Raw genomic sequence first — 57,671 nt, 5'->3', positions numbered from 1 at the left:
AATGACTGCGCGTTCTACGAAAAATATTACGGTTTCACCCATCAACACCCTGAACTGCTGGAAAAAGCGGTTTACGGCCTGGCGGAGTGGAGCACAGATAAACTGAAAGAAGCGGATCTGGTTGCCGTGCCGGGCTGTTATCCGACGGCGGCACAGCTTTCTCTGAAGCCGCTGATCGACGCAGACCTGCTGGATCTGAACCAGTGGCCGGTGATCAACGCCACCAGTGGTGTCAGCGGCGCGGGGCGTAAAGCCGCTATTGCCAACAGCTTCTGCGAAGTGAGCCTTCAGCCGTATGGCGTGTTCAATCACCGCCATCACCCTGAAATCACGACGCATCTGGGTGCGGATGTCATCTTCACGCCGCATCTGGGCAGCTTCCCGCGTGGGATCCTCGAAACCATCACCTGCCGCCTGAAACCCGGAGTGACCCACGAACAGGTGAGCGAAGCCTTTACGCAGGCCTATGCGGACAAACCGCTGGTGCGTCTGTACGACAAAGGCGTGCCGGCGCTGAAAAACGTGGTTGGCCTGCCATTCTGCGACATCGGTTTTGCCGTGCAGGGTGAGCACCTGATTGTGGTGGCTGCGGAAGATAACTTACTCAAAGGCGCTGCCGCACAGGCAATGCAGTGTGCAAATATTCGTTTCGGTTTCCCGGAAACCCAGGCTCTTATTTAAGGTGTGATGATGAACCCATTAATTATCAAACTCGGTGGTGTACTGCTGGACAGCGAAGAAGCGCTGGAGCGTCTTTTTACCGCGCTGGTGAACTATCGCGAATCACACCAACGTCCGCTGGTGATTGTGCACGGTGGCGGCTGCGTGGTTGATGAGCTGATGAAAGGGCTCAACCTGCCGGTGAAAAAGAAAAATGGCCTGCGCGTCACGCCTGCTGACCAGATTGACATTATAACCGGTGCCCTGGCGGGGACGGCGAACAAAACGCTGCTGGCGTGGGCGAAGAAACACCATATCGCCTCTGTCGGCCTGTGCCTGGGCGATGGTGACAGCGTAAAAGTGACCCAGCTCGACGAAGAGCTCGGACACGTTGGACTGGCACAGCCTGGTTCGCCTAAGCTGATTAACATGCTGCTGGAAGGAGGATTCCTGCCGGTGGTGAGCTCTATCGGGGTGACCGAAGAGGGCGAGCTGATGAACGTCAATGCAGACCAGGCGGCAACGGCTCTGGCGGCTACGCTGGGCGCGGACCTGATTCTGCTCTCTGACGTAAGCGGTATTCTCGACGGCAAAGGCCAGCGTATTGCGGAAATGACCGCAGCGAAAGCCGAACAGCTTATCGAGCAGGGCATTATTACCGACGGCATGATCGTCAAAGTCAATGCGGCGCTGGATGCCGCGCGTACGCTCGGACGTCCGGTGGACATCGCCTCCTGGCGCCACGCGGAGCAACTCCCGGCGTTGTTTAACGGCACGCCGATTGGCACGCGTATTCTGGCGTAAGCAATTTACCGATTCTGCAGGCCCGGTCAGCGCAGCGCAGCCGGGCAATGAAATTCAAAGATATTAAGGAAGCATGTTATGGCACTTTGGGGTGGGCGTTTTACACAGGCAGCGGATCAACGGTTCAAACAGTTCAACGACTCTTTGCGCTTCGACTACCGCCTGGCCGAGCAGGATATCGTCGGCTCTGTGGCCTGGTCCAAAGCGCTGGTCACCGTGGGCGTTCTGACCGCAGACGAACAGCTGCAGCTGGAAGAGGCGCTGAATAACCTGCTGGAAGAGGTGCGTCTGGACCCGCAGCAGATCCTCGCCAGCGATGCGGAAGATATTCACAGCTGGGTGGAAGGGAAACTCATCGATAAAGTCGGCCAGCTGGGTAAAAAACTGCATACCGGGCGTAGCCGTAACGACCAGGTCGCGACTGATCTGAAATTGTGGTGTAAAGATACCGTTGGTGAACTGCTGGCAGCCAACCGTCAGCTGCAGGGCGCGCTGGTGGAAACCGCGCAGAACAACCAGGACGCGGTGATGCCGGGTTATACCCACCTGCAGCGCGCGCAGCCGGTAACCTTTGCGCACTGGTGTCTGGCCTACGTTGAGATGCTGGCGCGTGATGAAAGCCGTCTGCAGGATACCCTGAAGCGTCTGGACGTGAGCCCGCTGGGCAGCGGTGCGCTGGCAGGGACGGCCTATGAAATCGACCGTGACCAGCTGGCAGGCTGGCTGGGCTTTGCTTCAGCCACCCGTAACAGCCTGGACAGCGTCTCTGACCGTGATCACGTGCTGGAGCTGCTTTCCAATGCGTCTATCGGCATGGTGCATCTGTCGCGCTTTGCTGAAGACCTGATTTTCTTCAACTCCGGTGAAGCCGGGTTTGTTGAGCTGTCTGACCGCGTGACGTCAGGCTCCTCCCTGATGCCACAGAAGAAAAACCCGGATGCGCTGGAGCTTATCCGCGGTAAGTGTGGCCGTGTGCAGGGCGCGCTGACCGGCATGATGATGACCCTGAAAGGGCTGCCGCTGGCGTATAACAAAGATATGCAGGAAGACAAAGAAGGGCTGTTCGACGCGCTCGATACCTGGCTGGACTGCCTGCATATGGGCGCGCTGGTGCTGGATGGCATTCAGGTGAAACGCCCGCGTTGTCAGGAAGCGGCGCAGCAGGGCTATGCAAACTCGACCGAGCTTGCCGATTACCTGGTGGCGAAAGGCGTACCGTTCCGTGAAGCGCACCACATTGTCGGTGAAGCGGTGGTTGAAGCCATTCGTCAGGGTAAGGCGCTGGAAGCGTTGCCGCTGACCGACCTGCAGAAATTCAGTGCTGTTATCGGTGATGATGTGTATCCGATTCTGGCGTTGCAGTCTTGTCTGGATAAGCGTGCAGCGAAAGGCGGCGTGTCACCGAAGCAGGTCGCGCAGGCGATTGCGGATGCGAAAAACCGGCTGGTTTGATGAGTGCGGGCTGGTGCCCTTACCCCGCCCTCTCCCACGGGGAGAGGGAGTAAACACTAAAAATGGCAACTTCGGTTGCCATTTTGCTTTTATCCCCGGCCTTTTTTACGCAAAAAAAAGCGGACCACGGGGTCCGCAAAAGTTCACGTTGGCTTTAGTTGTTCGAGTTTTGAGAGAAACTCGCTGACGGTGCGGGGACGTCAAGGGTCAAACACGTGCCGCCTCGTCTATGTGGTGTATTATTCAACAGAATGCTTGATAGGGATAATCGTTCGTTGCTATGCTATCTATCGCCATGAACTATCGTGGCGACGGAGGATGAATAATGAATATTCGTGATCTTGAATACCTGGTAGCGCTAGCCGAGCACCGCCATTTTCGCCGCGCGGCAGATTCCTGCCACGTCAGCCAGCCTACCCTGAGCGGCCAGATCCGCAAGCTGGAAGACGAGCTGGGCGTGATGCTGCTGGAGCGCACCAGTCGTAAGGTACTGTTCACCCAGGCAGGTCTGCTGCTGGTGGATCAGGCGCGCACCGTGCTGCGCGAGGTCAAAGTGCTCAAGGAAATGGCAAGCCAGCAGGGGGAGGCGATGTCCGGCCCGTTGCATATTGGCCTGATCCCAACCGTTGGCCCGTACCTGTTGCCGCACATCATTCCAATGCTGCATCAGACGTTCCCGAAACTCGAAATGTATCTGCATGAAGCGCAAACCCATCAGCTGCTGGCGCAGTTAGACAGCGGCAAGCTCGACTGTGCCATTCTGGCGCTGGTCAAAGAGAGCGAAGCTTTTATCGAAGTGCCGCTGTTTGATGAGCCCATGATGCTGGCGATCTATGAAGATCACCCGTGGGCGAACCGCGATCGCGTGCCGATGGCCGATCTGGCCGGTGAAAAGCTGCTGATGCTGGAAGATGGTCACTGCCTGCGCGATCAGGCGATGGGCTTCTGCTTCGAAGCGGGTGCTGACGAGGATACCCATTTCCGCGCAACCAGCCTTGAAACGCTGCGTAATATGGTGGCGGCGGGCAGTGGGATCACATTGCTGCCGGCACTGGCCGTGCCGCACGAACGTAAACGTGACGGCGTGGTTTATCTGCCATGCATTAAACCAGAGCCACGTCGTACCATTGGTCTGGTTTATCGTCCGGGTTCACCGCTGCGCAGCCGCTATGAGCAGCTGGCAGAGGCCATCCGTAGTTCGATGGATGGCCATTTTGACAATGCGTTAAAACAGGCGGTTTAAACCGTTCAGTGCCGCGACCCGATAGGCTTCCGCCATGGTCGGGTAGTTGAAGGTGGTGTTAACGAAGTACTCGATGGTGTTACCACCACCTTTTTGCTCCATTATCGCCTGGCCGATATGAATAATCTCCGCCGCGCGTTCACCGAAGCAGTGAATACCGAGGATCTCTTTCGTCTCGCGATGGAACAGGATCTTCAGCGTACCCACGCTCATTCCCACGATTTGCGCCCTCGCCAGATGTTTAAACTGTGCGCGACCCACCTCGTAAGGCACCTTCATTGACGTCAGCTGCTGCTCGGTTTTCCCGACGGAGCTGATTTCCGGGATGGTATAAATACCTGTCGGAATATCTTCGATCAGATGTGCCGTCGCTTCGCCTTTCACCAGCGCCTGCGCCGCGATGCGTCCCTGATCGTATGCTGCAGAAGCCAGGCTTGGATAACCGATAACATCACCGACGGCATACACATGCGGCAGGGCTGTCTGGTACATGCTGTTCACCTTCAGCTGACCGCGGCTGTCGGTTTCGAGCCCGATATTTTCCAGAGCCAGAGAATCGGTGTTACCGGTACGGCCGTTGGCGTACAGCAGGCAGTCTGCTTTCAGCTTCTTACCCGATTTCAGATGCATGATCACACCGTCGTCGCAGCCTTCAATTTTCTCGTACTCTTCGTTGTGGCGAATCACCACGCCGCTGTTCCAGAAGTGGTAAGAGAGCGAGTCTGACATTTCCTGATCGAGGAAGGCCAGCAGGCGGTCGCGGGTGTTGATCAGGTCAACTTTCACGTCCATGCCCCGGAAGATCGACGCATATTCGCAGCCAATCACCCCTGCGCCATAGATAATCACATGACGGGGTTCGTGGTGCAGGCTCAGGATGGAATCGCTGTCGTAAATGCGCGGGTGGGAGAAGTCCACGTCTGCCGGATGGTACGGGCGTGAACCACAGGCGATGACAAATTTTTCCGCCGTGATGGTTTCGACCGATCCGTCGTGGCATTCGAGTGCCAGGGTGTGTTCATCAACAAAGTGCGCATTGCCCTGCAAAATTTCACAGTGGTTACGCTCATAAAACCCCTGGCGCATCCGCGTCTGCTGGTTAATAACGGTATCCGCATGATTCAGGATGTCAGCAAAGGAGGAACGAAGAAGTCGGGAGTGGTCGCTGTAAAGAGGGTTCTGGTTAAATTCAATAATGCGGCTAACGGCATGGCGGAGGGCTTTGGAAGGGATGGTGCCCCAATGGGTGCAACCGCCGCCAACGTTATGGTAGCGCTCTATCACCGCTACTCTGGCTCCCTGTTTCACCAGTCCCATAGCAGCGCCTTCGCCGCCGGGGCCGGAACCTATCACAATTGCGTCGTAATCGTAGGAATGTGGCATGGTAAGGCTTACCTGTTCTTATACATAAAAGCAACAGAATCATAACATCATTGCCCGAGTAACCCAATTATCGTTGTGCTTTTTTCCGGCAGTGGAGCACAAACCGTACGTAAACAATCATTCACAAAGCCAGGCAAACAGATTAATTTTATTCTCTGGTATAGTGCCATCAGGCCTTTGGAAGGATTCAACTATCGTGATGGGCGTAAGAGCACAACAAAAAGAGAAAACCCGGCGTTCGCTGGTGGAAGCCGCATTCAGTCAACTGAGTGCCGAGCGTAGTTTTGCCAGTTTAAGCCTGCGTGAAGTTGCGCGCGAGGCCGGGATTGCGCCAACGTCCTTCTATCGTCATTTCCGTGATGTGGATGAACTGGGTCTGACCATGGTCGACGAGAGCGGGCTGATGCTGCGTCAGCTTATGCGCCAGGCGCGGCAGCGTATCGCTAAAGGGGGGAGCGTGATCCGCACCTCTGTGTCGACCTTTATGGAATTTATTGGCAATAACCCCAACGCGTTTCGCCTGCTGTTGCGGGAACGTTCCGGAACATCAGCCGCGTTCCGTGCCGCTGTGGCGCGTGAAATTCAGCATTTTATCGCGGAACTTGCCGACTATCTTGAACTCGAAAACCATATGCCGCGTGCGTTCACTGAAGCACAGGCTGAGGCGATGGTGACGATTGTTTTCAGCGCGGGTGCCGAAGCGCTGGATGTCAGCATCGAACAACGCAAGCAGCTCGAAGAGCGACTGGTATTACAGCTCAGGATGATCTCCAAAGGCGCGTACTACTGGTATCGCCGTGAACAAGAGAAACTGGCACATCAAACCGAAGAGTGAAGGTGAGTAATGAAACAGTCAGGTCAGGATAAGGGTACGCTGTTGCTGGCATTGATCGCTGGCTTATCAATTAATGGCACGTTTGCGGCTGTGTTCAGCTCGATCGTTCCATTTTCTATTTTCCCGCTCATTGCGCTGGTGCTGACGGTGTATTGTCTGCATCAGCGTTACCTGAACCGCACCATGCCGGTCGGGTTGCCTGGGCTGGCCGCGGCCTGCTTTATTCTTGGCGTGTTGCTGTATAGCACCGTGGTGCGTGCAGAGTATCCGGATATCGGTTCTAACTTCCTGCCGGCGGTACTTTCCGTGGTACTGGTGTTCTGGATTGGCTCGCGCATGCGTAGCCGCAAGCACGAGCTGCCGGAGTAAGAGAGTGGGGTTGCAGGCAGGTTGACCTGCCTGCCATCACGTTACTTCGCGGTAAGAAGTACGCCGCACTCCATATGGTGCGTATACGGGAACTGATCGAAGAGAGCCAGACGTTCAACATTGTGCGTCTGGCTTAATGTTTCGAGATTCTTGCACAGCGTTTCCGGGTTACAGGAAATGTACAAAATACGCGGGTACGCCTGCACCATCTTCTCGGTTTCGCTGTCCAGGCCACTGCGCGGCGGATCGACAAAAATCGTCTCACACTGGTAGCTCTTTAGATCGATCCCCTCCAGGCGATTAAACTGGCGTACGCCATTCATGGCCTGCGTGAACTCTTCTGCAGACATACGGATGATCTGCACATTGTCGATGTGATTGGCGGCAATGTTGTACTGTGCAGCGGCAACGGACGGCTTGGCAATCTCCGTCGCCAGGACGCGCTCAAAGTTACGCGCCAGCGCCAGGGAGAAGTTGCCGTTCCCGCAGTACAGCTCTAGCAGATCGCCCTTTGACCCTTCGGTCGCCTTCAGCGCCCAGTCCAGCATCTGTACGTTCATTGCCGCGTTTGGCTGGGTAAAGCTGTTCTCAACCTGGCGGTACACCATCTCTTTTCCCGCCACCGACAGACGTTCGTCGATGAAATCCTGATCCAGCATGATTTTGGTTTTTGTTGCACGACCAATCAGGTGAACGTTGATGTTCTGCGCGCGCAGGGCATCGCGCAGCGCTTCTGCCTGCTCGCGCCATTCGTCATTCAGCGCTTTGTGATACAGCAGAGAGACAATCGCCTGGTTGCTTTGTGTGGTCAGATAATCAATCTGGAACAGCTTGTGGCGCAGCACAGGGTTGTTGCGTACGCCGTCGATCATCAGCGTCATGAGCTGGTTGATGAGTTCACTCGCCGCCGGGAAGCTGTCGACCCGAATGCGGGACTTTGTCTGCTGATCAAAAATGATGTGGTACAGGTCGTCACCGTCGTGCCAGATGCGGAACTCCGCACGCATGCGGTAGTGGCTAACGGGCGAGCGGAACACCTCAGGAACGGGCGCGTTGAAAGGCGTCATCATACTTTGCAGGCGGACAACTTTCTCTGCCAGCTGTGCGTCGTACTGTTCTGTTGGGAGGTGTTCGGGGGTCATGATGCGTCCTGAGTGATAAAGAATTACGCGGGGATTGTAGGGATTGTGCAGTGGATGTCCAGATTTAATGGCCAATAGCTATCTGGACATCTATACGTGTCTAATTGTAGCATTCTGTTTCCGGTCTCCTGAGAGTGAAAAGGGAATCCAGTGAAAATCTGGAGCTGACGCGCAGCGGTAAAGACTGGCGGGATGAGAATTGTAGACACTGTGAAAATGGGAAGTCTTCATCCGCAAAACGCCACCTAGCCCGAAGACCTGCCGGGATCACGTCGCATTTGGTTTCGTCATCGCGTGCTATAGATGAAGCCTGCGGCATCCTTCTTATATTGTGGATGCTTTAACAATGATTAAAAAAGTATCGCTGTTGACGGCGTTGTCCGTCACGGCATTTTCGGGCTGGGCGCAGGATAGCGCCGACTCGTTGGTGGTGACAGCAAACCGTTTTGAGCAACCTGTTAATACCGTTCTTGCACCAACGTCTGTGGTGACGCGCGAGGATATTGATCGCTGGCAGGCAAACACCGTCATTGACGTTATGCGTCGCTTGCCTGGCGTGGATACCGCCCAAAACGGCGGAATGGGGCAACTTTCCTCTCTTTTTATTCGGGGAACTAATTCCAGTCATGTTCTTATTCTTGTCGACGGGATCCGTCTTAACCAGGCTGGGGTAACGGGGTCGTCCGATCTCAGTCAGTTCCCGATCGCCCTGGTGCAGCGCATTGAATATATTCGCGGGCCACGCTCTGCAGTCTATGGTTCTGATGCGATTGGTGGCGTAGTGAACATTATTACTACCCGCGCGAAGGACGGCACGACGTTGAATGCGGGCGTAGGCTCGCATGGCTACCAAAATTACGGCGGCAGCACTCAGCAAACCCTGGGTGACAGCACGCGCGTGACGCTGGCGGGTGATTATACCTATACCAAAGGCTTTGACGTGGTCGCGGATGGCAACAACGGTGGTCTGGCCCAGACCGATCGTGACGGCTTTATGAATAAAACCCTCTACGGTGCGCTGGAGCATGCTTTCTCTGATCAGTGGAGCGGGTTCGTTCGCGGCTATGGCTACAGCAACCGTACCGCCTATGACGGCTATTACAGTTCATTTACGCCTGATGTTTTGGTTGATACTCGCCAGCTCTATAGCCAGACCTGGGACGCTGGACTGCGCTTTAATAATGACATCGTCCATTCACAACTTCTCACCAGCTACAGCCACAGCAAAGATTATAACTACGACCCGCATCTGGGACGTTATGATTCCAATGCCACGCTGGATGAGATCAAACAGTACAACGTGCAGTGGACTAACTCCGTTGAGGTGGGCCATGGCAATATTGGCGCAGGTGTCGACTGGCAGAAGCAGAGCACCGAACCAGGAACAAGCTATGTCACAAACGGCTATGACCTGCGTAACACCGGCGTCTACCTGACTGCGCTGCAGCAGTTTGGCGACTTTACCCTGGAAGGGGCAGCGCGTAGCGACGATAACTCTCAGTTTGGTCGCCATGGCACCTGGCAGAGCAGTGCGGGCTGGGAGTTCATTGAAGGTTATCGATTCATTGCCTCGTATGGCACTGCCTATAAAGCACCCAACCTCGGGCAGCTGTATGGTTTCTATGGCAACGACCATCTTGATCCTGAGGAGAGTAAACAGTGGGAAGGCGCGTTCGAAGGCCTGACGGCTGGCGTAAACTGGCGCGTATCGGCCTATCGCAATGACGTTGATAACCTGATCGACTTTAATAACAACCTTCAGGAATACTACAACGTAGGCAAGGCGCGTATTAAAGGGGTTGAAGCCACAGCGTCCTTTGATACAGGTCCACTGACTCATACGGTCGGTTACGATTACGTGGATGCACGCAATGCGGCAACAAACCAGCTATTGGATCGCCGGGCTAAGCAGCAGGTGAAGTATCAGCTTGATACGCAGGTCTATGAATTCGACTGGAGCCTGACTTATCACTACCTGGGAACACGTTACGACACTGACTTTGGTACCTACCCGTCTGAAAAGGTGAAAATGGGCGGCGTAAGCCTGTGGGATGTCGCAGTTTCATATCCTGTCACCTCTCACCTTACAGTTCGTGGTAAAATAGCCAACCTGTTCGATAAAGATTACGAGACAGTTTATGGCTACCAAACTGCAGGACGGGAATACACCTTGTCTGGCAGCTACACCTTCTAATCCGCGTCCCACCGTGCTGGTATTTGATTCCGGCGTCGGTGGGCTTTCGGTCTATGATGAGATCCGACATCTCCTGCCGGATCTCCATTACATTTACGCCTTTGATAACGTCGCGTTCCCGTATGGGGAAAAGAGTGAAGACTTTATTGTTGAGCGTGTGGTTGAAATCGTCACCGCGGTACAAAAGCGTTATCCCCTCTCGCTGGCGGTCATCGCCTGTAACACGGCCAGTACAGTATCGCTTCCTGCATTGCGCGAAAAATTCCAGTTCCCGGTTGTGGGCGTTGTTCCTGCAATAAAGCCTGCCGCACGTCTGACGGCAAATGGCATTGTTGGTTTACTGGCAACGCGAGGCACGGTGAAGCGACCTTATACGCGCGAGTTAATCGACCGCTTTGCCAACGAATGCCAGATTGCGATGCTCGGTTCGGCGGAACTGGTCGAGATCGCCGAAGCGAAGCTGCACGGAAAGGCAGTGCCGCTCGAAGAGTTGCGCCGTATTCTCCGCCCGTGGCTGCGGATGCCGGAGCCACCGGACACCGTTGTGCTGGGGTGTACCCATTTCCCTCTATTACAGGAAGAGTTATTAGAAGTTCTGCCTGAGGGCACGCGGCTGGTGGATTCGGGGGCGGCTATAGCCCGACGTACGGCCTGGTTGCTGGAACATGAAGCCCCGGATGCAAAATCTGCCGATGCAAACATCGCTTTTTGTATGGCCATCACCAACGAGACCGAGCAACTTTTGCCCGTTTTACGCCGTTATGGCTTTGAAACGCTCGAAAAACTGGCGCTGTAGCACGATTTTGAGCAAAAAAGAGACGGTTGAACGTTTTTTTTAAAAGAGGGGTTGTCAACGTCTGAGAACTCCCTATAATGCGCCTCCACTGACACGGAACAACGGCACACACGCCGCCGGGTTGGCGGGTTCAGAGATGAACACCAACAGAGAAAAGCAAAAATAAATGCTTGACTCTGAATGAGGAAAACGTAATATACGTGACCTCGCGACGGTGAGCTGTAAGCCGCGTCGCAACTGCTCTTTAACAATTTATCAGACAATCTGTGTGGGCACTCAAAGTGACATGGATTCTTAATGTCTTCGGACACTAAATGAATACCAAGTCTCTGAGTGAACATACGTAATTCATTACGAAGTTTAATTCACGAGCATCAAACTTAAATTGAAGAGTTTGATCATGGCTCAGATTGAACGCTGGCGGCAGGCCTAACACATGCAAGTCGAACGGTAGCACAGAGAGCTTGCTCTCGGGTGACGAGTGGCGGACGGGTGAGTAATGTCTGGGAAACTGCCTGATGGAGGGGGATAACTACTGGAAACGGTAGCTAATACCGCATAACGTCGCAAGACCAAAGAGGGGGACCTTCGGGCCTCTTGCCATCAGATGTGCCCAGATGGGATTAGCTAGTAGGTGGGGTAACGGCTCACCTAGGCGACGATCCCTAGCTGGTCTGAGAGGATGACCAGCCACACTGGAACTGAGACACGGTCCAGACTCCTACGGGAGGCAGCAGTGGGGAATATTGCACAATGGGCGCAAGCCTGATGCAGCCATGCCGCGTGTATGAAGAAGGCCTTCGGGTTGTAAAGTACTTTCAGCGGGGAGGAAGGTGTTGTGGTTAATAACCACAGCAATTGACGTTACCCGCAGAAGAAGCACCGGCTAACTCCGTGCCAGCAGCCGCGGTAATACGGAGGGTGCAAGCGTTAATCGGAATTACTGGGCGTAAAGCGCACGCAGGCGGTCTGTCAAGTCGGATGTGAAATCCCCGGGCTCAACCTGGGAACTGCATTCGAAACTGGCAGGCTAGAGTCTTGTAGAGGGGGGTAGAATTCCAGGTGTAGCGGTGAAATGCGTAGAGATCTGGAGGAATACCGGTGGCGAAGGCGGCCCCCTGGACAAAGACTGACGCTCAGGTGCGAAAGCGTGGGGAGCAAACAGGATTAGATACCCTGGTAGTCCACGCCGTAAACGATGTCGACTTGGAGGTTGTGCCCTTGAGGCGTGGCTTCCGGAGCTAACGCGTTAAGTCGACCGCCTGGGGAGTACGGCCGCAAGGTTAAAACTCAAATGAATTGACGGGGGCCCGCACAAGCGGTGGAGCATGTGGTTTAATTCGATGCAACGCGAAGAACCTTACCTACTCTTGACATCCAGAGAACTTTCCAGAGATGGATTGGTGCCTTCGGGAACTCTGAGACAGGTGCTGCATGGCTGTCGTCAGCTCGTGTTGTGAAATGTTGGGTTAAGTCCCGCAACGAGCGCAACCCTTATCCTTTGTTGCCAGCGGTCCGGCCGGGAACTCAAAGGAGACTGCCAGTGATAAACTGGAGGAAGGTGGGGATGACGTCAAGTCATCATGGCCCTTACGAGTAGGGCTACACACGTGCTACAATGGCGCATACAAAGAGAAGCGAACTCGCGAGAGCAAGCGGACCTCATAAAGTGCGTCGTAGTCCGGATTGGAGTCTGCAACTCGACTCCATGAAGTCGGAATCGCTAGTAATCGTAGATCAGAATGCTACGGTGAATACGTTCCCGGGCCTTGTACACACCGCCCGTCACACCATGGGAGTGGGTTGCAAAAGAAGTAGGTAGCTTAACCTTCGGGAGGGCGCTTACCACTTTGTGATTCATGACTGGGGTGAAGTCGTAACAAGGTAACCGTAGGGGAACCTGCGGTTGGATCACCTCCTTACCTTAAAGAACCTGCCTTTGTAGTGCTCACACAGATTGTCTGATGAAAAACAGCAGTAAAAAACCTCTACAGGCTTGTAGCTCAGGTGGTTAGAGCGCACCCCTGATAAGGGTGAGGTCGGTGGTTCAAGTCCACTCAGGCCTACCAAATCTGTCATGCAGATTTGAAGAGGTTGGTCATACGATGGGGCTATAGCTCAGCTGGGAGAGCGCCTGCTTTGCACGCAGGAGGTCTGCGGTTCGATCCCGCATAGCTCCACCATCTTTTACTGCGAAAACAAGAAAACTTCAGAGTGAACCTGAAAAGGTGCACTGCGAAGTTTTGCTCTTTAAAAATCTGGATCAAGCTGAAAATTGAAACGACACACATGTTATGTGTGTTCGAGTCTCTCAAATTTTCGCAAACCGGTGATGAATCGAAAGAAACATCTTCGGGTTGTGAGGTTAAGCGACTAAGCGTACACGGTGGATGCCCTGGCAGTCAGAGGCGATGAAGGACGTGCTAATCTGCGAAAAGCGCCGGCGAGGTGATATGAACCTTTGACCCGGCGATGTCCGAATGGGGAAACCCAGTGTGTTCCGACACACTATCGTTAACTGAATACATAGGTTAACGAGGCGAACCGGGGGAACTGAAACATCTAAGTACCCCGAGGAAAAGAAATCAACCGAGATTCCCCCAGTAGCGGCGAGCGAACGGGGAGCAGCCCAGAGTCTGAATCAGCTTGTGTGTTAGTGGAAGCGTCTGGAAAGTCGCACGGTACAGGGTGAAAGTCCCGTACACGAAAGCACACAGGCTGTGAACTCGAAGAGTAGGGCGGGACACGTGGTATCCTGTCTGAATATGGGGGGACCATCCTCCAAGGCTAAATACTCCTGACTGACCGATAGTGAACCAGTACCGTGAGGGAAAGGCGAAAAGAACCCCGGCGAGGGGAGTGAAAAAGAACCTGAAACCGTGTACGTACAAGCAGTGGGAGCCTCTTTATGGGGTGACTGCGTACCTTTTGTATAATGGGTCAGCGACTTATATTCTGTAGCAAGGTTAACCGTATAGGGGAGCCGAAGGGAAACCGAGTCTTAACTGGGCGTTAAGTTGCAGGGTATAGACCCGAAACCCGGTGATCTAGCCATGGGCAGGTTGAAGGTTGGGTAACACTAACTGGAGGACCGAACCGACTAATGTTGAAAAATTAGCGGATGACTTGTGGCTGGGGTGAAAGGCCAATCAAACCGGGAGATAGCTGGTTCTCCCCGAAAGCTATTTAGGTAGCGCCTCGTGAATTCATCTTCGGGGGTAGAGCACTGTTTCGGCTAGGGGGCCATCCCGGCTTACCAACCCGATGCAAACTACGAATACCGAAGAATGTTATCACGGGAGACACACGGCGGGTGCTAACGTCCGTCGTGAAGAGGGAAACAACCCAGACCGCCAGCTAAGGTCCCAAAGTCATGGTTAAGTGGGAAACGATGTGGGAAGGCACAGACAGCCAGGATGTTGGCTTAGAAGCAGCCATCATTTAAAGAAAGCGTAATAGCTCACTGGTCGAGTCGGCCTGCGCGGAAGATGTAACGGGGCTAAACCATGCACCGAAGCTGCGGCAGCGACGCTTATGCGTTGTTGGGTAGGGGAGCGTTCTGTAAGCCGTTGAAGGTGTCCTGTGAGGGGTGCTGGAGGTATCAGAAGTGCGAATGCTGACATAAGTAACGATAAAGCGGGTGAAAGCCCGCTCGCCGGAAGACCAAGGGTTCCTGTCCAACGTTAATCGGGGCAGGGTGAGTCGACCCCTAAGGCGAGGCCGAAAGGCGTAGTCGATGGGAAACAGGTTAATATTCCTGTACTTGGTGTTACTGCGAAGGGGGGACGGAGAAGGCTATGTTAGCCGGGCGACGGTTGTCCCGGTTTAAGCATGTAGGCGGAGGTTCCAGGTAAATCCGGTTCCTTGTTAACGCTGAGGTGTGATGACGAGGCACTACGGTGCTGAAGTAACAAATGCCCTGCTTCCAGGAAAAGCCTCTAAGCATCAGGTAACATCAAATCGTACCCCAAACCGACACAGGTGGTCAGGTAGAGAATACCAAGGCGCTTGAGAGAACTCGGGTGAAGGAACTAGGCAAAATGGTGCCGTAACTTCGGGAGAAGGCACGCTGATATGTAGGTGAAGCCCCTGCGGGTGGAGCTGAAATCAGTCGAAGATACCAGCTGGCTGCAACTGTTTATTAAAAACACAGCACTGTGCAAACACGAAAGTGGACGTATACGGTGTGACGCCTGCCCGGTGCCGGAAGGTTAATTGATGGGGTTAGCGGTAACGCGAAGCTCTTGATCGAAGCCCCGGTAAACGGCGGCCGTAACTATAACGGTCCTAAGGTAGCGAAATTCCTTGTCGGGTAAGTTCCGACCTGCACGAATGGCGTAATGATGGCCAGGCTGTCTCCACCCGAGACTCAGTGAAATTGAACTCGCTGTGAAGATGCAGTGTACCCGCGGCAAGACGGAAAGACCCCGTGAACCTTTACTATAGCTTGACACTGAACACTGGTCCTTGATGTGTAGGATAGGTGGGAGGCTTTGAAGCGTGGACGCCAGTCTGCGTGGAGCCAACCTTGAAATACCACCCTTTAATGGCTGGTGTTCTAACGTAGACCCGTAATCCGGGTTGCGGACAGTGTCTGGTGGGTAGTTTGACTGGGGCGGTCTCCTCCCAAAGAGTAACGGAGGAGCACGAAGGTTAGCTAATCCTGGTCGGACATCAGGAGGTTAGTGCAATGGCATAAGCTAGCTTGACTGCGAGAGTGACGGCTCGAGCAGGTGCGAAAGCAGGTCATAGTGATCCGGTGGTTCTGAATGGAAGGGCCATCGCTCAACGGATAAAAGGTACTCCGGGGATAACAGGCTGATACCGCCCAAGAGTTCATATCGACGGCGGTGTTTGGCACCTCGATGTCGGCTCATCACATCCTGGGGCTGAAGTAGGTCCCAAGGGTATGGCTGTTCGCCATTTAAAGTGGTACGCGAGCTGGGTTTAGAACGTCGTGAGACAGTTCGGTCCCTATCTGCCGTGGGCGCTGGAGAATTGAGGGGGGCTGCTCCTAGTACGAGAGGACCGGAGTGGACGCATCACTGGTGTTCGGGTTGTCATGCCAATGGCACTGCCCGGTAGCTAAATGCGGAAGAGATAAGTGCTGAAAGCATCTAAGCACGAAACTTGCCCCGAGATGAGTTCTCCCTGAGACTTTAAGTCTCCTGAAGGAACGTTGAAGACTACGACGTTGATAGGTCGGGTGTGTAAGCGCAGCGATGCGTTGAGCTAACCGATACTAATGAACCGTGAGGCTTAACCTTACAACGCCGAAGATGTTTTGGCGATGAGAGACGATTTTCAGCTGATACAGATTAACAGAATTTGCCTGGCGGCTTTAGCGCGGTGGTCCCACCTGACCCCATGCCGAACTCAGAAGTGAAACGCCGTAGCGCCGATGGTAGTGTGGGGTCTCCCCATGTGAGAGTAGGGAACTGCCAGGCATCAAATAAGTGAAGAGGCCATCCGAAAGGATGGCCTTTTTGCGTTTTTATCCCTTCCTCGTTGCTCTAAACTAATCACCTATCCCCCCGTATATACGGTAAACTATCCCGGTTTTTGTCTCAGGATAGCGTCTATGAATCACTCCCTTAAGCCCTGGAATACCTTTGGCATTCAACGTAATGCTAATAAAATTGTACGTGCCGATACTGCACAGCAGCTGCTGGATGCCTGGCAAAGCGCAACAGAACAAGACGAACCTGTACTGATTCTGGGCGAAGGAAGTAATGTCCTGTTTCTCGATGATTTTGCGGGAACGGTGATCGTTAACCGCATCATGGGAATTGATGTGGAAGAGCGCGCCGATAGTTGGCATCTGCACGTTGGCGCCGGTGAAAACTGGCATCATCTGGTGCAATACACCCTGGACAAAGGGATGCCAGGACTGGAAAACCTTGCCCTTATCCCTGGCTGCGCCGGATCATCCCCCATTCAAAATATCGGTGCCTATGGCATCGAACTGAAACACGTTTGTGAATACGTCGATTGTATTGAGCTGGCGACCGGCGCGGCTCAGCGTTTAACCGCTGAACAGTGCCGTTTTGGCTACCGTGACAGTATTTTCAAGCATGAATATCAGGATCGCTACGTGATTGTCGCCGTAGGCCTGCGTCTGTCAAAAAACTGGCAGCCGGTGCTGACCTACGGTGATTTAACGCGTCTCGATCCCGAAACGGCGACTGCCCGTGACGTTTTTGACTCGGTGTGCCATATGCGCACGACCAAACTTCCTGATCCTAAAGTGAATGGAAATGCGGGAAGCTTCTTCAAAAACCCGGTTATCAGCAGCGAAAACGCCCAAGCGTTTCTTGCAGGTTGGCCTGCCGCACCCCATTACCCACAGGCGGATGGTAGCGTGAAGCTGGCCGCGGGCTGGCTTATCGATCAATGCCAGTTAAAAGGCGCCTCCGTGGGCGGTGCGGCCGTTCATCGTCAGCAGGCTCTGGTGCTGATTAATCAAAACGATGCGACCAGCGAGGATGTTGTCCGGTTGGCCCATCACGTCCGTCAGCAAGTGGGCGAAAAATTTAACGTCTGGCTGGAGCCAGAGGTCCGCTTCATTGGCCGTACGGGTGAAGTGAATGCCGTGGAGGTTATCGCGTGAAGGACAATACTATCCCTTTAACCCTGATAAGCATTCTTGCCGACGGTGAATTCCATTCCGGCGAGCAGCTGGGTGAACACCTGGGCATGAGCCGTGCCGCCATTAATAAGCATATCCAGACCCTCCGCGACTGGGGTGTCGATGTCTTTACGGTACCCGGAAAAGGCTACAGCCTGCCGGAGCCGATTCAGCTGCTGAATGAAGAGCTGATCCGCAGCCAGGTAGAGCATGGCAATGTTGCGGTCTTGCCGGTGATCGATTCGACCAACCAGTACCTTATGGATCGACTCAGCGAATTATCCTCCGGGGATGCCTGTGTAGCCGAGTACCAGCAGGCCGGGCGTGGCCGTCGAGGCCGCAAGTGGTTTTCGCCATTTGGTGCCAACCTCTATCTCTCCATGTACTGGCGTCTGGAGCAGGGGCCCGCTGCTGCTGTTGGCCTGAGTCTGGTCATCGGGATTGTGATGGCAGAAGTGCTGCACGATCTGGGCGCTGATAAGGTGCGGGTGAAATGGCCAAACGATCTTTATCTGAACGATCGTAAACTTGCCGGTATTCTCGTTGAATTAACGGGTAAAACAGGCGACGCGGCGCAAATTGTCATTGGTGCCGGCCTCAATATGGTGATGCGCAATGTACAAAATGACGTGGTGAATCAGGCGTGGACCAACCTGCAGGAAGCGGGGATCACCATCGATCGCAACACCCTTGCCGTGCGTATGATTAAAGAATTACGCAGTTCGCTTTCGCTCTTTGAACAAGAGGGGCTGGCATCCTTCCTGTCCCGTTGGGAAAAGCTGGATAACTTTATTAACCGTCCGGTGAAATTGCTGATTGGTGATAAAGAGATCTACGGTATTTCCCGCGGCATCGACGCACAGGGCGCGTTGCTCCTGGAACAGGATGGCGTGATTAAACCCTGGGTGGGCGGTGAGATTTCACTGCGCAGCGCGGAATAACCCATTATGCGAAAACCCGCATGCGCCGCTCTGGCCGTCATGATGAGTTTACTGTTCTCCCCTCTCTCTCAGGCGGGCCAGGCCTGGGAGAGTTACAAAGCACGCTTCTTTACGCCGGAAGGGCGGATTGTCGATACCGGCAACGGCAATGTTTCGCATACTGAAGGCCAGGGCTTCGCTATGCTGATGGCGGTGGCTAACGACGATAAAACCACGTTTGATAAGCTCTGGAAATGGACTGACAGTACGCTGAAGAACAAAGAAAATGGTCTGTTTTACTGGCGTTATAACCCTGCCGAGTCCAACCCGATTGCTGACAAAAATAACGCCGCCGATGGCGATGTCCTGATTGCCTGGGCGCTGTTGAAAGCGGATACGCGCTGGCATGACAAACAGTACAGCGCCGCATCGGATGCGATAACGAAAGCACTCATTAGCCACACCGTGACCCGTTATGCGGGTTACCGCGTGATGCTGCCCGGCGTTCAGGGGTTTACCCTCGACGGTGAGATCGTGCTAAACCCCTCTTATTTCGTCTTCCCGGCCTGGCAGGCCTTTGCCAGCCGCAGCCATTCGCCGGTCTGGGGCAAGTTGATTCAGGATGGCCATCGCTTGCTGGCAAAAATGGGATCGGGTAAAGCCAGACTTCCCACGGACTGGGTCTCACTGGGCTCTACGGGCACGCTGTCCCCGGCCAAAGCCTGGCCGCCACGGATGAGCTACGACGCGATCCGCATTCCACTTTACCTGGCCTGGTCTGATAAGAAGAGCCCGCTGTTAACGCCGTGGCGAGCCTGGTTCGGTCAGTTCCCCCGCGAACAAACTCCCGCATGGGTAAACGTGACGACCAATGAATATGCGCCTTACATGATGGAAGGGGGGCTGCTGGCGGTACGTGATTTAACGATGGGACAGCCATCCGGAGAACCCGAGATCACTGCAAAGGATGATTACTACTCCGCAAGCCTGAAAATGCTTGTATGGCTTGCTGAGCAGCCATAACGGAACGGGTGAGCCCTCTCCCCTGGGGGGAGAGGGAAATGCGGTTTACTGCGGATAAGGTACCCAGTCTCCACCGTTCAGGCGAACGTACGGTTTATTCTGATACTGAATCACAACCGCGTTCGCGTTCTCAGAGACTTCGGCAGTTTGCGGCAGGTTACTGGTGAGCTGATCCCAGTTCACGCTGTCTTCCACAAACAGTTTGCCGTCAACCGCGCGGGCAACCAGTTCTGAAATGGCCAGATAGCTGGTTGGCTGAGCGATCTCAATCGGTGCGCCCTGATGAGGTGCCTTCATACCAAAGAATTTAATGCCTGCCGGTACGTTGGTAATAGACGGGCTAGGGATATCACGCAGACCTGACACCTGCATTCTGTCGCCTTTCAGCGCGGCGCCGTGTTCAGGTACCACAACCACCATCACTTTACGGCCCGATTTATCCAGCTCCGTAAAGAATGCGTCCAGTTCATCAAAGAATTTCTGCGCACGAACTTTATAATCGGCCGTTTTGCTCACGCCAGGGAAGTGGTTACCATCGTGAAGCGGCAGCGTATTGTAGAACGTTGCACTGCGCGGATTACTGTCTTTTTCGATGGTCTTCAGCCAGCGTTGCAGCACGGCGGTATCGTCATAAACAGGTGAACCGTCAAAGCCCAGCAGAGTGACCGGCAGTCCGGTTTGATCCATCAGCTGTGCCTGCATACCACCCTGTTCGCGCACCTCTTTCAGGAAGTTACCGAACTGGCCGTTATGTCCCAGCATCAGATGCTGCGTGAAGCCCAGTTTTGAGAGGTTATCGAACAGATAACACTGGTTGCCGGCGGGTTGATACAGGTTCTTATGCGATGTCTGACCGCAGCTTGCACGAAGCAGGCGAATTGCCGCCGGGCCGCTGTACGAGGTGGCAGAGTTAAAGTCTTTAAACTGGATATCGAAATGGGACCACAGCGGGTGAGACATCAAACCCGCGGCATCGACGTCAGCCCAGGAGAGTGAACAGATGTTGATCACCAGCAGCTCAAACGGCTGAGCATCCGCCGGCAGGGCTTCCGGGAATTTGGTCTGACGTTTATCTTCCGCGGTATAGAAGCTGGAGAGCCAGGCGTTCAGGTTAGTGGACGTCGGCGGTGCGGTCTGCGTCGGGATATCGCCGACCACAGGCGTATCACCTGCCGTCGTGACGGTTGCCGCTGCACTTCCCCCGGTAGTGGTCACCGTGGTCGTGGGTTGACCCGCGGGCCACAGGGAGAAGTCTGGACCCGCAAGCGTCAGCACGTTCAGCCAGATCATAATGGCGACGACAAATACCGTGACGCGGATCCATTGTGACAGGAACAGCCAGGCCACCAGCAGCACAAAGACGGCACCTATCATTTGCCAGTTAATAAAGCGCTCGGTCAGGTCAAGGACATAGCTGGCGCTAAACCCTGCCACCTGCGAACCCTGACTCATAATGCTGTCCGGTCCCGGCAGCCAGGTGTCATGCCAGAACAGAGCAAAGCCGACAGGGATAGCAATCCAGTGACGCAAGCGATGCAGCCTGATATTGGGCAAAGGCATCAGCAGGAAAGCCATAAACACCAGGTTGAGCAGGGGATGGAAATTCAGATAGCCTGCCCACAGCAGACCAAACTTCACCAGAAAGTAGAAGTTCCAGCCGGAAAGGCCGCGCCAGTATTGCCAGAGCGGCGATGGTGACGAAGCGGTATAGGTAGAATTAGTCATGTTTTCGGTCTGCCTTGACGTGTGATGCCCGTGTCAGTGTTCCGGCTGGTTTTACATAGCGAGGTTTTACAAACAGCACTCTGGCCGTATCGCGGATACGGCGTATGGAATGGCGTGCATAGTAGCCAAGCGGGAAAAAGATCAGCGCACAGAATACGACCAGTTGAATGATATCGCTGATATTCATGATGGTGCGTTCTCCCCATTCTCAGTTAACAGGCGAAGGGGTTCCGGTATTCGCCGCCAGACGTGTCCGTCATGTCGGGCGTTGAGAATCGGTTTGGCATCGCTCTTCACGGTGAGCGGTTTCGCCCATTGTTCAGGCTCGAGGGCGCGCATCTGCACCAGCTCTGCACTGATAGAATTATCTTCGAACCAGATCATACGGTTCGAGAAAATATCCCCGGTTGGCAGGGGGAAGATATGGTTAAGGGCGGTATCAAGATCGTTTATCCGGCAGAAGGACAAGAACAGCACCAGGCGGTTGTCGCCGATGGTCATGATATCTCCTGTGCGGTTCGGGCGGCACAACGTGAGCGCCTGTTCAACGCGGATACCCGGTACCGGGCGCAGGGCAACCATCACCCCTTTCCCGTCTGCAGGAAGCAGCGTGTTGCTCATCATGTTGCCGACGGCGTCGCAGAAGGTATCCCATTTCTGGTATCCGCGCAGCTTCATCGGCTGCGTCATGGAGAGCAGGGTGGAGATATCTTCCGGTACGTGACGGTTGAACTGCTGGCCCTGAACGCTTTCGAGAAGCGTCAGGCAGCGTGATAACGGCGCATTCCACGGAATCACCATATTGGCACCGCAGCCCAGAAGCAGGCGCTCATCCGTGGCGCGAAGGCTGGTGTTATTTTCGCGCACCACTATTTTTAAGGCGCTTCCGCGCTGGCGACGTAAGGTGTGGATCTGTCGCGCCAGCGTTTCAATCTGGTTATTTTGCATGAGCGAAAAAACAATGGTTGCTGCCTGGGTTGTGCGAGCTTCATTAAAAAGCGCTTCGTTAGAATCAAACAACGACCAATTTTCCGAGAGCGCAGGCGCCCCCTCTAAAACGGCAATATGGCTCAGGATTCGTTTTTCATCGCTGCGCGGTTGCACCACGGTTTCTTCCTGCTGCGCCAGGTGCCATTCGCCCTCAATATGTTTAAGGGTGAGCTGTTGTCTGGCGCTTACGCCTTTTTCATTACACCAGAACGCAATATCGTAGAGATAGCTGTCTGCCTGGTTCCGAAGACTCGCCAGACCAAACAGGGAGCGATATTCGCCCATTAAAAGGGAAAACAGTTTGTCGTTATTACTGCCAGGATTGACTATCAATAGCGTGCAATTTTGAAATTTTGCCCATTTATTGATTTTTTCCAGCCAGGGCAGTAGTTTTTCAGCAGGGATATTTTGCAGGGCGTTATTTGAGCATTTCAGAATCACCAGATAGTGATCCGGATCAATAGAGCACTGAATGTCGCGGGACAAAAAGTATAGACTATCGGCCTCCGCAGGCATGGAAAATAATCGCACCGTCTGCGGACCGCGATCGTTTTCAAGGGTGATAATTTTCTTTGGCTCTTCGCCCATGCTCACGACGGCCACGCGGGAATCCTTGCCCTGAGCGGCAATTGTCTTGTTTACCAGACTGATAGCATCTTCATTACGATCCGTATTAATCCACCAGACTCCTCCGACTGGCATGTGGCTCAATTCGTCCCATAATGACTGGATGCCAATAGAAAATATGGAGTCCACGGTGTCCCTCTTTTCGTTTAATTTCTCTGTATCTCAGTTTACTAGCGAAAGCGTAGAAATAAACCTAACATTGAAATTAAAGAACATCAGATTTAGCATGTAAATGAAATTTGATAGGGCAGGAAGCCTCGCTACTTCTGATTGTGCGATTTTACTCAAAGGGATGGAATAGAATGGATAATAACGAACCCGGCACCCCAGTCGACTCAACCCTGGGTTACACATTCCAGAACGACTTTCTGGCGCTGACGCAGGCGTTTTCATTACCTGAAATAGATTACACCGACATTTCCCAGCGGGAACAGTTGGCCGCGGCTATTAAACGTTGGCCGCTATTAGCTGAATTTGCCCAACAACAATAAGGGAGCCATTGATGGCCATACTAGGATTACAGGGCGTCCGTGGTGGAGTAGGTACAACATCCGTTACCGCGGCGCTGGCGTGGTCATTACAGCTTTTAGGTGAATCGGTATTGGTGATTGACGCCTGTGCCGATAATTTGCTGCGCATGTCGTTTAATGTCGACTTTACGCGTACAGAGGGTTGGGCTCGCGCGCTGCTTGATGATAAAGACTGGCGCGATGCGGGTATGCGTTATACCTCGCAGCTTGATTTACTGCCCTTTGGCCAATTGACCACTACCGAGCGTGAAAATGAAGCTGCCTATCAGCGTCTGTTTTCCCAGTTCACCGTCGCGCTGCAGGAGCTGAAAGAAAAAGGCCATTATAAGTGGATCCTTCTGGATCTGCCGCACGGCGCCGGCACGCTGACCCGACAGCTTATGGCGCAGTGCGATCGCGTGCTGTCGATTGTGAACGTCGACGCGAATTGCCATATCCGTCTGCATCAGCAAGGGTTGCCTGAAAATGGTCATATCCTGATTAACGATTTACGCATTGGCAGCCAGATCCAGGACGATCTGTATCAGGTTTGGCTGCAAAGCCAGCGCCGTCTGCTGCCGATTGTTATCCATCGTGACGAGGGCATGGCGGAATGCCTTGCCTCCAAACAGCCACTCGGTGAATACCGCAGCGATTCCCTGGCGGCAGAAGAGATCCTGACGCTGGCGAACTGGTGTCTGCTGCACTTTGCCAAAGGGGCAGAGCCTGCAGGGAGTTCTGTATGAGCCGTCTCGCCAGCTGGTTACTCATCCCGCCGGTCAGTTCGCGTCTGAGCGAACATTACCGGCATTTTCGCCGGCACGGAGCTTCGGCATTCAGCGCCGCGCTCGGCTGCTTCTGGATGATTCTGGCCTGGACGTTCATTCCCCTCGAACACCCGCGCTGGCAGCGCATTCGTGCGCAGCACAGTGAGTTATATCCGCATATTCATCCCGACCGCCCGCGACCGTTGGATCCGGCGCGTTATATCATTCAGGCTGTCTGGCTGGTGGCCACGTCGTCCCGCTCAGAAAACAAAGCACCGCGCTGGCGCAGCTTCTCCCGCGTGCAACATTTACGTGAGCGCTATCACCAGTGGCTGGACAGTTTGCCTGACCGCGTGGGTGACAAGACCAGCCATCTGGATAACCATAAAGAGCTCGGGCATCTGCACCCGGGCTTGCGGCGTTTTATACTCGGCGTAATCGTCGTTTTCTCGCTCATTCTGGCCCTGGTTTGTATTACGCAGCCCTTTAACCCTCTGGCGCAGTTCACCTTCCTGATCCTGCTGTGGGGCGTGGCATTGCTGGTGCGCCGTATTCCGGGACGCTTCTCCGCCCTGATGCTGATAGTGCTGTCGCTGACCGTCTCCTGTCGCTACATCTGGTGGCGTTACACCTCAACGCTTAACTGGGATGACCCGGTCAGCCTGGTGTGCGGTCTGGTTCTGCTGTTTGCGGAAACGTACGCCTGGGTTGTACTGGTGCTGGGGTATTTCCAGGTCATTTGGCCGCTCAACCGTCAGCCGGTTCCGCTGCCAAAAGACACGTCACAATGGCCGTCTGTCGATCTCTTCGTGCCGACCTACAACGAAGACCTGAGCGTGGTAAAAAACACGATTTACGCCGCGCTGGGTATCGACTGGCCGAAAGATAAACTCAAAATCTGGGTCCTGGATGACGGCGGCCGTCCGGCGTTCCGCCAGTTCGCGGAAGAGGTGGGTGTCGAGTACATCGCCCGTACCACGCATGAACACGCCAAGGCCGGGAACATCAACAACGCCCTCAAATATGCCAAAGGTGAGTTTGTCTCAATCTTTGACTGCGACCATGTGCCGACGCGCTCGTTCCTGCAGATGACGATGGGATGGTTCCTGAAGGAGAAAGAGCTGGCGATGATGCAGACGCCGCACCACTTCTTCTCGCCGGATCCGTTTGAACGTAACCTTGGCCGTTTCCGTAAAACCCCTAACGAAGGCACGCTGTTCTATGGCCTGGTGCAGGACGGGAACGACATGTGGGATGCGACCTTCTTCTGCGGTTCCTGTGCGGTTATTCGCCGTAAACCGCTGGATGAGATCGGTGGCATTGCCGTCGAAACGGTCACCGAAGATGCGCATACCTCGCTGCGCCTGCACCGTCGGGGCTACACCTCCGCGTATATGCGTATTCCGCAGGCCGCCGGTCTGGCAACGGAATCTCTCTCGGCGCACATCGGCCAGCGTATTCGCTGGGCGCGCGGCATGGTGCAGATTTTCCGTCTCGATAACCCCCTGATTGGGAAAGGGCTGAAACTCGCGCAGCGTCTGTGCTACGTCAACGCCATGTTCCACTTCCTGTCCGGTATCCCGCGCCTCATCTTCCTGACCGCGCCGCTGGCGTTCCTGCTTCTTCACGCCTATATCATCTACGCGCCTGCGCTGATGATTGCGCTGTTCGTTCTGCCGCACATGATCCACGCGAGCCTGACGAACTCGAAGATTCAGGGTAAATACCGCCATTCGTTCTGGAGTGAAATCTACGAAACGGTGCTGGCCTGGTACATCGCGCCGCCGACGATGGTGGCGCTGATCAACCCGCACAAAGGTAAATTCAACGTCACCGCGAAAGGCGGTCTGGTGGAAGAGGAGTATGTCGACTGGGTCATCTCCCGGCCGTACATCTTCCTGGTGTTGCTGAATATCGTGGGCGTGATTGCCGGTATCTGGCGCTACTTCTACGGCCCGGAAAACGAGATCCTGACCGTGTTCGTGAGTATGGCATGGGTGTTCTACAACCTGATTATCCTCGGCGGCGCGGTTGCGGTGTCGGTGGAGAGCAAACAGGTCCGCCGTGCGCATCGCGTGGAAATCTGCATGCCTGCGGCAATCGCCCGTGAAGATGGTCACCTCTTCTCCTGTACCGTGCACGACTTCTCAGACGGTGGTCTGGGGATAAAAATCAACGGTCAGGCTAAGGTGCTGGAAGGGCAGAAGGTTAACCTGCTGCTGAAGCGCGGCCAGCAGGAGTACGTCTTCCCGACGCAGGTGGTGCGTGTAGCCGGTAATGAAGTCGGTCTGCAGCTGATGCCGCTGACGAAAAAGCAACATATTGATTTTGTGCAGTGTACGTTTGCCCGCGCGGACACGTGGGCTCTCTGGCAGGACAGCTTCCCGGAAGATAAACCTCTGGAAAGCCTGCTGGATATTCTGAAGCTGGGGTTCCGTGGCTATCGTCACCTTGCAGAATTTGCCCCGTCGTCGGTGAAATTAATTTTCCGGTCCCTTACTTCGCTGGTTTCCTGGATCGTATCGTTCGTTCCTCGTCGTCCCGAGCGGGATGAGGCGAAGCAGGCGGACCCGGTTATGGCTCAACAATGATGATAACGCGATGAAAACTAAACTTTCCTGGTTATGTGCAGTGGCAATGGGGGTAAGTGCGCTCCCCACAACGATGGCTAACGCAGCACCCGATAACGCAGCGGCAACGCCTGCTCCGACGGTACCTGTGGTCGCCCAGGCGACCGATCCGGTTATCACCGCGGCACCCGGTCAAACGGAAAACGTCATTCCGAACCAGCCTACGGACGGCAACACCCTGCCGGCAGACAGCAATGTCGTCGGTCAGGTGATGCCGGGCGTACAGGGAGCAAACGCGCCTATTGTCGCGGAAGATGCCCCGTCACGGGACGTGAAGCTGAGCTTTGCGCAGATTGCGCCGCCGCCGGGCAGCATGGTGCTGCGCGGTATTAACCCTAACGGCGGCATTGAGTTCGGTATGCGCAGCGATGAGGTGGTCTCTCACGCCATGCTGAACCTTGAATACACGCCATCACCGTCGCTGTTGCCGGTACAGTCTCAGCTGAAGGTTTACCTGAATGATGAGCTGATGGACGTCCTGCCCGTCACGAAAGAGCAACTGGGTAAGAAAACACAGGCCCAGGTGCCAATTAACCCCCTTTTCATCACCGACTTTAACCGCATACGTCTGGAGTTTGTCGGTCACTACCGTGACGTCTGTGAGAACCCTGCCAGCAATACCCTGTGGGTAGACGTAGGACGCAACTCTTCGCTGCAGATGACCTACCAGTCGCTGGCGCTGAAAAACGACCTCTCGTCGTTCCCGGTTCCGTTCTTTGATCCGCGTGATAATCGTCAGTTAGTGCTGCCAATGGTGTTTGCGGCGTCTCCGGACGTCACCGAGCAACTGGCGGCCACCATTGTGGCATCGTGGTTTGGTTCACGTTCCGGCTGGCGCGGGCAGAACTTCCCGGTGATGTACGACAAAATGCCGGACAGAAACGCGATCGTGTTTGCGACCAACGCGAAACGTCCTGCCTTCCTGCGCGATCACCCGGACGTAAAAGCGCCGACCATTGAGATGATGAGCCACCCGGATAACCCGTACGTGAAGCTGCTGGTGGTCTTCGGGCGTGATGATAAAGACCTGGTGCAGGCGGCCAAGGGCATTGCCCAGGGTAACGTTCTGTTCCGTGGAAACAGCGTGGTGGTGGATGAGGTTAAACCGCTGCTGCCGCGTAAACCTTATGACGCACCAAACTGGGTGCGCACTGACCGTGCCGTCACGTTTGGCGAACTGAAAACGTATGAAGAACAGCTGCAGGCGACGGGGCTTGAGCCAGCCCCGATTAGTCTGTCACTGAATCTGCCGCCAGACCTGTACCTGCTGCGCACCAACGGTATTGATATCAATCTGAGCTACCGTTACACCGCGCCGGCAACCAAAGACAGTTCACGCATGGATATCAGCCTGAACAACCAGTTCCTGCAATCTTTCAGTCTGACAAGCACGCAGGATACTAACCGACTGATGCTCCGTCTGCCGGTGTTGCAGGGGCTGCTGGACGGGAAAACGGACGTCTCTATTCCGGCGCTGAAGCTTGGGGCGATCAACCAGCTGCGCTTTGATTTCCAGTACATGAACCCGATGCCCGGCGGCTCGGTGGATAACTGCATCACCTTCCAGCAAGTACAGAACCACGTTGTGATTGGTGATGAGTCAACCATCGACTTCTCGAAGTATTATCACTTCCTTGCCATGCCGGACCTGCGTGCATTTGCCAATGCCAGCTTCCCGTTCAGCCGTATGGCCGATCTCTCTGAATCCATTGTCGTCATGCCAAAAGCGCCAAATGAGGGCCAGGTGACGACCCTGCTGGACACCATGGCGTCCGTGGGTGCGCAGACCGGATTACCGGCAATTAACGTCACGTTGACTGACGATGGTAGCCAGATCCAGAACAAAGACGCGGACATCATGGTGATCGGTAACATCCCGGATAAGCTGAAGGATGACAAGCGTATCGATCTGCTGGTCAAAGCAGCCCAGTCCTGGGTTAACACGCCACTGCGTCAGACCGAGTTCCCGAGCATTATGCCGGATATCAACGATCGTCAGGCCAGCGTGCAAACAACCGTTACGTCTCAGGGACCAATGGCCGCGGTGGTTGGCTTCCAGTCACCTTACAACGAGCAGCGTAGCGTAGTGGCGCTCCTGGCGGACAGCCCGCGTGGGTATGCGTTACTCAACAGCGCGATGAACGACAGCGGCAAACGTGCCGCGATGTATGGTTCGGTGGCGGTGATCCGCGAGTCTGGGGTCAATAGCCTGCGCGTGGGCGATGTGTACTATGTGGGCCATCTGCCGTGGTTCGAGCGTCTGTGGTATGCGCTGGCTAACCATCCGGTTCTGCTGGCTATCCTGGCCGCCGTCAGCGTGGTGTTGCTGGCGTGGGTGCTGTGGCGTCTGCTGCGTATCATCAGCCGTCGTCGCCTTAACCCGGATGAGTAACAGGCGATGAAAGCGTTTCGCTGGTGTGTGTTAGCAGCGTTGATGCTGGCGGCGATCCCTCTTCGCGCCGCCTGCACCTGGCCTGCCTGGGAGCAGTTTAAAAAGGATTACATCAGTGAGAGCGGGCGTGTCATTGATCCCAGCGACACGCGCAAAATCACCACGTCGGAAGGGCAAAGCTATGCGTTGTTCTTTGCCCTGGCCGCGAACGATCGCAAAGCCTTTGATCAATTGCTGACGTGGACGCGCGACAACCTGGCCGGGGGCAATCTGAACGATAATTTGCCCGCCTGGCTATGGGGTCAGAAAGACCATGACAACTGGGCGATAATCGATACCAACTCCGCCTCGGATGCCGATGTCTGGATTGCCTGGTCACTGCTTGAGGCGGGCCGGCTGTGGAAACATCCGGACTATACCCGCACGGGTAAGGCGCTCCTTAAACGCATTGCCCATGAGGAAGTGGTGAAAGTACCGGGACTCGGCTCCATGCTGCTGCCCGGGAAGGTCGGTTTTGCCGAGGAGAAAGCCTGGCGCTTTAACCCCAGCTATCTTCCTCCGCAGATAGCGAGCTATTTCACGCGCTTTGGTGCCCCGTGGACGACCCTTCGTGAAACCAATCTGCGCTTGTTACTGGAAACGGCGCCAAAGGGGTTTTCGCCGGACTGGGTGCAGTATCAGAAAAACAGAGGCTGGCATTTGCAGCAGGATAAATCGCTGGTGGGCGGCTACGACGCCATCCGCGTCTACCTCTGGGTCGGAATGATGAGTGACAAAGACGCCCAGAAAGCCCGGTTGCTTACGCGCTTCCGGCCGATGGCGACAATGACAACGAAACACGGTATACCGCCGGAAAAAGTGGATGTGGCGAGCGGGAAGCCTGCGGGCAGGGGGCCGGTCGGCTTTTCCGCTGCGATGCTGCCTTTTTTACAGCAGCGTGATGCGCAGGCGGTACAGCGCCAGCGCGTTGCAGATAATTTTCCCGATAATAATGCCTATTACAGCTACGTACTGACTCTCTTCGGGCAAGGATGGGATCAGCATCGTTTTCGCTTCACCGCTCAAGGTGAATTAATACCGGACTGGGGCCAGGAATGCGCAACTTCACAGTAAATCTTCTCAGTTTATCGCTTAGCCTGGCACTGATGCCGCTGGCTCAGGCCGCTAACTCCCCGCAGCAGCAACAGCTGCTGCAACAGGTGCGGCTGGGTGAATCGACGCAGCGTGAGGATTTGGTTCGTCAGTCGCTCTACCGCCTTGAGCTGATTGACCCGAACAACCCTGACGTCATTGCGGCGCGCTTTCGTTACCTGCTTCGTCAGGGTGATAACGCCGGTGCGCAAAAAGAGCTGGATCGTCTGAAAGGGATCGCGCCGGGCTCCAGTGCGTATCAGTCCTCGCGCAATACGATGCTGCTTTCTACGCCTGAAGGCCGTCAGCAGTTACAGCAGGCCCGGTTACTGGCTACAACGGGGCATACTCAGGAGGCCATCGCGGCCTATGACAAGCTTTTTGACGGTAATCCGCCGGGCGGTGACGTGGCGACGGAATACTGGAATGTTGTGGCGAAAGATCCTGCCCGCCGTAGCGTCGCCATTAACCAGTTGAAGAAAATTAACGCCAGCAGCCCGGGCAATACGCAGCTGCAGGGCACGCTGGCACAGCTGCTGTTCCAGACCGGACGCCGCGATGAAGGCTTTGCGGTGTTGCAGGAGATGGCCAAATCCAGCAATGGCCGCAGCCAGGCATCTGATATGTGGTATGAGCAGATCAAAGATCAGCCTGTCAGCAACGCCAGCGTCAGCGCGCTGCAAAAATACCTGAGCGTCTTCAGCGACGGCGACAGCGTAGCGGCGGCACGTACTCAACTTGATACGCAGCAAAAACAGCTCGCCGATCCAACCTTCCGTGCGAAAGCACAAGGGCTGGCGGCGGTGGATGCCGGGCAGGGCGATAAGGCGGTGGCGGATCTGCAAAAAGCGGTCAGCGCAAATCATGCCGACAGCGAAGCCGTGGGCGCGCTTGGACAGGCGTACTCTCAGAAAGGCGATCGCGTCCGTGCGGTGGCGCAGTTTGAAAAGGCGATCGCCCTCGATCCGCAGAGCGATAACCGCGGTAAATGGGACAGTTTGCTGAAAGTTAACCGCTACTGGCTGCTGATCCAGCAGGGTGATACCGCCCTGAAAGCGAACAATACGGCGCAGGCGGAACGTTATTACCAGCAGGCGCGTACCCTCGACAATACCGACAGTTATGCGGTGCTGGGGCTGGGAGATGCCGCGGCGGCGCGTAAAGACACGGCTGCGGCGGAACGTTATTACCGTCAGGCGCTGCGTATGGACAGCGGTAACAGCAATGCCGTTCGTGGCCTTGCCAATGTTTATCGTGCGCAGTCCCCGGAAAAGGCCTCGCAGTTTATCCAGTCTCTCTCTGCCAGCCAGCGCCGAAGCATTGATGACATTGAACGTAGCCTGACCAACGAGCAGCTGTCAGCCCAGGCGGAACAGCTGGAAAACCAGGGCCAATACGCTCAGGCGGCGGAAATTCAGCGTCGTCGTCTGGCACTCTCTCCGGGCGACGTCTGGATAACCTACCGTCTGTCGCGCGATCTCTATAGCGCGGGCCAGCGCAGCCAGGCGGATAACCTGATGCGCCAGCTTGCCAGCCAGAAACCGTCCGATCCGGAACAGGTGTATGCCAGTGGGCTGTATCTCTCCGGAAACGATCAGGACCGGGCCGCGCTCACGCATCTGGAGACGCTTCCGCGCAGCCAGTGGAACGCCAATATTAAGGAGCTTGCCGACCGCCTGCAGAGTAACCAGACGCTGGAAACGGCAAACCGACTGCGCGACAGCGGCAAAGAGCAGGAGGCGGAAAACCTCCTTCGCCAGCAGCCGTCCTCTACCCGTATCGACTTAACCCTTGCGGACTGGGCGCAGCAGCGTGGCGATCTGGAGGCCGCGAAAACGGCTTACAACACCGTGCTGGAGCGTGAACCGCAGAACGAAGATGCGATCCTCGGTCTGACCGAAGTGTATAGCGCCCAGGGCAACAAAGAGGCAGCCCGTGCCGCGCTGGCAAAACTGCCTGCCGCGCAAAACGGAGAGCCGCTGTCGCTCAATATGCAGCGCCGGATCGCGATGGCGCAGGCAGGCCTTGGGGATTCCGCCGCCGCAGAGCAGACGTTCAGCAAGATTATTCCTCAGGCGAAATCACAGCCTGCATCTATGGAAAACGCGCTGGTATTACGTGATGCCGCCCGTTTCCAGACGCAAAATGGTCAGCCTCAGCAGGCACTGGAAACGTATAAAGATGCGATGGTGTCGTCAGGCGTTACGACGACACGTCCGGCTGACAATGACAGCTTTACCCGCCTGACGCGTAACGACGAAAAAGACGACTGGCTGAAACGCGGCGTGCGTAGCGACGCCGGTGATTTGTACCGTCAGCAGGATGTTAACGTCACGCTGCAGCATGATTACTGGGGCTCCAGCGGCACCGGTGGCTATTCCGATCTTAAAGCGCATACCACCATGTTACAGGCGGATGCGCCACTGGCGGATGGCCGTATGTTCCTGCGTAGCGATGTGGTCAATATGGATGCCGGGTCCTTTTCCACCGATAACGGTACCTACGATCCGAAATGGGGCACCTGTTACGAAACGCCGTGTAGCGGCAACACGCATCAGTCAGCAAATGGCGCGAGTATTGCCGTGGGCTGGCAGAATAAAACCTGGGCGTGGGATATTGGTACCACGCCGATGGGCTTTGACGTTGTCGACGTGGTCGGTGGTGTAAGCTACAGCAGCGACCTGGGGCCAATCGGTTACACCGTTAACGCCCATCGTCGCCCGATCTCCAGCTCTCTGCTCGCCTTTGCCGGGCAAAAAGATACCAACACCGGCACCACCTGGGGCGGCGTGCGCGCAACCGGCGGTGGCGCGAGCATCAGTTATGACAAAGGTGAGGCGCACGGCGTCTGGTCGAGCCTGAATGCGGAAACGCTGACGGGTAAAAATGTGGAAGATAACTGGCGCGTCCGCTGGATGACCGGTTACTACTACAAGCTCATCAATAAAAACAATGAGCGTCTGACCGTTGGCGTGAGCAACATGCTCTGGCACTACGATAAAGATCTGAGCGGTTATACCCTGGGTCAGGGCGGTTATTACAGCCCGCAGGAGTATGTCTCCTTCGCGTTGCCTGTCACCTGGCGTAAACGTACCGAGAACTGGTCCTGGGAGCTGGGCGGATCGGTGTCATGGTCTCATTCTAAAACTAACGACGTGATGCGCTATCCCATTCAGGGACTGATTCCGACCGATGAGCCCGGTCGCTACACCGACAGAGGCGAAATGGAAACCGGCAGCAGCTCCTCAGGCACGGGTTATACCGCACGGGCCATTATCGAGCGCCGGGTGACGTCCAACTGGTTTGTGGGCCTCGGTGTGGATATTCAGGAAGCAAAAGATTATACCCCAAGCCACGCACTGCTTTATGTACGCTACTCTGCTGCAGGCTGGCAGGGCGATATGGACTTACCGCCGCAGCCGCTGATCCCTTACGCGGACTGGTAATCGGATTTAACTTAATCCATTTGTAAGTCTCTCTTAAAAGTACAGCAATCGGGTATACTCAGGCGCACCAGGTTTACACCCTGGTGCGCCCTGCGCTTCGAGTTTTGTGGAGAGTCATTTTGCGTGTCAGCCGTTCCTTAACTATCAAACAGATGGCGATGGTTTCTGCCGTCACAATGCTGTTTGTACTCCTTTTTTGCGTAATTTTGCTGTTTCATTCCGTACAGCAGAATCGCTATAACACGGCTTCGCAATTAGAAAGTATTGCCCGCTCGGTGCGTGGCCCGCTCTCTGCCTCTATTTTGAAAGGGGATATTCCCGAAGCGGAAACCATTTTAAAACGCATTCAGCCTGCCGGTGTCGTGAGCCGCGCAGACGTGGTGTTACCCAATCAGTTTCAGGCGCTGCGGATGAGTTTTATCCCCGAGCGCCCGGTCCCCATGATGGTGATGCGGCTGTTTGAACTGCCGGTGCAGATTTCGCTGCCGGTCTATTCGCTTGAGCGTCCCGCGAATCCACAGCCGTTGGCCTACCTTGTTCTGCAGGCAGACTCGTACCGCATGTACAAGTTCGTCATGAGCTGGGTTGTCACGTTAGTGACCACTTGCTTACTTATGACGCTTATTCTGAGCGTGGCGCTGACCTGGTGTATTAACCGTCTGATTGTGCATCCGCTACGCCGGATTGCCCGGGAGTTGAACACGCTTTCACCGCAAGACCAGGTGGGGCATCAGCTTCCGCTGCCACGTCTTCATCATGACGACGAGATTGGCATGCTGGTACGTAGCTATAACCTCAACCAGCAGCGGATGCAGCGCCAGCAGGATGAGCTGAACAGCAGCGCCACGCGCTTCCCGGTCTCGGAGCTGCCCAATAAAGCCTTCCTGATGGCGATGCTGGAACAGACTGTTGCCCGCCAGCAAACCACCGCGCTGATGGTGATCGCCTGTGAAACCCTGCAGGACACTGCCGGCGTGCTCAAAGAGAACCAGCGTGAAATGCTGCTCTTGACCCTGGTGGAGAAAGTGAAGTCCGTGCTGGCCCCGCGCATGGTGCTGACCCAGGTCAGCGGGTATGACCTGGTGGTGATTGCCAACGGCGTGAAAGAGCCGTGGCATGCGATCACGTTAGGTCAGCAAGTACTCACTGTCATTAATGAGCGGCTGCCCATTCAGGGCATCCAGCTTCGTCCAAGCGCCAGTATCGGTATTGCGATGTACTACGGTGACTTAACGGCGGAACAGCTTTACCGTCGTGCTTTCTCGGCGGCGTTTACCGCCCGGCGCAAAGGGAAAAATCAGATCCAGTTCTTCGACCCGGAACAGATGGAAAGGGCGCAGCAGCGCCTGACGGAAGAGAGCGACATTTTGACCGCGCTGGATAACCGTCAGTTTGCCCTCTGGCTCCAGCCGCAGGTGAATTTGCTGACGGGCGAGGTGATCAGCGCGGAAGCGCTGCTGCGCGTGCAGCAGCCGGATGGTTCATGGGAATTGCCGGAAGGGCTCATTGAGCGCATCGAATCCTGTGGCCTGATGGTCACCGTCGGTTACTGGGTGCTGGAGGAGTCGTGCCGACAGCTTGCTGCCTGGCAGGAACGAGGCGTGACGCTCCCGCTGTCGGTCAACTTGTCCGCCCTGCAGCTGATGCATCCGACCATGGTGTCTGAGATGCTGGAGCTGATCCATCGTTACCGGATCAAGCCTGATACGCTGACGCTGGAAGTCACGGAAAGCCGGCGTATTGACGATCCTAATGAGGCGGTCGCGATTCTGAAACCGCTGCGTAATGCCGGTATACGCATCGCGCTGGACGATTTCGGTATGGGTTATGCCGGGCTGCGTCAGCTCCAGCATATGAAAACCCTGCCGGTGGATGTGCTGAAAATCGACAAAGCCTTTGTTGAAGGGTTGCCGGAAGACAGCAGCATGGTCCAGGCCATTATCCAGCTGGCCCGCAGCCTGAAACTGCAGCTGATTGCCGAAGGGATTGAGACAGACGCGCAGCGCACCTGGCTGGCTGAAGCGGGCGTGGAGGGTGGACAGGGCTTCCTGTTTGCACCGGCTGTTCCGTCGGATGTCTTTGAACAACGCTACCTTTCCGGTGGGGACAATAGCGCAAACGTGTAATTTTGTTGCTGGCTTGTGCGAGCCAGCTCAAAGTTCTTAACATTTGTGTTTCAAATTTGAACTGGGTTTATTTCTGTCCTGTTATACGGGTGTTATTTTAAAGCCGCAGGTTAACCATAACCTTACAAAGCCTGTGGTTTTTCTTCCCAAGGACACCCTATGAAAACCTCACTCTTCAAAAGTCTCTATTTTCAGGTCCTGACAGCCATCGCAATCGGTATTTTGCTTGGTCACTATTACCCTGAACTTGGCGCACAAATGAAACCGCTTGGCGACGCATTCGTTAAGCTCATCAAAATGGTCATCGCCCCGGTGATCTTCTGTACCGTCGTGACGGGCATCGCTGGCATGGAAAGCATGAAGGCGGTAGGCCGTACCGGTGCAGTGGCGCTTCTCTATTTCGAAGTGGTCAGTACCCTTGCGCTGATTATTGGTCTTATCATCGTGAACGTGGTGCAGCCCGGCGCGGGGATGAACGTTGACCCGTCGACGCTGGATGCTAAAGCGGTCGCGGTGTATGCCGATCAGGCGAAAGACCAGGGGGTAGTGGCCTTCCTGCTGGACGTTATCCCAGGCAGCGTCATTGGTGCATTTGCCAGCGGCAACATTCTGCAGGTGCTGCTGTTTGCCGTCATGTTTGGCTTTGCCCTGCACCGTCTGGGCAACAAAGGCCAGCTGATCTTTAACGTCATCGAAAGCTTCTCGCAGGTCATCTTCGGCATCATCAATATGATCATGCGCCTGGCGCCCATTGGGGCCTTCGGTGCGATGGCATTCACCATCGGTAAGTACGGTGTGGGTACCCTGGTGCAGCTGGGTCAGCTCATCATCTGCTTCTATATCACCTGTATTCTGTTCGTGGTGGTGGTGCTGGGCTCAATCGCCCGCGCGGCAGGGTTCAGCATTTTCAAATTTATCCGTTATATCCGCGAAGAGCTGCTGATTGTTCTGGGGACCTCTTCATCAGAATCGGCCCTGCCGCGCATGCTCGATAAGATGGAAAAGCTGGGCTGCCGTAAATCGGTGGTGGGGCTGGTCATCCCGACGGGCTACTCCTTCAACCTTGATGGCACCTCGATATACCTGACAATGGCGGCCGTGTTTATCGCTCAGGCGACCAACAGCCATATGGACATTTTCCATCAGGTTACCCTGCTGGTGGTGCTCCTGCTCTCGTCTAAAGGGGCCGCAGGTGTTACTGGCAGTGGCTTTATCGTGCTGGCGGCCACCATTTCCGCGGTCGGACACCTGCCGGTGGCGGGTCTGGCGCTGATTCTCGGTATTGACCGCTTTATGTCTGAAGCCCGTGCCTTAACCAACCTCGTGGGTAACGGTGTGGCAACGGTAGTCGTGGCAAAATGGGTGAAAGAGCTGGATCACAAAAAGCTCGACGATACGTTAAATAATCGCCAGTCAGACAGCAAAACTCCTGGTTTATCCTCTTAATATTGTCACAAATGCCCGCATTCCCTTGTCGGGATGCGGGCTCCTGCGCATAATAACTGTTCGTACCTGTCATAATTCGACAAGATTTTTTTTGGGTATATTTCACTTCTGACCGTGACGTTTTGTAGAACACGCGGTCTAATCGACGTGTTTTCATCGTCATCTTTTAGAGTGAAACGCGTCGCGAGACACTCTCTTTAACCAGGAATGTTGATCAGGGGTTCACATGCAGGGCACAAAAATTCGACTCTTAACCGGCGGTTTGCTGATGATGGCAGCAGCCAGTTATGTGCAGGCAGATGCGCTCCAGCCAGACCCGGCCTGGCAACAAGGGACACTAGCGAACGGTTTTCAGTGGCAGGTTTTAGCCACCCCACAACGTCCGAGTGACCGTGTTGAAATCCGTCTGTCTGTTAATACCGGCTCCCTCACGGAAAGCACTCAGCAAACCGGTTTTAGCCATTTTATTCCCCGACTGGCGCTCACGCAGAGCGGCAGTTTGCAAGCAGTTCAGGTGCGTTCGCTCTGGCAACAGGCCATTGATCCGAAACGTCCGCTTCCGCCGGCTGTGGTCTCGTATGACTACACCATGTTCAACCTGAGCCTGCCAAATAACCGTAACGACCTGCTCAAAGAAGCCCTTACGTATCTCGCCGATGCGTCGGGCAATCTGGCGATTACGCCGGAAACCGTTAACTATGCGCTGAGCAACAGTGACATGGTTGCCACCTGGCCTGTGGACACCAAAGAGGGCTGGTGGCGTTACCGCCTGAAGGGTTCAACGCTGCTGGGGCATGACCCGGCCGAGCCGCTGAAACAGCCGGTGGACGCTGAGCAGGTAAAATCGTTCTACCAGAAATGGTACACCCCGGACGCGATGACGCTTATCGTGGTGGGGAATGTGGACAGCCGTGCGGTGGTGGAGCAGATCAACAAAGCGTTTGGCGAACTGAAAGGCAAACGCGAAACACCGGCCCCTGTCCCAACGCTCTCTCCACTGCGTGCAGAGCCTGTCAGCATTATGACGGATACCGTTCGTCAGGATCGCCTCTCCGTCATGTGGGATAACGCCTGGCAGCCAATTCGTGAGTCAGCGGCGCTGCTGCGCTACTGGCGTGCCGATCTGGCACGTGAAGCGCTGTTCTGGCACGTTCAGCAGACGCTCAGCAAGAATAACGTGAAGAATATCGGTCTCGGCTTTGACTGCCGCGTGCTGTTCCAGCGTGCACAGTGTGCCATTAACGTTGAATCGCCGGGCGATAAGCTGAATGCGAATCTGGGCGTGGTGGCAAAAGAGCTGGCAAAAGTGCGCAAAGAGGGCCTGTCGGAAGAAGAGTTCAATGCGCTGGTCGCACAGAAAAAACTTGAGCTGCAGAAGCTGTTTGCAACGTATGCCCGCGCCGATACCGACATTCTGATCAGCCAGCGTATTCGCTCACTGCAGAATCAGGTGGTGGATATTGCGCCGGAGCAGTACCAGAAGCTTCGTCAGGACTTCCTGGAGGGGTTGACCGTCGATATGTTGAATCAGGACTTACGTCAGCAGCTGTCGCAGGAAATGGCGTTGATTCTTCTGCAGCCGAAAGGCGAGCCGGAATATGACATGAAGGAACTTCAGTCGACCTGGAATACCATTATGGCCTCCACGCCGCAGCCATCGCAGGCTGCTACGGCAGATGATTTGCACCAGGACGCAACGGATATCCCGCAGGGGCAGTAATGCCCCTCATCCAGAACCCTCTCCCTGTCGGAGAGGGTTTTGTTTTTACTGTGGCATTGCCTCACGCGGAATAATTGCCCCGCGATACTGGATCACGGTGCTCGCCGTCAGGTGTCCACGCTGGGCCGCCGCTTCTGGCGTCCCGCCCGTCAAACGCACCGCCAGATAGCCCGCACTGAATGAATCACCCGCCGCCGTCGTATCAATCACTTTCTCTTTCGGCAACGTCACCGCAGGGACGTCGATGACGGCTTCACCTTCGATGGCGACCAGACACGAATCAGCCCCGCGCTTAATCACCACTTCACTTACGCCGGCGGCCTGCGTACGCGCAATCACCTCATCAACGGGTTTCTCACCCCACAGCGCATCTTCATCATCGAGCGTCAGGAAGGCGATATCGGTGCATTGCAGTATCTGCTGATAAACCTGCTGCGTCTCTTCACGGCTGGCCCACAGGCGCGGGCGGTAGTTATTATCGAAAATAACCTTGCCGCCATTGGCGCGGCATTCACGCAGTAACGACAGCAGCTTTTCACGGCTGGCTGAGCTTAAAATAGCCAGGCTAATCCCGCTCAGATAAAGATAATCAAAGGTGGCTAACGCTTCGCAGATGGCAGCCGCAGCGTCGCTCTCCAGCCAGAATTTGGCCGCGGCTTCGTTACGCCAGTAGTAGAAGGTCCGCTCGCCGGTATCGTCGGTTTCAATGTAGTAAAGCCCCGGCAGGCGGTTTTCCATACGCTGTATCAGCGAGGTGTCCACCTGCTCACTCTGCCAGGCTTCCAGCATTTGCTGGCTGAAACTGTCCGTCCCCAGGGCGGTGACGTAGTTCACGGTAAGGGCCTCTGGGGCAACCTGACGGGCAATATAAACGGAGGTGTTTAACGTATCGCCACCAAAACCGCGGCTGACTTCCGCGCCTTTTTGTGACAGCTCAATCATGCATTCGCCAATCACGGCAATTTTCTTGGTCATAGTCGTGAACCTGAACAGAGTAATTTTCGGTAGTGTGCGCTGAGTGAATTATGCGGTCAACTATATTAAAACGACGTTCCATTATTTTATTTGAGCCAGCGCGTGTTCCTGTTAATTTCTGCCCGCTTAATTTCATTTTCCGGGTGAATTGAACATAAAGTTCTCAATTGCCGGGCCGATAACCCTTTGACGAGTCCAGAAAGGCCATCCAACAACAGGACATCTGAAATGAAGTCAGAGCAGGTTATCCAGCGGCTGAGCACTACGCCTGAGGCAAGTATTGAGAACTTGCAGGAGCATCGCTACTGGCTGCAATGTGAGCGTGCGTACACCTATCAGCCGATCTACCGAACGGACGGTCGACTGATGGCTATTGAAATTTTGACCGTCGTGACGCACCCGTCAAACCCCTCACAGCGTATCGCACCGGACCGCTATTTTGCCGAAGTTGCCGTGCGCCAGCGCCTGGATGTGCTGGAAGAACAGCTCCGTATGCTGGCAACCAAACAGGCCTTTTTCGAACAGCACGCCATCCTCGCCTCGGTCAACGTCGATGGACCCACCTTGCTGGCGCTGCGCCAGAACGCGAAATTACAGGAGCTGATCGCCTCCTTACCGTGGATGCGCTTTGAGCTGGTGGAGCATGTTCGTCTGCCACAGGACTCATCATTTGCCTCGATGTGCGAATTCGGCCCGCTGTGGCTGGATGACTTTGGCACCGGGATGGCGAACTTCTCTGCCCTCAGCGAAGTGCGTTACGACTACATTAAAGTGGCCCGCGACCTGTTCATTATGCTGCGCCAGACCCCGGAAGGGCGGAACCTGTTTACGCTCTTATTACAGCTGATGAACCGCTACTGCCAGGGCGTGATAGTGGAAGGTGTGGAAACGCTGGATGAGTGGCGTGATGTGCAAAATTCTCCCGCGGCGGCGGCACAAGGCTATTTCCTCTCTCGTCCGGTCCCAATGGATACCCTCGATTCCGTGATAACGATCCTCTGATCTGCCCGCTTCCCTTTGTCTGAACTATAGTTTTACAGGTAAGGTCATCAGGAAAGGGGATAACAATGACAAAAACAACCAGGGTAATCGCCTGGACAGCAGGGATTTTATTGTTGTTGATCGTGGTCGCCGTCGTCATTATCGCGACGTTTGACTGGAACCGCCTTAAGCCGACCATCAACCAGAAAGTCTCCACCGAACTCAATCGCCCCTTCGCCATACGCGGCGATCTCGGGGTGGTGTGGGAACGCCAGAAAGAGGAGACCGGCTGGCGAAGCTGGATCCCCTGGCCGCATGTCCACGCCGACGACATCATTCTCGGCAACCCGCCGGATATTCCTGACGTGACAATGGTGCATCTGCCCCGCGTAGAAGCCACGCTGGCCCCGTTAGCGCTACTGACCAAAACGGTTTACCTGCCGTGGATCAAGCTTCAGCAGCCCGATGCGCGTCTGATCCGCCTTTCCGAAAAGAACAACAACTGGACGTTTGATCTCGCCAGCAGCGACGAAAAAGATCCCAATGCGCAGCCCTCATCATGGTCATTCCGTCTCGACAATATTCTCTTCGATCGCGGGCGGATCGCCATCGACGACAAGGTTAGCAAAGCTGATATCGAGATCCTGGTCGATCCGTTGGGCAAACCGCTGCCGTTTAGCGAAGTGACCGGTGCAAAAGCGAAGGGCGATAATGCCAAAGCCGGGGATTATGTTTTCGGCCTGAAGGCCGAAGGGCGCTACAAAGGGCAGCCCCTGACCGGCACCGGCAAAATTGGCGGCATGCTGGCGCTTCGAAGCGACTCGACGCCGTTTCCTGTGCAGGCGGATTTCCGCTCCGGGAACACGCGGGTGGCCTTCACCGGGACCGTCAACGATCCTATGAACATGGGGGGCGTTGATCTGCGGCTGAAGTTTGCCGGTGATTCGCTGGGTGAACTGTATGAACTCACTGGCGTCCTGCTGCCAGATACGCCACCGTTTGAGACGGACGGGCATCTGGTGGCAAAAATCGACACGGAAAAATCGTCGGTATTTGATTATCGCGATTTCAATGGCCGTATTGGCGACAGCGATATCCATGGCTCGTTGACCTACACCACCGGAAAACCGCGTCCGAAACTGGAAGGTGATGTGGAGTCTCGCCAGCTGCGGCTGGCCGATTTGGGGCCGCTGATCGGGATTGATTCCGGTAAAGGCACGAAATCAAAAGAGGTGAAGAAAGATCGCCAGCCGGCGGGGAAAGTCCTGCCTTACGATCGCTTTGAAACCGATAAGTGGGACGTAATGGATGCGGATGTTCGCTTTAAAGGGGGCAAAATCGAACATGGCAGTACGCTGCCGATCAGCAATCTTTCGACCCATATCCTGCTTAAAAATGCCGATTTACGCCTGCAGCCGCTGAAGTTTGGCATGGCGGGTGGGACCATCTCATCGAACATTCACCTCGAAGGCGATAAAAAGCCGATGCAGGGGCGTGCCGATATTAAGGCCCGCCGGCTCAAACTGAAAGAGCTGATGCCGAACGTGGAATTGATGCAGAAAACCCTGGGTGAAATGAACGGCGATGCGGATATCCGCGGCGTGGGGAATTCCGTGGCTGCACTGCTCGGGAGCAGTAACGGTAACCTGAAGCTTCTGATGAATGACGGGCTGGTGAGCCGTAACCTGATGGAGATCCTGGGGCTGAACGTCGGGAACTACGTCATCGGGCAAATCTTCGGTGATGATGAGGTGCGGGTGAACTGTGCGGCGGCCAACCTGGATCTGGTCAACGGCGTGGCGCGCCCGCAGATTTTTGCCTTCGATACGGAGAACGCGGTTATCAACGTGACCGGCACCGCCAGTATGGCCTCCGAGCAGCTTGATTTAACCATCGATCCGGAAAGTAAGGGGATTCGTATCATCACCCTGCGTTCGCCGCTCTACGTGCGTGGGACCTTTAAAAATCCGCAGGCGGGTGTGAAACCCGGTCCTCTGATTGCGCGCGGCGCGGTGGCGGCAGCACTCGCGACGCTGGTTACGCCAGCGGCGGCGCTGTTGGCGTTAATTTCGCCGTCAGAAGGGGATGCGAATCAGTGCCGGAACATTTTGTCGCAGATGAAAAAATAACGTACGGCTTTCGGGACCTTTACCCTCTCCCTGGGGGAGAGGGTATCAGGCCGCGGTGAATTACAGAGACTGGTGCTTCGTCTCGTGGGTCAGCAGCAGGGCAATCAGCGTCAGTGCTGCCATGGCGGCCAGGTAAACGCCCACGTAGAACAGGCCATAATTTGCCTGCAGCCAGGTGGCGATATAAGGCGCAACGGACGCACCCAGAATAGAGGCAACGTTATAGGAGAACGACGCGCCGGTATAACGCACTTCCGTCGGGAACAGCTCTGGCAGCAGCGCGCCCATCGGGCCGAAGGTCAGGCCCATCAGGCTCAGACCAATGAGCAGGTACGCCATGACCAGCGCAGGGCTACCTGAACCCAGCAGCGGCGGGAAGACGAACAGGGCAAACAGAATGATCAGCGTGGTGATAACAATCATGCTTGAGCGACGACCAAACTTATCCGCCAGCAGGCCGGCAATCGGCACCATGACGCCAAACCCAATGACCGCCATCATCAACATCCACAGCACTTCGTTACGCGGCAGGCCGAGCCCAACCGGCGCGGCGGCGGTGCTGAACGTCATTGAGTAGACCGTCATGATATAGAACAGCGTGTAGGTCGCGAGCATGATAAACGTGCCCAGTACCGTCACGCGGACGTGTTTAGTCAGCAGCGTACCCAGCGGCACTTTTACCTGTTTTTTCGCGGCGGCAACTTTAGCGAAAACCGGCGTTTCGTGAAGCGACACGCGGACATACAGGCCAATCAGCACCAGCACGGCGGAGAAGACGAACGGAATACGCCAGCCCCAGCTCATGAACTGTTCGTCCGTCAGCAGCCAGGAGAGCAGCAGGAAAGTCCCGTTCGCAAAGAAGAAGCCAATCGGTGCGCCAAGCTGCGGGAATGAACCGTACAGCGCGCGTTTGCGTGCCGGTGCGTTCTCCGTGGCCAGCAGCGCCGCACCCCCCCATTCACCGCCCAGCCCCAGACCCTGACCAAAACGCGCCAGCGCCAGCAGCATCGGGGCCAGAATACCAATGGTTTCGTAGGTAGGCAGCAAGCCGATAGCGACGGTGGAGATCCCCATCGTCAGCAGCGAGGCCACCAGCGTGACCTTACGGCCGATGCGATCGCCAAAGTGTCCAAACAGGGCAGAGCCAATCGGACGCGCAACAAACGCGATCGCAAAGGTAGCCAGAGACTGCAGCGTGGCTGCCGTCGGGTCACCCTGCGGGAAGAAAATATGCGGGAAGACAATGACCGCGGCGGTGGCATAAATGTAAAAGTCGAAGAACTCAATGGCGGTGCCAATCAGCGAGGCGACGACAACTTTGTTTCGCGAGTTAACCGGCGCGGTTTCCGCACCGGAGTCGAGTGTTGTGGCTGTTGCTTGCATAATATTTTCTTATTTTTAGTCGGACGAAAGGCCATATTACGCACAGCAAAAGCGACATTTCAATCTGTAACAAAGCCGCGCACTGGTGATAAAAGCAACAAAGAGCGGATAATGTTCAGGCCAGACAAAACACTTCTATGAAATGCTTCACAGTTTTCAGATATCAGCTGATAAAACTGGTTTTTGGTTAAATAAAAGTTACGGACTGGATTTATATGCTGAAATGATGAATCGGGCTGAAGTTTCAGCCCGGGAGAGACGTTATCGGTGTGTTTTACCCGGCATGCGCGGGTCGTCTTTGTACTCGGCGGTGGCAATCCATGCCGCGCAGAACAAGGTCAGGCGGGCGAAGAAGTAGAAGAACGCCATCAGCCCCAGCACCGAGCCAAACGCCGCGCCAGAAGGGGATTTCACCAGCGATGGCAGAGTGTAAGTCATCACAATTTTGATCACTTCAAAGCCTATCGCCGCAATCAATGTGCCGCGGATCAGCGCCTTCTTACGCGGACGATGGCGGGGCAAGCGCCAGAAGATCCAGAAGAACAGCAGATAGTTGGCGAAGATGGAAATAGCCAGTCCAATGCCGCGCCACGCGGGCTTCAGCCACTCGATGTAATCCAGATAGAGCGCAGAGATAATCATCTGCTGCGCCGAACCGGCGACAGAGGTGATGGAGAGCGTCACAATCAGCGCGACGAGCAGGCCAATCAGCGAAACAAAGTCGCGAAGATACTTAACCCAGATTTTCTCCTGGTCCTGAGGCTTACGCTCCCACACCTCGCGCGACTGGGCACGAATGGCCTCGCGGAGGTTGCCCATCCAGTTAATCCCAGAGTAAAGGGCAATCAACAGACCGACGATACCGACCGTCGTACGTTGCTGTACGGCGGTATTAATGGTGTTTTTGAGCGTGGTGGCAAGGGTCGGATCACTGACGTTATTCAGGATTTTATTGAAGATATCCTGCAGCAGCGTTGGGTGTGACGCGAGCACAAAACCGGCTGCGGCAAAGGACACCATCAGGATCGGGATCATCGATAAAAAAGAGAAATAGGTGATGGCAGCCCCAAACTGGTTACCCATGCGGTCATTAAACCGCTCTGTCGCGCGTATCAGGTGCGCAATCATGGGGAACTGCTGTATCCGCTCTGCCAGGCTGGTGACAGTCCCCAGCGCTTTGCTGGCGGTGCCTGGCATTTTTACTTCTTCGGGCCCGGTTTCCATCTTCTGGATGGGTTCGTAATCTAAATGTTGGGTAGGTCGTTGCGGGTTGTTTTCCGGCGTCACGCGACTTTTCCTTTTCGTTTGGCTGGATGTTATTGAATTATAGCTTGCGACTAATCCACGTAAGCTTTTGTGAGTGCAGTCAGCCACTCCATAAACAGATGTACCCGACGGGAGAGGTTGCGCCGGTGGGGATAAATTAGCGATACCGGCATCGGTTCCGCCCGGTACTGCGGGAGAACTTCAATCAACTTCCTGGTGCGCAGAGCGTCACGCACGCCAACGCGCGGCACCTGGATAATACCCAGTCCGGCGATGCACGCCGCCTGATACGTTTCTGTGCTGTTGACGGTTAAGACCCCGCCCGTCTTCACCCACTGCGTCGACGTGCCGTTATAAAATTCAAAGCCCTGGGGACGTGTTCCCAGCGTGGCGGCGTAGTGAATGACGGCGTGTGAACCCAAATCTTCCAGCGTTTCCGGATAGCCAAAACGCGTGACATAATCCGGGCTGGCGCAGTTAATCACCGACAGCTTGCCCAGCGGGCGGGCGATAAGTCCCGAGTCTTTGAGCGCGCCGACGCGTACCACACAATCAAACCCTTCACGAATAACATCCACCAGGCGATCGCTGCTGCTAAGTTCCAGCTCGATGCCCGGATATTGCTGCAGAAAAGCAGGCAGTTTGGGGATGACTAAATTTCGAGCAACGCTGACGGGCATATCCACGCGTAACCGACCGCTGATGGTGGAGGGGTCATGCTGGAACATACCGTCCAGTTCATCCAGGTTTGTCAGAAGATCTTTTGCCCGCTCGTAATACACCATGCCGTCCTGCGTCAGGCTTACGCGACGCGTGGTTCGGTGCAATAGCTGGGTTCCCAGTCGGTTTTCCAGCGCCTGAATTTGCCGCGAAACACTGCCTTTCGGCAGCGTCAGTGACTCCGCCGCCCGGGAAAAACTCTCCAGTTCCGCGACACGAACAAACAGCTGCATTGCGTGAATTTTATCCATAGACGAAGCTCATTGTTGTTGCAATTGAAACAGTGAAGCGTTCTGCGACATCTTTATTGATCTTCTATCACCTAATAAGCTCTTTCTCAATCTCCACAACAGTCAAAACGAGGTTTCTTATGTCTGAACGTATTGCATTAGTCACAGGTGGTAGCCGTGGTCTGGGTAAAAACGCGGCGTTGAAGCTCGCAGCAGACGGAACGGGAATCATCCTGACCTATAACCGAAGCCAACAGGACGCGCTGGATGTTGTGCGCGAAATTCAGCAAAAATGCGTTAACGCGGCGGCATTGCAGCTCAACGTCGGCGATGTTGCCAGTTTCGACCTTTTTGCCGGTCAGCTTCAGGAAATCCTTAATACCGTATGGCAGCGTGAAACCTTTGATTATTTATTAAACAACGCCGGGACGGGCTTGTACGCGCCCTATGCCGAGACAACGGAAGCCCAGTTTGATGAGGCGCTGAATATCCATTTCAAAGGGCCTTTTTTCCTGACGCAGCGTTTGCTTCCCTTGCTGAACGACGGTGGGCGGATCCTGAACGTTTCCAGCGGGCTGGCCCGTTTTACGCAACCCGGTTCCGGCACCTATGCGGCAATGAAAGGGGCGATGGAAGTGCTGACCCGCTACCAGGCGAAAGAGCTGGGCGCGCGCGGTATCTCCGTCAATATCATTGCTCCCGGTGCGATAGAAACCGACTTTGGCGGCGGACGCGTGCGTGACAACGCGCAGCTTAACCAGATGCTGGCATCGCAGACGGCGCTCGGGCGCGTAGGGCTGCCGGATGATATCGGTGATGCCATTGCGGCGCTGCTCAGCGATAAACTGGGCTGGATGAATGCGCAGCGTATTGAAGTATCAGGCGGTATGTTCCTGTGATGCCTTCGCTTAAGGGGATGGAACCTCTTAAGGAAATCCTCAAATTGAATGTGTCCAGATAATGGGAGATATAAATAACACTGGTGGATTTGTAACGTCTCCGTTCATTGAGTTTTTTCTTAAATAATGCCTCTGTAGAATCTCCCTTCGCGACTCTCAGAGGGAGAAAAACGATGCGGGTAATTATGTTTGACAGGCAGTCCCTGTTTATTCACGGAGCGATACACAGTCTTCAGAAATTAATTCCGGAAATAAATATTACGGGAAGCTGTCAGGCAGAAGATTTATGGGCGCAAATTTCAGCGTCACCCTCGGCTATCGTCATGATTGACGGGAATTTAATTGAGGATGAGGGGATCGGCTGGCTGGAAGCGATCATGCAGCGTTTCCCGACGATACGCGTGGTAATGGTTCTGGCTAAAAAAGAGGCCCGATGGGTTGAGCAATTGCTGCAGCGAAACGTGATGGCCATTGTTCCCCGCAATGCGCACCCGGAGCGCTTTTCCGCAGTGCTGGATTCGGTCTCCCGAGGAATGGTGTGCTTCCCCGGTGAGTGGGTGAGGCAACCGTCGGCGCCGCAGGCGTTATTATCCTTAAGCGAACGCCAGCGCGAAGTCCTGAAATTACTGGCGGCGGGGGAGTCCAACAAAGAGATCGGGCGCAATCTCAACATCAGCGCCGCCACGGTGAAAGCGCACCTGGAAGCGCTTTTCCGCCGCCTGGAGGTGAAAAACAGAACCCAGGCCGCGATGTACTATACCCGGGCGACGGCCTGAAGAATTGCGGTCGGGAGTGAGGTCGTCTCACCGAAACTGAGCATCATCAACACCAGCGCGTCGTGCTGCTGTTGGGTTAACGGGCGTTTAAATTTTTCCCGCAACAGCGTTTCGCACAGCTGAATATCATCGTGAAGTAAATATTCAGCCTGTAGCGGCGTGATAAGACGCTGAAAACATTCGCCCTGGCGAATAACATGGCCATAGCCAATAACCCATAAACCGTTTTCATCACGATATTTCTCCAGAGAAAGCCCCTGGTGTTTTTTTATTAACGCAATGGCGGCAGAAGATATCTTCAGCGCATGACCTTTCATATTCGTTTCCTCTTAATGGCAATATTGTAGAGGAAACGACACGCGCAAAATATCCGCCAAATGGCTATAGATCAGGAATGATTGCTGAGATATTCCTGCTTCAATAAACCGAACAGCCAGTCATTATGCCATTGTCCGCCAAGGTAATAACTCTCGCGTAACTCGCCCTCCAGACGAAAGCCCGTTTTTTCCAGCAGGCGTCTGGAGGCGATATTCCCCGCCGTGACGGTGGCGGTGAGGCGGCGTATGCCGCCCTGATGAAAGGCGTAACCGCACAGCGCCTGCAGCGATTCGAAGCCGTAGCCTTTCCCCTGGGCCGCAGGTGCAAAAAGAAAACCCACTTCCGCGCAATCGTCATCGCGATGAATATAACCGGTGACGCCGAGCGGTACGCCGGAGGTGGCGTCACGCACAACGAGGCAAAGCCAGTGCGCGCTGCCCGGCGTCCAGGGCGTCAGACGAGATTCGAACGCCTCGCGGATCGCCTCCACGGGGCGATCTTCCGCGACAAAACGCATCACCTCGGGGTCGTGCTGCAACGCCAGGAAAAAGGGCCAGTCATGGTCTTGCAGCGGTGAACAGATAAGACGCGATGTCGTTAAGACAGGCATTCAGATTCTCCTGAAACATTTAAAATGATTTTCGTGGTGTCACTTTATTTCAACAGAAAGTCAGGTATGGTTAACCTCGTATAAATAAAAAGAAAAACGGCCATTACGGGCCCATTCTGGTTGTCTTCGTTGTCGCTTAAGGAAAACAATGACTCTCAGCACAGCACACCCTATCCGCGAACAGTTCGAACACTGTCTGGCGGTTATTCGCCAGGCCTCGGTTGAAATTTTACTTCTCCTGAATGTACATGTTTCTGAGGGAAAAGATCCACGCTGGTTTCTGGAACAACTGGACAGCGCGCGTTTAGGCCTGGGGGGCTGGAATGCGGTTGCGAAGACGCTCAATTTGAATGACGCGGAGATGTCCGAATTCACGCTGCAATTGCGTCTGCTTCAGCAGCGTGTTCCTCAGTACGAAAGTGGTCAGGATGTCAGTGAAAACCAGCTGATTGCCGCGATGCGGTTTGTGACCACGCTGGAGCACCTTCGTTTGCAACAGCCTCTTCTGACCTACAGCACCGAAGTGGCGCCTGGCAGTGAACTCCAGCAGCAACAGGCGCACAAGCAGGTGCGTACAATTGAGTTGATGATAAAAGGGCTGATCCAGCAGGCCTGGCCCGATCAGGTGCGGCTGAATAACCATCTTAAAACCCTGTTTAACGCGGACCGCGTGCGGCGCTGGCTGAAGCTTGGTGACATCAATGATGTGCTGAGCGGCATGATGTTCAGTGAGCTAGCACAGATGCTGGTGGATAAAAAAGAGTTCAGCCGCTACTACGCCTCGCTGTTTAACGATCCGTCAATGCTCACGCTGATGGTGGAACCGCGGAAAACCCTGCAAACCTTCCTCGATGATATTCGGCAAATCCGCAACAATATTACCGTGCAGAAGGCGTTAAGTTCGGCGCAAATCCAGCTGCTGGATAACTACTACACGCAGATCACCCGACCGGTTCAACGTGCTTTTGAAGAGGGGAGAACCCGCGTCAACCCGGCCGGACTGATGGCTGTGGATGCCAGCGAGCTGCATGCTTTCTGGGAAAAGGCGCAGAAAATGGATCGTGTGACCGGCGGGGATCTCTTTGAGGTTCGTGACACGATTGAAAAACCGACCCAGCGCGCACCGCGCACGCCAGAACAGCGTGAGCAGCTTATTTCCGGCGCGTTATGGGGGGCGGTTGGCGTGATGGTGATTGCCATTGTGGCGGGCGGCTTCTGGCTGGTAACCAGCAGTAAACCCCAGCCTGCAGCCGGGAACGTTGCAGAAACGGCCCAGCCTCAGGAGATGCGCGAAACCCCGTCCTCGCGCGAGACGCTGTCGCGCATGGGCGTGACCTGGGACGAGAATAATTTCCGCTCGGCGATTAACCGCAATGATACCCGGGTGGCACTGCTGTTTTTGCAGGGAGGGATGGACTGGAAGCTCTCCTGGACGGAAGAGGCGATGTCGGCTGACTATGACGACGTTCTGGAGCTGATGTTGCGCTACCGACAGAACATGGTGGAACAGAAGCCGTGCCGGCGCTTTATCAACACGCTCAGCCATGCCATGTCGAATGGCGAGTCCCTGACGTCAATGCGTAAACAGTATCTGAAGGCGTTTTGCACCGTGCCTGCCGTGGTGAAGCGCCAGCAGCATGATCTGGATTTGGCGACGCGTCGGGCACAATCACAGCCGGATGCCACCACAAAAAAATGGCAGTCCATCCAGACCGCCATTTATGAAGTGATTCGTTAATCCTGTCTTCTCCCTCTCCCGGCAGGAGAGGGATGGATACGGGCATCAGACCGCAGAAGGTCACGGCTCCCCATACAACCCTATCAACCGCCGTACCACGCCGTTAGTCCAGCCGAAGCCATCCTGCAGCGGGTACTCACCCCCGCCCCCTTCGCGCGGCGTACTGCTGGCGATGTGATATTTCTCAATCAGCTTATGGTGGGCTTTATAGAAATGATTCACCGTCTGCAGCCAGCTCCAGGCAATCTCATCACCCAGCGAGTCATTGCCGTACTGTTTGAAGCCCTGAATCGCCATCCACTGCAGCGGCGCCCAGCCGTTGGGTTTATCCCACTGCTCGCCGGTCTCGTACTCGGTGGCCAGAATCCCGCCCGGCGTCAGCAGACGTGCTTTTACCGCATCAGACAAGCGTTCAGCCTGCTCGTGGGTCGCCATGCCAACGTACAGCGGCACAATGCTCGCCGCTGAGAACAGCGCCATGACCTCGCGGCGCCAGTCGTAGTCACGGTAACAGCCATTCTCGTCATCCCACAGATACCGGTTCACCGCGGCGCGGCGATCGCTGGCTTTCTGGCGGAACAGTTCCGCGGTCTCTTTATCCCCTTTCGATGCCGAAATATTGGCGATCGCGCTTTCCAGCTTGAACAGGAACGCGTTCAAATCGATAGGGATAAATTGCGTGGTGCGGATGCTGGCAAGTCGGCCAGGCTCCCGCAGCCAGCGCGAGGAGTAATCCCAGCCGGAGGCCGCGCCTGCGCGCAAATCGCGATAAACCTCATTCGGCGGACGGCCAGAGTGACGGGCGGTTTCCACATCCTCAATCCATGATTCATCACGCGGCGTGTCACGGTCGTCCCAGTAGCGGTTTAACAGCGAGCCATCCGGCATACGCACCGCGCTGCGATAGGCCTGATTAAGCAGCAGCGATTCCGCCCCGTCCATCCAGAATGCATGCTCCATTTTGAGGTGTTCAAGGTAGCGCTTTGCACCGCGCACACCATCCTCTTCAAACAGCTCCACCATCAGGGCAAATACCGGCGGCTGGGAGCGGCTGAGATAATAGGTACGGTTACCGTTCGGGATATGGCCGTAGCGTTCAATCAACCACGCGAAGTTATCCGCCATACATTTCAGCAGATCGTTACGTCCGCTCTCTGCCAGACCCAGCATGGAGAAGTAGGAATCCCAGTAATAGGTCTCGCTAAAACGCCCGCCGGGCACGATATAGGCCTGCGGCAGCGCCAGCAGAGAAGACCAGGGGATGTGGTCCTGCGGCTCGCGCGTCAGCACGGGCCACAGGCTGTCAATGTGCTCTTTTAGCGACAGGCCGGGGTCGGAGACATATTCCGTGGTATAGGTCTCTGGCAGCCAGAAGTGGTTCTCCACGAACCGGCGCAGGTCGAAATCCCGGTGGCGCCTGACCTTGCGATAGCGGATCAGAATATCCAGAGGATCCATCTTCGGGGCACAGTCGGGGAAGGTTTTGCTGTCCGCAAACAGCCGTGTCGACTGCACGTGCTCGAACAGTTCCAGATAGCGATCGGCGGGCGTCAGAGCATCAGAGGCGGGTAGCCCCTCAATCATTTCGGGTTCCGGCTCCGCCTCAATCATTTCATCCAGTTTTAACTCGCAGGGATCGGTCTCGTAGCGCAGCTCTTCTGCAATCTCGAACTCGATGTTCTCGGCAGCCTGTAGTTTCTGGTTGAACATGGCGATAAGGACCTCCGGTTGTGTGTTCAAAATAACAGTTTTTTCCGGGCGTCTTATAAGCGTAGACATTCGCTTCGGTGTTGGCTGAGGGAAATGTGCGGTTGATCACGTTTTTAAACGCGGGGTATTTGCGGAGTTAAAACAGTAATTGCCTGAAAAATAAAGGCTAAAAGGGATTTTGAGAAAGATTTATGGGGCAAATAATTCAGAGCATTCGTTGTGCAACGATTTATGTCTGAAACAAACGCCCCTCCGCAGAGGGGCATTTTGCTTAACGCATGGTGACAAATTCTTCGGCCGCTGTCGGGTGGATCGCAACGGTGTTATCGAAGTCTTTCTTGGTGGCACCCATTTTCAGTGCCACGGCGAAGCCCTGCAGGATCTCGTCCATGCCAAAGCCAATGCCGTGGATACCGACAATCTTCTCTTCCGGACCCACGCAGACCAGCTTCATGCGGCATGGCTGACGGTGAGAGGTGACGGCGGTATACATCGCGGTGAACGCGGATTTATACACTTTTACCTGGTCGTCGCCATACTGCTCGCGCGCCTGAGGTTCTGTTAAGCCCACTGTGCCGATTGGCGGGTGGCTGAAGACCACGGTCGGAATGTTACTGTAGTCCAGATGCTCTTCCGGTTTGTTGTTAAACAGACGCTCAGAGAGGCGACGGCCCGCGGCAACCGCAACCGGCGTCAGTTCGACCGCACCGGTGTTATCGCCCACCGCGTAAATGCCCGGAACGCTGGTGTTCTGGAATTTATCGACAACGATATACCCTTTCTCATCGGTTTTAACGCCCGTCGCCGCCAGGTTGAAGTTGTCGTTAGCCGGTTCACGACCAATCGCCCAGATCAGGCAATCCACGGTCTGGCTACGGCCATCTTCCAGCTCAAGCGTCAGGCTACCGTCTGCATTTTTCACGACCGCTTTTGGCACGGCGTGGGTGTGCAGCGTTGGGCCTTCGGTATTCATCACTTCGACCAGCGTATCGACGATCAGCGGGTCAAAGTTGCGCAGCGGCGCGTGTTTACGCACGAACAGGTGCGTTTCTGCGCCCAGGCCATTAATCACACCGGCCAGTTCTACGGCGATGTATCCCGCGCCCACCACGGCAACACGTTCTGGCAGAGCAGGCAGCTCGAAGAAACCGTCGGAGTCGATACCGTATTCCACACCGGGAATATCCGGGTGGCTCGGACGCCCGCCGGTCGCGATCAGGATGTGATCGGCAGTGATCGTCTCACCGTTAACTTCGATCGTCTTCGCATCAACAAAGCGCGCAAAACCATGAATAACATCGACGTTGTTCTTGCCCAGCACATTGTCGTACGAGGTATGAATACGGTCGATATAGGCAGTACGGCTGGCGATCAGCTTGTTCCAGTCAAAGTTATTGATGGTGGTGTCAAAGCCGTAATCCGGGCCATACATATGGATTGCTTCACGGATTTGGGCCGCATGCCACATCACTTTCTTCGGTACACAACCCACGTTGACGCAGGTGCCGCCCAGCGCTTTGGCTTCGATCAGCGCACATTTCTGGCCATACATGGCCGCGCGGTTGATGGAGGCGATGCCGCCGCTGCCGCCGCCGATTGCGATGTAGTCATAATGCTTAGTCATAGCTTTTATCCTTAATCGTGAATTGCCGCGATTGTATACCTGAAATCAATAGTTTCCACCGATGACTGCGATTACTCCGGCACGATCCAACTGACGGTGGCATGGCCCGTTCCGGCCGGCACCAGCGTCTTGTGCAGCCACGGCAGCACGTTGTTCATCTGCGCTTCGAGCTTCCATGGCGGGTTGATCACAATCATGCCGGAAGCGGTCATGCCGCGCTGGTCGCTGTCCGGGCGCACGGCCAGTTCAATTTGCAGAATTTTGCGGATACCGGTCGCTTCCAGGTCTTTGATCATACGTTTAATTTGCGCACGCAGCACCACCGGATACCACAGGGCATAGGTGCCCGTCGCAAAGCGTTTGTAGCCGTCGTTAATACCGCTCACTACCGCCTGATAGTCGGTTTTGATCTCATAAGGTGGGTCGATCAGCACCAGACCGCGACGGGATACCGGCGGCAGTTTGGCCTTCAGCTGCTGGTAGCCATCCGCCTTTTCCACACGGGCGCGGCTGTCTTTCTGGAATTCAGAACGCAGCAGCGGGAAGTCGCTTGGGTGCAGCTCGGTCAGCTGAAGGCTGTCCTGCTCGCGCAGCAGCTGGCGGGCAATCAACGGCGAGCCAGGGTAGTAGCGCAGCTGGCCGTTGCGGTTAAAATGATTCACCACACCAATGTAGGGCTCCAGCTCTGCCGGCAGGTCGTCCTGCTGCCAGATGCGGGCGATCCCTTCCAGGTATTCCCCGGTGCGTTCGGCATGTTCGCCGCTCAGCTGATAACGTCCCGCGCCCGCGTGGGTGTCCAGATAGAGAAACGGTTTATCTTTCTCTTTGAGTGATTCAATGATCAGGCTCTGAACGGTGTGTTTAAGGACGTCGGCGTGGTTGCCTGCGTGAAAGCTGTGGCGATAACTGAGCATGAATGATTGTGTTCCAGGTAGTAAACGTAGGCCTGATAAGCGTAGCGCCATCGGGCAAAAATAGAGCGTATCGCCACAGTATACAGAAAAGTTTATCCTGCCGCGAAAGCGCAACGTCTGGCATTGAAATCCTCTACACTTATCCCCATTCTAGATCGCGTATGCACAGCGCCGGATGCGCGCTTCATTCATCTTATTCAACAGGACAGCGTTTATGACCAATCCATTACTGACGCCTTTTTCGTTGCCACCGTTTTCTAAAATCCGCCCTGAGCATGTGGTTCCAGCCGTAACACAGGCGCTGGACAACTGCCGAGCGGCGGTAGAAAGCGTGGTGGCGCAGGGCGCGCCGTACACCTGGGAAAATCTGTGTCAGCCGCTGGCCGAAGTGGATGACGTGCTGGGACGCCTCTTCTCCCCGGTAAGCCATCTGAATTCAGTGAAAAACAGCCCGGAACTCCGTGAAGCGTATGAACAAACCCTGCCGTTGCTCTCTGAGTACAGCACCTGGGTTGGTCAACACGAGGGGCTGTACAAAGCCTATCGCGACCTGCGCGATGGCGACCACTATGCCGAACTCAACACCGCGCAGAAAAAATCGGTCGATAACGCTCTGCGTGATTTCGAACTCTCCGGCATTGGTTTGCCGAAAGAGAAACAGACCCGTTACGGTGAAATTGCGGCCCGTCTGTCTGAGCTGGGCAACCAGTACAGCAACAACGTGCTGGACGCGACCATGGGCTGGACGAAGCTGATTACCGACGAAGCCGAGCTGGCCGGTATGCCGGAAAGCGCGCTGGCGGCGGCGAAAGCGCAGGCCGAAGCGAAAGAGCAGGAAGGTTTCCTCTTAACCCTGGACATCCCGAGCTACCTGCCGGTCATGACCTACTGCGACAATCAGGCGCTGCGCGAAGAGATGTACCGTGCGTACAGCACCCGCGCCTCCGATCAGGGCCCGAATGCCGGTAAGTGGGATAACAGCCCGGTGATGGCTGAAATCCTCGCGCTGCGTCACGAGCTGGCACAGCTGCTGGGCTTTGAGAGCTACGCTTCCAAATCCCTCGCCACCAAAATGGCGGAAAATCCACAGCAGGTCCTCGATTTCCTGACTGACCTGGCGAAACGTGCGCGTCCGCAGGGCGAGAAAGAGCTGGCACAGCTGCGCGCCTTCGCGAAAGCGGAATACGGTGTCGACGAGCTGCAGCCGTGGGATATCGCCTGGTACAGTGAAAAACAGAAACAGCACCTTTACAGCATCAGCGATGAGCAGCTGCGTCCTTACTTCCCGGAAAACAAAGCCGTTAACGGTCTGTTTGAAGTGGTTAAACGCATTTACGGGATCACCGCCAAAGAACGTACCGACATCGACGTCTGGCATCCGGACGTGCGCTTCTTCGAACTGTATGACGAGAAGAACGAGCTGCGCGGGAGCTTCTACCTGGATCTGTACGCTCGCGAGAACAAACGCGGCGGAGCATGGATGGATGATTGCGTCGGGCAGATGCGTAAAGCGGACGGCTCCCTGCAGAAGCCGGTGGCGTACCTGACCTGTAACTTCAACCGTCCGGTGAATGGCAAACCTGCGCTGTTTACCCATGACGAAGTGATTACCCTGTTCCACGAGTTCGGCCACGGCCTGCACCATATGCTGACCCGTATCGAAACCGCAGGCGTTGCCGGTATCAGCGGTGTGCCATGGGATGCGGTCGAACTGCCAAGCCAGTTTATGGAAAACTGGTGCTGGGAGCCGGACGCGCTGGCGTTCATCTCCGGCCATTACGAAACCGGCGAACCGCTGCCGAAAGAACTGCTGGATAAAATGCTGGCGGCGAAAAACTACCAGGCGGCGATGTTTATCCTGCGCCAGCTGGAGTTCGGCCTGTTCGACTTCCGTCTGCACGCCGAGTTTAGTCCGGAGCAGGGGGCGAAAATCCTCGAGACGCTGGCCGAGATCAAAAAGCAGGTCGCCGTTATTCCTGGCCCAACCTGGGGCCGCTTCCCGCACGCGTTCAGCCATATCTTCGCGGGCGGCTATGCGGCAGGCTATTACAGCTACCTGTGGGCCGACGTGCTGGCGGCGGATGCGTTCTCTCGCTTTGAAGAAGAGGGCATTTTCAACCGTGAAACCGGCCAGTCGTTCCTTGATAACATCCTGACGCGCGGCGGTTCTGAAGAGCCAATGGTGCTGTTCAAACGCTTCCGTGGCCGTGAGCCGCAGCTGGATGCGATGCTTGAGCACTACGGAATTAAAGGCTAACCGTTACGTGAAGATTTGTTTAGTCGATGAAACAGGCGCCGGAGACGGCGCCTTATCTGTTCTGGCCGCCCGCTGGGGGCTGGAGCATGATGATGAAAACCTGATGGCGCTGGTGATGACGCCGGCGCATCTGGAATTACGTAAGCGTGACGAACCCAGGCTCGGCGGGATATTTGTCGATTT

41 protein-coding genes, 2 tRNA genes, 3 rRNA genes and 1 riboswitch (2 of these 47 cut by a window edge) are annotated in these 57,671 nt (G+C 55.2%); of the genes, 32 read left to right on the top strand and 14 right to left on the bottom strand.

The features are described from left to right. The 4 genes from argC to oxyR all read left to right on the top strand — a co-directional run. A protein-coding gene (gene argC / locus BH714_RS14535) for an N-acetyl-gamma-glutamyl-phosphate reductase (protein WP_040018278.1) crosses the window boundary here: on the top strand, positions 1 to 681 show its 3' portion. 324 nt of this gene lie to the left of the window's left edge; the window shows 681 of its 1,005 coding nt (coding positions 325-1,005); its start codon lies off the left edge, out of view; its stop codon occupies positions 679 to 681. 6 nt (positions 682 to 687) lie between these two features. Next, on the top strand, positions 688 to 1,464 hold the full coding sequence (gene argB / locus BH714_RS14530) for an acetylglutamate kinase (protein ID WP_086462987.1): 777 nt from the start codon (positions 688 to 690) through the stop codon (positions 1,462 to 1,464). A gap of 78 nt (positions 1,465 to 1,542) precedes the next feature. Beyond that, positions 1,543 to 2,916, top strand: coding sequence for an argininosuccinate lyase (gene argH, locus BH714_RS14525; RefSeq protein WP_014172177.1), 1,374 nt, complete (start codon positions 1,543 to 1,545; stop codon positions 2,914 to 2,916). Positions 2,917 to 3,241: 325 nt separating this feature from the next. After that, entirely contained in the window at positions 3,242 to 4,159 is a 918-nt protein-coding gene (gene oxyR, locus BH714_RS14520; protein WP_040018276.1) for a DNA-binding transcriptional regulator OxyR, read from the top strand. Here oxyR and sthA read toward each other — a convergent pair. Beyond that, entirely contained in the window at positions 4,142 to 5,542 is a 1,401-nt protein-coding gene (sthA, locus tag BH714_RS14515) for a Si-specific NAD(P)(+) transhydrogenase (protein WP_014172175.1), read from the bottom strand. The two genes, oxyR and sthA, sit on opposite strands and share 18 nt — an antisense overlap. Before the next feature lie 196 nt (positions 5,543 to 5,738). On the opposite strand from sthA, the gene fabR reads away from it, so the two are divergent. Both fabR and BH714_RS14505 read left to right on the top strand, forming a co-directional pair. Then, on the top strand, positions 5,739 to 6,377 hold the full coding sequence (gene fabR, locus BH714_RS14510; RefSeq protein WP_008501784.1) for an HTH-type transcriptional repressor FabR: 639 nt from the start codon (positions 5,739 to 5,741) through the stop codon (positions 6,375 to 6,377). A 9-nt stretch (positions 6,378 to 6,386) separates the two neighbouring features. After that, positions 6,387 to 6,746, top strand: coding sequence for a YijD family membrane protein (locus BH714_RS14505; protein ID WP_025202767.1), 360 nt, complete (start codon positions 6,387 to 6,389; stop codon positions 6,744 to 6,746). A 41-nt stretch (positions 6,747 to 6,787) separates the two neighbouring features. On the opposite strand, the gene trmA is transcribed toward BH714_RS14505, so the two are convergent. Further along, positions 6,788 to 7,888 (bottom strand): tRNA (uridine(54)-C5)-methyltransferase TrmA, encoded by a 1,101-nt coding sequence (gene trmA / locus BH714_RS14500; RefSeq protein WP_032679233.1) that lies wholly within the window; start codon positions 7,886 to 7,888, stop codon positions 6,788 to 6,790. A gap of 104 nt (positions 7,889 to 7,992) precedes the next feature. Beyond that, positions 7,993 to 8,168, top strand: a riboswitch (cobalamin riboswitch). Positions 8,169 to 8,234: 66 nt separating this feature from the next. Here trmA and btuB point away from each other — a divergent pair. The 10 genes from btuB (at position 8,235) to BH714_RS14445 (ending at position 19,449) form a co-directional block, all read left to right on the top strand. Further along, on the top strand, positions 8,235 to 10,082 hold the full coding sequence (gene btuB, locus BH714_RS14495; protein ID WP_020883937.1) for a TonB-dependent vitamin B12 receptor BtuB: 1,848 nt from the start codon (positions 8,235 to 8,237) through the stop codon (positions 10,080 to 10,082). Then, positions 10,027 to 10,878, top strand: coding sequence for a glutamate racemase (gene murI, locus BH714_RS14490; RefSeq protein WP_020883936.1), 852 nt, complete (start codon positions 10,027 to 10,029; stop codon positions 10,876 to 10,878). The genes btuB and murI overlap by 56 nt, the downstream gene beginning before the upstream one ends. A 382-nt stretch (positions 10,879 to 11,260) precedes the next feature. Continuing rightward, a 16S ribosomal RNA gene (locus BH714_RS14480) occupies positions 11,261 to 12,800 on the top strand. A 70-nt stretch (positions 12,801 to 12,870) separates the two neighbouring features. Further along, positions 12,871 to 12,947, top strand: a tRNA-Ile gene (locus tag BH714_RS14475). A 38-nt stretch (positions 12,948 to 12,985) separates the two neighbouring features. Next, positions 12,986 to 13,061: transfer RNA gene (locus tag BH714_RS14470), tRNA-Ala, on the top strand. A 180-nt stretch (positions 13,062 to 13,241) separates the two neighbouring features. Next, a 23S ribosomal RNA gene (locus tag BH714_RS14465) occupies positions 13,242 to 16,145 on the top strand. 64 nt (positions 16,146 to 16,209) lie between these two features. Next, positions 16,210 to 16,325 (top strand): 5S ribosomal RNA (rrf, locus tag BH714_RS14460). The 16S, 23S and 5S rRNA genes sit together here with 2 tRNA genes alongside, the layout of an rRNA operon. Positions 16,326 to 16,459: 134 nt before the next feature. After that, positions 16,460 to 17,488 (top strand): UDP-N-acetylmuramate dehydrogenase, encoded by a 1,029-nt coding sequence (murB, locus tag BH714_RS14455; RefSeq protein ID WP_014172099.1) that lies wholly within the window; start codon positions 16,460 to 16,462, stop codon positions 17,486 to 17,488. Beyond that, complete coding sequence (gene birA, locus BH714_RS14450; RefSeq protein WP_032680102.1) at positions 17,485 to 18,447, top strand: bifunctional biotin--[acetyl-CoA-carboxylase] ligase/biotin operon repressor BirA; 963 nt, start codon at positions 17,485 to 17,487, stop codon at positions 18,445 to 18,447. The genes murB and birA overlap by 4 nt, the downstream gene beginning before the upstream one ends. A gap of 6 nt (positions 18,448 to 18,453) precedes the next feature. Next, a complete protein-coding gene (locus BH714_RS14445) occupies positions 18,454 to 19,449 on the top strand; it encodes a family 8 glycosyl hydrolase (RefSeq protein WP_040018274.1) in 996 nt (331 codons plus the stop codon). Between the two features lie 45 nt (positions 19,450 to 19,494). Here BH714_RS14445 and bcsG read toward each other — a convergent pair whose 3' ends face one another. The 3 genes from bcsG to bcsE are packed head-to-tail and all read right to left on the bottom strand — an operon-like array spanning position 19,495 to position 22,920. Further along, positions 19,495 to 21,174 carry a cellulose biosynthesis protein BcsG gene (gene bcsG, locus BH714_RS14440; protein WP_020884479.1) on the bottom strand — a complete coding sequence of 560 codons (1,680 nt, stop codon included), beginning with the start codon at positions 21,172 to 21,174 and terminating at the stop codon, positions 19,495 to 19,497. Continuing rightward, entirely contained in the window at positions 21,167 to 21,364 is a 198-nt protein-coding gene (bcsF, locus tag BH714_RS14435) for a cellulose biosynthesis protein BcsF (protein WP_025202797.1), read from the bottom strand. Before bcsF ends, bcsG begins: the two co-directional genes overlap by 8 nt. Beyond that, positions 21,358 to 22,920, bottom strand: coding sequence for a cellulose biosynthesis c-di-GMP-binding protein BcsE (gene bcsE, locus BH714_RS14430; RefSeq protein ID WP_020884480.1), 1,563 nt, complete (start codon positions 22,918 to 22,920; stop codon positions 21,358 to 21,360). Before bcsE ends, bcsF begins: the two co-directional genes overlap by 7 nt. 173 nt (positions 22,921 to 23,093) lie before the next feature. Here bcsE and bcsR point away from each other — a divergent pair, with 173 nt between their 5' ends. The 9 genes from bcsR (at position 23,094) to BH714_RS14385 (ending at position 38,958) form a co-directional block, all read left to right on the top strand. Continuing rightward, a complete protein-coding gene (gene bcsR / locus BH714_RS14425; protein WP_020884481.1) occupies positions 23,094 to 23,282 on the top strand; it encodes a cellulose biosynthesis protein BcsR in 189 nt (62 codons plus the stop codon). 11 nt (positions 23,283 to 23,293) lie between these two features. Then, the gene (gene bcsQ / locus BH714_RS14420) at positions 23,294 to 24,046 is read left to right on the top strand and encodes a cellulose biosynthesis protein BcsQ (protein WP_020884482.1); all 753 of its coding nucleotides are present in this window, start codon (positions 23,294 to 23,296) and stop codon (positions 24,044 to 24,046) included. Further along, positions 24,043 to 26,658, top strand: a complete 2,616-nt coding sequence (bcsA, locus tag BH714_RS14415) for a UDP-forming cellulose synthase catalytic subunit (protein ID WP_025202799.1) — start codon at positions 24,043 to 24,045, stop codon at positions 26,656 to 26,658. Before bcsQ ends, bcsA begins: the two co-directional genes overlap by 4 nt. A gap of 10 nt (positions 26,659 to 26,668) precedes the next feature. Beyond that, the gene (bcsB, locus tag BH714_RS14410) at positions 26,669 to 29,089 is read left to right on the top strand and encodes a cellulose biosynthesis cyclic di-GMP-binding regulatory protein BcsB (protein ID WP_032670490.1); all 2,421 of its coding nucleotides are present in this window, start codon (positions 26,669 to 26,671) and stop codon (positions 29,087 to 29,089) included. Between the two features lie 6 nt (positions 29,090 to 29,095). After that, a complete protein-coding gene (bcsZ, locus tag BH714_RS14405; RefSeq protein WP_040018273.1) occupies positions 29,096 to 30,202 on the top strand; it encodes a cellulose synthase complex periplasmic endoglucanase BcsZ in 1,107 nt (368 codons plus the stop codon). Continuing rightward, a complete protein-coding gene (gene bcsC / locus BH714_RS14400) occupies positions 30,184 to 33,666 on the top strand; it encodes a cellulose synthase complex outer membrane protein BcsC (protein ID WP_040018272.1) in 3,483 nt (1,160 codons plus the stop codon). The genes bcsZ and bcsC overlap by 19 nt, the downstream gene beginning before the upstream one ends. Positions 33,667 to 33,785: 119 nt before the next feature. Next, the gene (hmsP, locus tag BH714_RS14395) at positions 33,786 to 35,792 is read left to right on the top strand and encodes a biofilm formation regulator HmsP (protein WP_025202803.1); all 2,007 of its coding nucleotides are present in this window, start codon (positions 33,786 to 33,788) and stop codon (positions 35,790 to 35,792) included. A 159-nt stretch (positions 35,793 to 35,951) separates the two neighbouring features. Then, positions 35,952 to 37,238, top strand: coding sequence for a dicarboxylate/amino acid:cation symporter (locus BH714_RS14390; RefSeq protein ID WP_014172087.1), 1,287 nt, complete (start codon positions 35,952 to 35,954; stop codon positions 37,236 to 37,238). Between the two features lie 226 nt (positions 37,239 to 37,464). Then, positions 37,465 to 38,958, top strand: a complete 1,494-nt coding sequence (locus BH714_RS14385; RefSeq protein WP_025202804.1) for a M16 family metallopeptidase — start codon at positions 37,465 to 37,467, stop codon at positions 38,956 to 38,958. A 45-nt stretch (positions 38,959 to 39,003) separates the two neighbouring features. On the opposite strand, the gene kdgK is transcribed toward BH714_RS14385, so the two are convergent. Further along, positions 39,004 to 39,933, bottom strand: coding sequence for a 2-dehydro-3-deoxygluconokinase (gene kdgK / locus BH714_RS14380; RefSeq protein ID WP_040018271.1), 930 nt, complete (start codon positions 39,931 to 39,933; stop codon positions 39,004 to 39,006). Positions 39,934 to 40,161: 228 nt separating this feature from the next. Between kdgK and pdeH the strand changes: the two genes are divergently transcribed. Next, the gene (gene pdeH, locus BH714_RS14375) at positions 40,162 to 40,935 is read left to right on the top strand and encodes a cyclic-guanylate-specific phosphodiesterase (RefSeq protein WP_032679195.1); all 774 of its coding nucleotides are present in this window, start codon (positions 40,162 to 40,164) and stop codon (positions 40,933 to 40,935) included. A gap of 65 nt (positions 40,936 to 41,000) precedes the next feature. Continuing rightward, a complete protein-coding gene (locus BH714_RS14370; RefSeq protein WP_040018270.1) occupies positions 41,001 to 43,043 on the top strand; it encodes an AsmA family protein in 2,043 nt (680 codons plus the stop codon). A gap of 60 nt (positions 43,044 to 43,103) precedes the next feature. On the opposite strand, the gene BH714_RS14365 is transcribed toward BH714_RS14370, so the two are convergent. From BH714_RS14365 to BH714_RS14355, 3 genes are all read right to left on the bottom strand, one after another. Next, positions 43,104 to 44,426 carry an MFS transporter gene (locus BH714_RS14365; RefSeq protein ID WP_014172082.1) on the bottom strand — a complete coding sequence of 441 codons (1,323 nt, stop codon included), beginning with the start codon at positions 44,424 to 44,426 and terminating at the stop codon, positions 43,104 to 43,106. A 261-nt stretch (positions 44,427 to 44,687) separates the two neighbouring features. Further along, positions 44,688 to 45,713 carry an inner membrane protein YhjD gene (gene yhjD / locus BH714_RS14360; protein ID WP_020884492.1) on the bottom strand — a complete coding sequence of 342 codons (1,026 nt, stop codon included), beginning with the start codon at positions 45,711 to 45,713 and terminating at the stop codon, positions 44,688 to 44,690. Positions 45,714 to 45,763: 50 nt separating this feature from the next. Further along, positions 45,764 to 46,663, bottom strand: coding sequence for a LysR family transcriptional regulator (locus BH714_RS14355; RefSeq protein ID WP_014172080.1), 900 nt, complete (start codon positions 46,661 to 46,663; stop codon positions 45,764 to 45,766). Positions 46,664 to 46,782: 119 nt separating this feature from the next. On the opposite strand from BH714_RS14355, the gene BH714_RS14350 reads away from it, so the two are divergent. Together BH714_RS14350 and BH714_RS14345 are read left to right on the top strand one after the other, a co-directional pair. After that, positions 46,783 to 47,541 carry an SDR family NAD(P)-dependent oxidoreductase gene (locus tag BH714_RS14350; protein ID WP_040018269.1) on the top strand — a complete coding sequence of 253 codons (759 nt, stop codon included), beginning with the start codon at positions 46,783 to 46,785 and terminating at the stop codon, positions 47,539 to 47,541. A gap of 173 nt (positions 47,542 to 47,714) precedes the next feature. Continuing rightward, positions 47,715 to 48,317 carry a response regulator transcription factor gene (locus BH714_RS14345; protein ID WP_040018268.1) on the top strand — a complete coding sequence of 201 codons (603 nt, stop codon included), beginning with the start codon at positions 47,715 to 47,717 and terminating at the stop codon, positions 48,315 to 48,317. Here BH714_RS14345 and BH714_RS14340 read toward each other — a convergent pair. Beyond that, entirely contained in the window at positions 48,296 to 48,634 is a 339-nt protein-coding gene (locus BH714_RS14340) for a lysozyme (protein WP_014172077.1), read from the bottom strand. The two genes, BH714_RS14345 and BH714_RS14340, sit on opposite strands and share 22 nt — an antisense overlap. 71 nt (positions 48,635 to 48,705) lie before the next feature. Further along, positions 48,706 to 49,245 carry a GNAT family N-acetyltransferase gene (locus tag BH714_RS14335; RefSeq protein WP_025202811.1) on the bottom strand — a complete coding sequence of 180 codons (540 nt, stop codon included), beginning with the start codon at positions 49,243 to 49,245 and terminating at the stop codon, positions 48,706 to 48,708. 148 nt (positions 49,246 to 49,393) lie between these two features. On the opposite strand from BH714_RS14335, the gene BH714_RS14330 reads away from it, so the two are divergent. Next, positions 49,394 to 50,983 carry an STY4199 family HEPN domain-containing protein gene (locus tag BH714_RS14330; RefSeq protein WP_014172075.1) on the top strand — a complete coding sequence of 530 codons (1,590 nt, stop codon included), beginning with the start codon at positions 49,394 to 49,396 and terminating at the stop codon, positions 50,981 to 50,983. A gap of 60 nt (positions 50,984 to 51,043) precedes the next feature. Here the strand turns inward: BH714_RS14330 and BH714_RS14325 are convergent, their stop codons facing one another. From BH714_RS14325 to BH714_RS14315, 3 genes are all read right to left on the bottom strand, one after another. Further along, entirely contained in the window at positions 51,044 to 52,693 is a 1,650-nt protein-coding gene (locus tag BH714_RS14325) for an alpha,alpha-trehalase (protein ID WP_020884498.1), read from the bottom strand. 271 nt (positions 52,694 to 52,964) lie between these two features. Then, positions 52,965 to 54,317 (bottom strand): glutathione-disulfide reductase, encoded by a 1,353-nt coding sequence (gorA, locus tag BH714_RS14320; RefSeq protein WP_032680113.1) that lies wholly within the window; start codon positions 54,315 to 54,317, stop codon positions 52,965 to 52,967. A 71-nt stretch (positions 54,318 to 54,388) separates the two neighbouring features. Next, positions 54,389 to 55,231 (bottom strand): 23S rRNA (adenine(2030)-N(6))-methyltransferase RlmJ, encoded by an 843-nt coding sequence (locus BH714_RS14315; RefSeq protein ID WP_020884500.1) that lies wholly within the window; start codon positions 55,229 to 55,231, stop codon positions 54,389 to 54,391. A 214-nt stretch (positions 55,232 to 55,445) separates the two neighbouring features. On the opposite strand from BH714_RS14315, the gene prlC reads away from it, so the two are divergent. Together prlC and rsmJ are read left to right on the top strand one after the other, a co-directional pair. After that, positions 55,446 to 57,488 carry an oligopeptidase A gene (prlC, locus tag BH714_RS14310; RefSeq protein WP_032680115.1) on the top strand — a complete coding sequence of 681 codons (2,043 nt, stop codon included), beginning with the start codon at positions 55,446 to 55,448 and terminating at the stop codon, positions 57,486 to 57,488. Between the two features lie 7 nt (positions 57,489 to 57,495). Continuing rightward, positions 57,496 to 57,671: the start of a 16S rRNA (guanine(1516)-N(2))-methyltransferase RsmJ gene (gene rsmJ / locus BH714_RS14305; protein WP_040018266.1), read on the top strand. It continues 586 nt past the right edge of the window; the window shows 176 of its 762 coding nt (coding positions 1-176); its start codon is at positions 57,496 to 57,498; the stop codon falls past the right edge of the window.

This window comes from Enterobacter ludwigii, assembly GCF_001750725.1.
GTDB classification, from domain to species: Bacteria; Pseudomonadota; Gammaproteobacteria; order Enterobacterales; family Enterobacteriaceae; genus Enterobacter; species Enterobacter ludwigii.
The sequence above is the reverse complement of the archived record's forward strand: the minus strand, read 5'-3'. Positions and strand labels throughout refer to the sequence as shown.

Excerpts from the sequence above, each read along its gene's own strand:
- argB (WP_086462987.1), top strand. The coding sequence starts at position 688 with ATGATGAACCCATTAATTATCAAACTCGGTGGTGTACTGCTGGACAGC.
- argH (WP_014172177.1), top strand. The coding sequence starts at position 1,543 with ATGGCACTTTGGGGTGGGCGTTTTACACAGGCAGCGGATCAACGGTTC.
- oxyR (WP_040018276.1), top strand. The coding sequence starts at position 3,242 with ATGAATATTCGTGATCTTGAATACCTGGTAGCGCTAGCCGAGCACCGC.
- sthA (WP_014172175.1), bottom strand. The coding sequence starts at position 5,542 with ATGCCACATTCCTACGATTACGACGCAATTGTGATAGGTTCCGGCCCC.
- BH714_RS14505 (WP_025202767.1), top strand. The coding sequence starts at position 6,387 with ATGAAACAGTCAGGTCAGGATAAGGGTACGCTGTTGCTGGCATTGATC.
- trmA (WP_032679233.1), bottom strand. The coding sequence starts at position 7,888 with ATGACCCCCGAACACCTCCCAACAGAACAGTACGACGCACAGCTGGCA.
- btuB (WP_020883937.1), top strand. The coding sequence starts at position 8,235 with ATGATTAAAAAAGTATCGCTGTTGACGGCGTTGTCCGTCACGGCATTT.
- murI (WP_020883936.1), top strand. The coding sequence starts at position 10,027 with ATGGCTACCAAACTGCAGGACGGGAATACACCTTGTCTGGCAGCTACA.
- murB (WP_014172099.1), top strand. The coding sequence starts at position 16,460 with ATGAATCACTCCCTTAAGCCCTGGAATACCTTTGGCATTCAACGTAAT.
- BH714_RS14445 (WP_040018274.1), top strand. The coding sequence starts at position 18,454 with ATGCGAAAACCCGCATGCGCCGCTCTGGCCGTCATGATGAGTTTACTG.
- bcsG (WP_020884479.1), bottom strand. The coding sequence starts at position 21,174 with ATGACTAATTCTACCTATACCGCTTCGTCACCATCGCCGCTCTGGCAA.
- bcsR (WP_020884481.1), top strand. The coding sequence starts at position 23,094 with ATGGATAATAACGAACCCGGCACCCCAGTCGACTCAACCCTGGGTTAC.
- bcsQ (WP_020884482.1), top strand. The coding sequence starts at position 23,294 with ATGGCCATACTAGGATTACAGGGCGTCCGTGGTGGAGTAGGTACAACA.
- bcsA (WP_025202799.1), top strand. The coding sequence starts at position 24,043 with ATGAGCCGTCTCGCCAGCTGGTTACTCATCCCGCCGGTCAGTTCGCGT.
- bcsB (WP_032670490.1), top strand. The coding sequence starts at position 26,669 with ATGAAAACTAAACTTTCCTGGTTATGTGCAGTGGCAATGGGGGTAAGT.
- bcsZ (WP_040018273.1), top strand. The coding sequence starts at position 29,096 with ATGAAAGCGTTTCGCTGGTGTGTGTTAGCAGCGTTGATGCTGGCGGCG.
- bcsC (WP_040018272.1), top strand. The coding sequence starts at position 30,184 with ATGCGCAACTTCACAGTAAATCTTCTCAGTTTATCGCTTAGCCTGGCA.
- BH714_RS14390 (WP_014172087.1), top strand. The coding sequence starts at position 35,952 with ATGAAAACCTCACTCTTCAAAAGTCTCTATTTTCAGGTCCTGACAGCC.
- BH714_RS14385 (WP_025202804.1), top strand. The coding sequence starts at position 37,465 with ATGCAGGGCACAAAAATTCGACTCTTAACCGGCGGTTTGCTGATGATG.
- kdgK (WP_040018271.1), bottom strand. The coding sequence starts at position 39,933 with ATGACCAAGAAAATTGCCGTGATTGGCGAATGCATGATTGAGCTGTCA.
- pdeH (WP_032679195.1), top strand. The coding sequence starts at position 40,162 with ATGAAGTCAGAGCAGGTTATCCAGCGGCTGAGCACTACGCCTGAGGCA.
- BH714_RS14370 (WP_040018270.1), top strand. The coding sequence starts at position 41,001 with ATGACAAAAACAACCAGGGTAATCGCCTGGACAGCAGGGATTTTATTG.
- BH714_RS14365 (WP_014172082.1), bottom strand. The coding sequence starts at position 44,426 with ATGCAAGCAACAGCCACAACACTCGACTCCGGTGCGGAAACCGCGCCG.
- BH714_RS14355 (WP_014172080.1), bottom strand. The coding sequence starts at position 46,663 with ATGGATAAAATTCACGCAATGCAGCTGTTTGTTCGTGTCGCGGAACTG.
- BH714_RS14350 (WP_040018269.1), top strand. The coding sequence starts at position 46,783 with ATGTCTGAACGTATTGCATTAGTCACAGGTGGTAGCCGTGGTCTGGGT.
- BH714_RS14345 (WP_040018268.1), top strand. The coding sequence starts at position 47,715 with ATGCGGGTAATTATGTTTGACAGGCAGTCCCTGTTTATTCACGGAGCG.
- BH714_RS14340 (WP_014172077.1), bottom strand. The coding sequence starts at position 48,634 with ATGAAAGGTCATGCGCTGAAGATATCTTCTGCCGCCATTGCGTTAATA.
- BH714_RS14335 (WP_025202811.1), bottom strand. The coding sequence starts at position 49,245 with ATGCCTGTCTTAACGACATCGCGTCTTATCTGTTCACCGCTGCAAGAC.
- BH714_RS14330 (WP_014172075.1), top strand. The coding sequence starts at position 49,394 with ATGACTCTCAGCACAGCACACCCTATCCGCGAACAGTTCGAACACTGT.
- BH714_RS14325 (WP_020884498.1), bottom strand. The coding sequence starts at position 52,693 with ATGTTCAACCAGAAACTACAGGCTGCCGAGAACATCGAGTTCGAGATT.
- gorA (WP_032680113.1), bottom strand. The coding sequence starts at position 54,317 with ATGACTAAGCATTATGACTACATCGCAATCGGCGGCGGCAGCGGCGGC.
- BH714_RS14315 (WP_020884500.1), bottom strand. The coding sequence starts at position 55,231 with ATGCTCAGTTATCGCCACAGCTTTCACGCAGGCAACCACGCCGACGTC.
- prlC (WP_032680115.1), top strand. The coding sequence starts at position 55,446 with ATGACCAATCCATTACTGACGCCTTTTTCGTTGCCACCGTTTTCTAAA.